General features: G+C 43.2%; 32 protein-coding genes (2 of these 32 cut by a window edge). 2 read left to right on the top strand and 30 right to left on the bottom strand.

The window, feature by feature from the left end; translation table 11 throughout:
* The 3 genes from AC04NP_RS21350 to AC04NP_RS21340 form a co-directional block, all read right to left on the bottom strand.
* Positions 1 to 488, bottom strand: the 5' portion of a protein-coding gene (locus AC04NP_RS21350) for a tyrosine-type recombinase/integrase (protein WP_482861977.1). Its footprint begins 361 nt before the window's first position; the window shows 488 of its 849 coding nt (coding positions 1–488); its start codon is at positions 486 to 488; its stop codon lies off the left edge, out of view.
* Positions 485 to 1,342: a tyrosine-type recombinase/integrase gene (locus tag AC04NP_RS21345; protein WP_482861976.1), complete on the bottom strand. Its 858-nt coding sequence runs from the start codon at positions 1,340 to 1,342 to the stop codon at positions 485 to 487. Before AC04NP_RS21345 ends, AC04NP_RS21350 begins: the two co-directional genes overlap by 4 nt.
* 207 nt (positions 1,343 to 1,549) lie before the next feature.
* Positions 1,550 to 2,590: an IS630 family transposase gene (locus AC04NP_RS21340; protein ID WP_482861975.1), complete on the bottom strand. Its 1,041-nt coding sequence runs from the start codon at positions 2,588 to 2,590 to the stop codon at positions 1,550 to 1,552.
* A 611-nt stretch (positions 2,591 to 3,201) separates the two neighbouring features.
* On the opposite strand from AC04NP_RS21340, the gene AC04NP_RS21335 reads away from it, so the two are divergent.
* Positions 3,202 to 3,528: a helix-turn-helix domain-containing protein gene (locus AC04NP_RS21335; protein ID WP_482861974.1), complete on the top strand. Its 327-nt coding sequence runs from the start codon at positions 3,202 to 3,204 to the stop codon at positions 3,526 to 3,528.
* Positions 3,525 to 3,944, top strand: coding sequence for a hypothetical protein (locus AC04NP_RS21330; protein ID WP_482861973.1), 420 nt, complete (start codon positions 3,525 to 3,527; stop codon positions 3,942 to 3,944). The genes AC04NP_RS21335 and AC04NP_RS21330 overlap by 4 nt, the downstream gene beginning before the upstream one ends.
* Positions 3,945 to 3,992: 48 nt before the next feature.
* On the opposite strand, the gene AC04NP_RS21325 is transcribed toward AC04NP_RS21330, so the two are convergent.
* The 27 genes from AC04NP_RS21325 to AC04NP_RS21195 all read right to left on the bottom strand — a co-directional run.
* A complete protein-coding gene (locus AC04NP_RS21325; RefSeq protein WP_482861972.1) occupies positions 3,993 to 12,635 on the bottom strand; it encodes an RHS repeat-associated core domain-containing protein in 8,643 nt (2,880 codons plus the stop codon).
* Between the two features lie 36 nt (positions 12,636 to 12,671).
* On the bottom strand, positions 12,672 to 13,745 hold the full coding sequence (locus tag AC04NP_RS21320; RefSeq protein WP_482861971.1) for a hypothetical protein: 1,074 nt from the start codon (positions 13,743 to 13,745) through the stop codon (positions 12,672 to 12,674).
* 84 nt (positions 13,746 to 13,829) lie between these two features.
* On the bottom strand, positions 13,830 to 14,516 hold the full coding sequence (locus AC04NP_RS21315) for a LolA3 family protein (protein WP_482861970.1): 687 nt from the start codon (positions 14,514 to 14,516) through the stop codon (positions 13,830 to 13,832).
* Positions 14,517 to 14,552: 36 nt separating this feature from the next.
* Positions 14,553 to 18,212 carry a PKD domain-containing protein gene (locus tag AC04NP_RS21310; protein WP_482861969.1) on the bottom strand — a complete coding sequence of 1,220 codons (3,660 nt, stop codon included), beginning with the start codon at positions 18,210 to 18,212 and terminating at the stop codon, positions 14,553 to 14,555.
* Between the two features lie 23 nt (positions 18,213 to 18,235).
* The gene (locus AC04NP_RS21305; RefSeq protein WP_482861968.1) at positions 18,236 to 21,586 is read right to left on the bottom strand and encodes a hypothetical protein; all 3,351 of its coding nucleotides are present in this window, start codon (positions 21,584 to 21,586) and stop codon (positions 18,236 to 18,238) included.
* Positions 21,583 to 22,170, bottom strand: coding sequence for a hypothetical protein (locus AC04NP_RS21300; RefSeq protein ID WP_482861967.1), 588 nt, complete (start codon positions 22,168 to 22,170; stop codon positions 21,583 to 21,585). The genes AC04NP_RS21305 and AC04NP_RS21300 overlap by 4 nt, the downstream gene beginning before the upstream one ends.
* The gene (locus tag AC04NP_RS21295) at positions 22,163 to 22,585 is read right to left on the bottom strand and encodes an OmpH/Skp family outer membrane protein (protein ID WP_482861966.1); all 423 of its coding nucleotides are present in this window, start codon (positions 22,583 to 22,585) and stop codon (positions 22,163 to 22,165) included. The genes AC04NP_RS21300 and AC04NP_RS21295 overlap by 8 nt, the downstream gene beginning before the upstream one ends.
* A gap of 114 nt (positions 22,586 to 22,699) precedes the next feature.
* Positions 22,700 to 23,488, bottom strand: a complete 789-nt coding sequence (locus AC04NP_RS21290) for a hypothetical protein (RefSeq protein WP_482861965.1) — start codon at positions 23,486 to 23,488, stop codon at positions 22,700 to 22,702.
* Positions 23,489 to 23,497: 9 nt separating this feature from the next.
* Positions 23,498 to 24,679 carry a hypothetical protein gene (locus tag AC04NP_RS21285; protein WP_482861964.1) on the bottom strand — a complete coding sequence of 394 codons (1,182 nt, stop codon included), beginning with the start codon at positions 24,677 to 24,679 and terminating at the stop codon, positions 23,498 to 23,500.
* Positions 24,680 to 25,293: 614 nt separating this feature from the next.
* Positions 25,294 to 27,603, bottom strand: coding sequence for a TonB-dependent receptor (locus tag AC04NP_RS21280; protein ID WP_482861963.1), 2,310 nt, complete (start codon positions 27,601 to 27,603; stop codon positions 25,294 to 25,296).
* A 71-nt stretch (positions 27,604 to 27,674) separates the two neighbouring features.
* Complete coding sequence (locus AC04NP_RS21275; protein WP_482861962.1) at positions 27,675 to 27,962, bottom strand: hypothetical protein; 288 nt, start codon at positions 27,960 to 27,962, stop codon at positions 27,675 to 27,677.
* A 753-nt stretch (positions 27,963 to 28,715) separates the two neighbouring features.
* Positions 28,716 to 29,852 (bottom strand): glycoside hydrolase family 76 protein, encoded by a 1,137-nt coding sequence (locus AC04NP_RS21270; RefSeq protein ID WP_482861961.1) that lies wholly within the window; start codon positions 29,850 to 29,852, stop codon positions 28,716 to 28,718.
* Positions 29,853 to 29,916: 64 nt separating this feature from the next.
* Positions 29,917 to 30,840: a PorP/SprF family type IX secretion system membrane protein gene (locus tag AC04NP_RS21265; protein WP_482861960.1), complete on the bottom strand. Its 924-nt coding sequence runs from the start codon at positions 30,838 to 30,840 to the stop codon at positions 29,917 to 29,919.
* Between the two features lie 11 nt (positions 30,841 to 30,851).
* On the bottom strand, positions 30,852 to 33,476 hold the full coding sequence (locus AC04NP_RS21260; RefSeq protein WP_482861959.1) for a T9SS type B sorting domain-containing protein: 2,625 nt from the start codon (positions 33,474 to 33,476) through the stop codon (positions 30,852 to 30,854).
* Between the two features lie 98 nt (positions 33,477 to 33,574).
* Positions 33,575 to 35,380: a RagB/SusD family nutrient uptake outer membrane protein gene (locus AC04NP_RS21255; RefSeq protein ID WP_482861958.1), complete on the bottom strand. Its 1,806-nt coding sequence runs from the start codon at positions 35,378 to 35,380 to the stop codon at positions 33,575 to 33,577.
* A 14-nt stretch (positions 35,381 to 35,394) separates the two neighbouring features.
* A complete protein-coding gene (locus tag AC04NP_RS21250) occupies positions 35,395 to 38,829 on the bottom strand; it encodes a SusC/RagA family TonB-linked outer membrane protein (RefSeq protein ID WP_482861957.1) in 3,435 nt (1,144 codons plus the stop codon).
* Positions 38,830 to 38,997: 168 nt separating this feature from the next.
* Positions 38,998 to 39,987, bottom strand: coding sequence for a FecR family protein (locus AC04NP_RS21245; RefSeq protein WP_482861956.1), 990 nt, complete (start codon positions 39,985 to 39,987; stop codon positions 38,998 to 39,000).
* Positions 39,988 to 40,133: 146 nt separating this feature from the next.
* Complete coding sequence (locus tag AC04NP_RS21240) at positions 40,134 to 40,739, bottom strand: sigma-70 family RNA polymerase sigma factor (RefSeq protein ID WP_482861955.1); 606 nt, start codon at positions 40,737 to 40,739, stop codon at positions 40,134 to 40,136.
* A 413-nt stretch (positions 40,740 to 41,152) separates the two neighbouring features.
* On the bottom strand, positions 41,153 to 41,476 hold the full coding sequence (locus tag AC04NP_RS21235; RefSeq protein ID WP_482861954.1) for a hypothetical protein: 324 nt from the start codon (positions 41,474 to 41,476) through the stop codon (positions 41,153 to 41,155).
* Positions 41,477 to 41,611: 135 nt separating this feature from the next.
* On the bottom strand, positions 41,612 to 42,733 hold the full coding sequence (locus AC04NP_RS21230) for a flavin monoamine oxidase family protein (RefSeq protein ID WP_482861953.1): 1,122 nt from the start codon (positions 42,731 to 42,733) through the stop codon (positions 41,612 to 41,614).
* A 596-nt stretch (positions 42,734 to 43,329) separates the two neighbouring features.
* A complete protein-coding gene (locus tag AC04NP_RS21225; RefSeq protein ID WP_482861952.1) occupies positions 43,330 to 45,582 on the bottom strand; it encodes an alpha-L-fucosidase in 2,253 nt (750 codons plus the stop codon).
* Positions 45,583 to 45,918: 336 nt separating this feature from the next.
* A complete protein-coding gene (locus AC04NP_RS21220; RefSeq protein ID WP_482861951.1) occupies positions 45,919 to 47,424 on the bottom strand; it encodes an alpha-L-fucosidase in 1,506 nt (501 codons plus the stop codon).
* Between the two features lie 353 nt (positions 47,425 to 47,777).
* Positions 47,778 to 49,481, bottom strand: a complete 1,704-nt coding sequence (locus AC04NP_RS21215; RefSeq protein ID WP_482861950.1) for a RagB/SusD family nutrient uptake outer membrane protein — start codon at positions 49,479 to 49,481, stop codon at positions 47,778 to 47,780.
* An 11-nt stretch (positions 49,482 to 49,492) separates the two neighbouring features.
* Positions 49,493 to 52,969, bottom strand: a complete 3,477-nt coding sequence (locus AC04NP_RS21210; protein WP_482861949.1) for a SusC/RagA family TonB-linked outer membrane protein — start codon at positions 52,967 to 52,969, stop codon at positions 49,493 to 49,495.
* A gap of 131 nt (positions 52,970 to 53,100) precedes the next feature.
* Complete coding sequence (locus AC04NP_RS21205; protein ID WP_482861948.1) at positions 53,101 to 54,147, bottom strand: FecR family protein; 1,047 nt, start codon at positions 54,145 to 54,147, stop codon at positions 53,101 to 53,103.
* Between the two features lie 337 nt (positions 54,148 to 54,484).
* Positions 54,485 to 55,105 (bottom strand): RNA polymerase sigma factor, encoded by a 621-nt coding sequence (locus AC04NP_RS21200; RefSeq protein WP_482861947.1) that lies wholly within the window; start codon positions 55,103 to 55,105, stop codon positions 54,485 to 54,487.
* A gap of 455 nt (positions 55,106 to 55,560) precedes the next feature.
* Positions 55,561 to 57,671: the 3' portion of a TonB-dependent receptor gene (locus AC04NP_RS21195; protein ID WP_482861946.1), read on the bottom strand. Its footprint extends 64 nt past the window's final position; only the last 2,111 of its 2,175 coding nucleotides appear in the window; its start codon lies beyond the right edge, outside the window — the gene reads right to left on this strand; it ends in the stop codon at positions 55,561 to 55,563.

The raw sequence follows: 57,671 nt of genomic DNA, 5'->3' as shown, positions 1-57,671 counted from the left end.
GCGCCAGTCTTGCGCTGTGCTTTGATGTGAACCGTTCCTGCTTCCAGGTGGATGTCCCCCACCTCCAGGTTTTTAATATCTCCATTGGTTAAGGCTTGGTAAATGAGCAGACTAATGATAATTTGATTGCGGTTTTTCAAGATGGGATAACGTTCTTTTCTTTCCAGCAGCAGCGCCAGCTCTTCGGCTTTAAACAAGTCCTGTAACTGGATGTCCTTCTTTGTCTTGTCCCTTAACCGGATCGAACGGGCAGGGTGATCACCCCGGATGCCTATTGCTACCAGGTAGCTGTAATATTGCTTGATCGCATAAAGGGGCGGGCTTGCATCCAGACCACTGCGCCTTAACTCACCTATATAATCCATGATCTGCTGATAGCCGGCCCGCTCAGGGCTTTCTACCCAGGCAACAAACAACCTTATTTCCCGCAGGTAACGTTTTACCGTTCCACCGGCATGTCTTTGCTGTAGGTATTCTTGCAGGCTCATAGTTGGTGCAGTTGTTTGGGGTTGATGCGGGTGTAGAGCTGGGTGGACTCAAGGTGTTTGTGACCTAAAAAATCACGTACCTGCTCCACGGCCATCCCATTTGCTAAAAGATGGGTCGCCACTGAGTGTCTCAGGTTATGCAAGCTGATGGGTTTAGTGATCCCTGTCCGGTTTAGCACCTTTTTCAGCAGCCTGTTCATGCTATTGCCCCTGGCACGCCTCCCATGACAGTTACACAGAAAGGCGCTTTCATTTGGCTGGCTATAACGTTCATTCAATACATAATCCTGCAGGTCTTTGTTCACCCTGGCTGACAAAGGTACCACCCGCCTTTTGCCCCCTTTGCCTGCCCGGACATACACCAACCTGCTCCTAAAATGGACATCTCCCATATTCAGGCGCTCGCCTTCTGACTTTCTCAACCCACACCCGTAAAACAAGCTAAGTAGGGCACGCTCTTTTAATGTCCCACAGGCTGCGTAAAGTGTTTCCACCTCTGCGGTGGTGAGTACCTCCAAAGGTTTTGACTGCGGCGTTGGGAACGCAAGGCTGCTGGTAGGATCCTTGCTGATCTCCCTTTGCTGCAACTGCCAGCCAAAAAACAGCCTCAGACTGTAAAGGTGGTGAGCGATAAAACGTTCGCTTAATCCCCCTTTACGCCGCCGGTTGGGACGCTCCTGCAGGTAGGCATAATAGCGGACAATATCATGAGGGGTGACCGTACCCGGTGGTTTATACCCCTGGAAGTGTAAAAATTCCCCCACACAGGCAGGCAGCATCTGCACGCTGCTTTTGCTATACCCTAACCTTGTTAAATGTTCCCTGAACTGCTGTATCATCCTTGTTTTTTTCATAGGCCCCTTTGTATTTTCCCGGGTCACGGGTCGCCAGCCACCTGTAACCCCTTAAATCTGCCTGTACGCTTCATGGAAGCACTTTTTCCTCCCTCGCTGGCGACCCAGCTGGTGACCCACCGCTTTGGGCCGCCAGCTCCAACTGGTCCAACTGCCCCTGCAGGTGCCGCTTGACACTGGCACGCAGTTTGGCTAGTGTATTGATTTTCAAGTTAGTTTACTATGAGGTGCGTAATTCCATTGAAAAGGTTTGGCTCGTGTGGCGTTGTAGGTCTGGACATATTCCATTAACTGATCAACGAGTTGTTGTTTGGAATGCCATATTCCTCCCTTCAGCACATCTTTGCTTAAAATATTGAACCAGCTTTCAATCTGATTGAGCCAGGAAGAGTAGGTTGGCGTGAAGTGCATGGTGAGCCTTTTGTTACTATTTACCCATGCTTTTACCTTTTTATGTTTGTGTACGTTGAGATTATCCACAATAATGTGTAGTTGTTTGTCAGGGTATTTTCGGTAGAGTTTTTTGAGGAACTTCAAAAAGTTCACATGGTTGTTCTTGTCGATGGTTTGTGCGGTGACTTCCCCTTCATGTACTGCCAGGGCAGCCATCAATGATACCGTACCGTTACGTTTATAAGTGACAGTATGCCTTTTGGGGAGCCCACTTTTTAGCGGTAATTCAGGTTGACTTCTATCCAAAGCCTGTATTTGCGTTTTTTCATCAACGGATAAGACCATGGCCTTTTCGTCTTTGGAGAGGTAAAGCCCTATTACATTGAGCATTTTTTCCTCAAACTCAGGGTCAGTACTTTTGCCACACCAATAGGCCACCTTGTGAGGGTTTAAATGATGATGAGATAGAACCTGATGAACTTTACTTTGACTCATCCCCACCGCTGAAGCTATTCTTCTCTGACTCCAATTGGTATAGCCTTCCCCAGGTGGGCTACAGGCCAATTGAATGACTCGAGCCTTAGCTGCTTCACTAAAGCTGGCAGGCTTACCCGAACGAGCCTGATCTTTTAAACCAGCTATGCCCATCTTCTTGTAACGACCTTTCCATTTGTTAATCATAGGCCTGCTGATATGAAGTGCCGATTGGATTTCATCGTAGCTCTTGCCTCTCGCACAGAGTAAGATAATCTGAGCTCTAAGTACATCTCGCCTCGGTAACTTATGAGAGCGGGAGCGAAGTGTGAGTGCTTCACGATCCCATTCGCTAATTATAATTGTTCCTATACTTGCCATAAGGAAAATATATTAAAAGTAATCTTATTTAGTAATCGTTACACTAGCGTTTGTTTTTTTGTTGTATACTACGTAAAGGGATCTCAACAATGTCCTTTCCTTTCAGTACTTCCGGTTACTAGCCAGCATTGCAAATGCCTCGTTTTGGCCTTCTGAATAATAAAAGAGTGTAGTCAGAGACGTACACCCAACGTTTTCTTTTTTATGGAATACTACCGCCGAGGGAGTATTAACCTGATCAACCCACACGAACAGTAAAAAACTCGTTAGCGGTAAGACTTAACCATCTGGATGCACCGGAAAAAAGTGCCCAAAACTTCTTACGCCCATGTATAATTTCTTTACAGCAAATGCCACGAGTACAGCCGGAATTTCAATTGCCTTGTTCAGTTTTTCAAAATAAATAGATGAGTGTAGAGGACTCTACACCCAAGGGAGTTTTCTTTTTTGGAATACTACCCCAACTTGGGTTTTTGAAATCGTTAATTCGAACGAATGTATTCCGAAACCAATAAATCCTCCCTATTTAACAAAATATTTTTGATTTGTTTAATACGATCTCGTTCAGTATTTTTGCTAAATAACCTTTTTTAGTGTTTTATTCAGATAGTATGAGTTTTGGAAAACGCCTGTTAGAGGCCAGAAAAAAGAAAAGAATATCACAAGAGGAGATGGCAGGACAGCTCGGTACCAAAGGGCCGGCCATCGGCAGGTATGAACGGGATGAGATGAAACCTTCCATCGAAGTGGCCGCCAAAATGGCCGACATCCTGGAAGTGTCCCTGGATTACCTGGTGGGCAAAACCGACATCCAACTGGATAAAACCACTTTCAACCGTATCCTGGAAGTAAGCAAGTTTAATGAAGAAGACCGCAATCACATCTTCTCGGTCATTGACGCCTTTATCGCTAAAAGAAAGATTCAGTCTATTTTGTGATGAAAATTATCTCACTAATTTTTTTAACTTGTTTTCTTTGTGCCGCCTGTAACTCCCTGGAAGAAAAACTGGAAGGCGGATGGGTCGTTGATCAAGCTTATTATCACGATGAGCCCGTAAGATGGGATTTGTATACTAACGCTTTCGACTTAAATGAAGATTATACCTGTGAGCTCCCCCCAATTAATCGTCGTTCTGAAAGAACTCTTGAGGAACAAAGAGGAACTTGGGAAACTTTTCAAAAAAATGACTCTACCTATCTTCAAATCAAAACAGAGAACAGAATATTTGATAGAACTTTCAGAGTTCAGAACCTTAGAAAGGTAAGGGACTCAGTTAGTTGGGGGTATCTAATAAAAATGACATTAATAGCAGATAGCTTAAAAATGGAGTGCACAAGAGCACTCTATGAATAAAAGAAAAAAGGGGTTTCTCCCCTCTTTTCAATTTTATATTTTTATGTATTATTTTTCTTCAATTTCAGGTACCGCTATTGGAGCTATCCGTGTATTATCTGCCGGGGCTAATTCTGATCCACTATCCAAATGTTGCATTTTTAACGGATACCTGAAATTTTCGGAAATCTCCTTCACAATCTTGATCCCAATATCATATATCTCCTGGTTGTCTGTCGGGTTCACTCCTGATAAAATTACATTGGAAATACTCCCTAAATCCAAAATATTTCTGTATTCCTCCGGTATCAAACCTTCCACTTCTAATGCATCATTAAGATCTTTTGCTACTTGTTTTCGAAGTATATCCATATGCACTTTGACTAATCTCCCATCCTCATTATTTTGATAAATACCATATTGTTCAAACCCGAATGCTACGGCATTTAAGACAAAAGATGCACCAGCTAATGCTCTTCCCCCACCAGAAAGACCTGATAATGTTCTATTCTTGAATCTTCGATCAACTAATTTATATCCACTTTGTTTAGTTCTAGGGTTTTGGACATTGAGTTGTCCTGTTACAAAATTTGGATTAGGTGCTCCTAAGGTATTATCTAAATTTAAGGAGGGTGGAAATAAAGGAAATGAAGGATGGGTAAGCTCTCCTACTTTCGTTGGGAAACCAATATAACCAGTTGGCCAAATACCGGTGGCATCACGTAGTCGCCAGGCTCCACGAGTTCCACTGTTAAAGTTCTCCAAATTAATATGGGTCTCTCCGCCAATCATTTTTATACGAGCTTCATCAGCCCTTAAATACTCTAACCCATCTAAATCTACTCCATCTACGGGCCGGTTACTAGCAAACTGATAAGGTGTCAGCATTGGGTATTCCTTTGTCAAAGGATCCACACTCAAAAACTTCCCAATACTAGGATTATAAATCCTGAAGCCATAATCGTAGGTGGTATTGCCGAACTCTCCACTCTGATCTTGTTCCTTTCCATTGAACCCATAACGGTAAGTACTATCACTAAAACTCCTACCCCCCATCCCCAATCCAAACGGATAGTAGTCTGAAGTACTCACCACCGAAGCCCAGACACTATCCTGCTCCATGCCAATGTTGTCTGTGATCACCGTCATCACATTGCCCAGGTGATTGGTGAGTTCGTAGCGTTTCGTTCCCATATTACGATGGGCGGATAGCTTGCCGCCTTTGTACATCCCTAAACGGCTGCTGCCGTAAATAGGTTGCTCAATCATTACGCTGTCCTCGTAAATGGCCAGCACATTGCCGCTCGCATCGCGAAGGTAGCGGGTTACCACGGTGGTTAATTCAGCGCCTTGGGTTACCACCTGCTTTGCTATCCGGTTGCCGGCTGCATCATAGGTGAACGAAACCACCAAACTATCCGAACGGCTACGCACCTGCCGTACCTTGCCATAAGGCGTCCACGAGATATTTACCCCTTCATATTGATCTCGGATGAGGTTGCCTATCGCATCGTATTGGTACATGGACAGGGAATCGGGCTCCAGCTTGGCCTTGAAACTGTTGCCGCCCGAAGTGGTGAATGTCGGACTTATGGTAATGCCTCCGGTGGCCCTTAGTACAACATCTTGCCCTGTAGGAATATAGCTATTGCCCATCACAGTGATATGGCGGTATAAAATGTCATTGCTCGTCACCGCTCCATTATAAACTTTGTTCTCCATATTCATCGGCAGGTATTGCATCAACCGGTTAGTGCCTTCGTAATAGGAGTAGGTAAACTCATCCTGCAAAATCCCGCTCTCATCATAACGTTGTAAAGTGAGCAGGTTACCATTCGCATCGTAGCTATAGTCGGTATCATAAGCGGCTGGCGTTGTGGGTCTGGTTTGAAAGCCGGTACCGGCCTGGTAATTGGTCAGGCTTCGCGCGTTGATAATGCGGTTGAGCTGGTCATACCGGTAAAGCATGGCCTGCATGCCTTTGGTGCGGTCATTGCTCTCATGGCCGACCTTGGCCAGATCGGTGGTCATGAAGGCTATGTTGCCGTTGTAGAGACCGTTATCGCTATTCATTTCCGTATATCGCTGCCAAAGCTGGTCGCGCACTTCGGTGGGGGTTAACAAGGCATTGGCAGGGGTGTAGTCACCGTTAAAATAGCCCAGGTTAAAAGCAAAAACATCTTTTCCTGCCATGTAATCGGCCACATTAATAATGTCGGGATCATCTTCATAAGCCTGGTTGACACCTTTGAGCCAACCTTGAAGGGTATAATAGTAATCCATGCCCTGAACCCGGTATTCACCCAGTTCTACCCTGGCGAGGGGACCATGCAGGTAATAGGTATAAGCCGCTTCCTTGTCCCAGATAAAGCCATCGGTAGAGGTGTATACTTCGGTCAGCCGGTTATCGGCGTCGTATTCATAGCGATGGATAAACTGATCTTCTTCCCCGTATTGGTACAACACGTTATTCACATTCCCGCTGATCAGGTCATATACGTAGTCGGTCCGCTTTGGCGACAGGCCTGGTAATTGTTGCAGCAAGCTTTTGACATTCCCATGAATATCGTAGCTGTAGCAGGTAATCACTGTATCAGTGTCTTGGTTCACAATTTCCACCCATGACACACGGGTGCGTAAATTCTGCTGATTGAAGGCGGTGAGTCCCGGTTTCGGAAAATCGTAGTGGGTGCGGGTCACATCGGTCAGTGCATAGTCTGCAGCCAGGGGAAAGGTTTTGGAATCCAGTGAATCCAACAATTGGCCCAGGGCTATTTCCGTATGCATTTCTCCCACCTCTATGACACGCCCCTGTTCGTCGTATTTGGTGTAGGAATAAGCCGTATCGATCAATTGTTGTGCATTTTGGGACAGGCGCAATTGGGCTTTTCCGTCGTACCAGAACTGTGACTGGCCGGCATCGGGCGTTTGTTGTTCAATCAATTGGTTCAGTGAATTGTACTGGTACCGGGTGATTAACGCATGATCAGGCTGTGAAGGGGCGCCCCCCAAAAATGCCGTTGTGGCCGCTGTTGAAAGTGGTTTTACCCCTTCAGGAGGTATGGTCTGCACCAGGTTGCCGGCCTGATCATAATAGTAAAGTGTATAATGATATTCCTGAGACTGATAGGTGTACTCCAGACGATCGTTGACGCCTTCCAGGCAATTTGTCTTATAATTATTGTAAAAACCGGAGATGGCCCTTTCATAGAACTTTTCGGTGGCATAACTGATCAGAATACTGTCTTCCCGGGCAGCATTTGCGAGGCATTCCTGTACCAATTGGTCTAAATCGACCTTAAACATGAATTGCCGAAGCGTGACGTTGGTGGTATCAAATTGTAAACAGAGATTGACTTCAATACCTTCTTGAACTACCAGGGTTTGCATACGGCTGGTCAAAGTGAGGAGCGGAGCATCAGGATTAGTTATTTGATAATAATATTGTGTTCCTTCGTCAGATTCGGAAATATTGTTGATCGTAAGGGTATGCCCTTCTTCTGATAAAGTATTAAGCGCTATGTCAGCACCTCCATCTACATATTTAAACCATTGGTACTTAGATGGAGGATTAGTGTTACGGTCTATATTACTTCTAAGGGTTAAAGGGCCTCCATTATAAGTGGAAACAGTTTTTTCCGTATCTATTAAATCTTGATTAGTATAGATAACCTCGGAAGTGCCATCAAATCCCTGAATGATATTCAGGAAGTTTTGAAATGTAAATGCATTCGCATCTATATAAAAATTAAAATACATATTCTTCAATGCTACCAACTCATCCGGAATATCTCCACTTAAATTATTATATCCTAAATTTAGATTTTGAAACAGCGGGTTTCCAAGTGACGCCGGTATTGTGCCTTCTAGATTATTATTTTGCAAATAAACATTACCAGTATTATTGTTAAACCCATTAGAATTTCCCAAGTTAGCAGGAATTGTTCCGGATAAATTATTCCAACTCAAATTCAAGTTAGTCAGGTTAGGCAATAGACCAATACCAGGTGAAATGCTTCCAACTAAGTTATTACCTGCTAATACCAGTCCTCTCAGATTCAATAAAGAATCCAACTCAATTGGAATTTGTCCAGTAAAGTTATTATATGCTAAATGTAAGATTACCAACTGATTTAATTGTCCAATTTCCTTAGGAATTGAGCCAGTTAAATTGTTCCAGCTAATATCCAATTGATAGAGATCCGATAACTGTCCAATTTCCGGTGGTATGCTGCCAGTAAGAGAGTTGGAATGTAAAACCAAAAATACCAAGTTCGTTAGATTTCCTATTTCCGGCGGTATCTCCCCATACAAGGAACTGTGGTATAGAAGCAATATTCTTAACTTAGATAAGTTGGCAATAGAAGCAGGTATGGCACCTCCTAGGTTAACATTACTACTCAAATCCAGACTTTCAAGATTAGATAAATTGCCTATTTCATTAGGAATTGAGCCAGCAATTTGAGTATTATTGACCCTCAGTGATAATAGACTGGCCAAATCACCTATTTCTTTAGGAATTGAGCCAGTAAGTTGATTGTTTCCCAAAGATAAAGTTTCAAGGTTGAATAAATTTCCAATTGTCAAAGGAATGACCCCTGAAAGTGAATTGGAAAATAAACTCATATTCTTAAGACTGGATAAATTACCTATTTCATTAGGGATGGATCCAGTAAGTTGATTGTTTTCTAAATGCAAATTTTGAAGATTGGTTAAATTTCCAATGGTATTAGGAATTGAGCCAGTCAGTTGGTTGTTCCTGAAAGATAAAGTTTCAAGATTAGGTAAATTTCCGATGGTCGAAGGAATGATTCCTAAAAGCGAATTGGAATATAGATACAATCTAATGAGATTAGACAAACTCCCTATTTCGTTGGGGATGGATCCTGTAAGTCGATTGTTTTCTAAATGTAAATTTTGAAGATTGAATAAATCTCCAATAGTATTAGGAATAGACCCTGAAAGTGAATTGGAATTCAGAAACAGACCTTTTAGACTAGACATACCACCTATTTCGGTTGGAATCGATCCCGTAAGCCTATTATCCGACAGAATTAAAACTTCAAGATAGATCAGTTTTTCGAGATCAGAAGGAATGCTTCCCGATAAATTATTGCTTTCGAGATATAGCTGAATTACATTACCGTTTACATCGGTAGTAACTCCATCCCAGGTAGATACTGGGTTGGTAGTAAGCCAGTTACTATTATTAAACCACGAATTCCCTCCTGTAGCATTGTAAATGGCTATTAGCGCATCACGTTGTGGAGTAGGGGTAGCAGTGGTTGATAAGGTTGGCATGCTTCGCACCGATTGAACAGTACTTCTCTTTTTTCTTTTTTCATCCAAGTACTGCATTAAATCTTCCATCATCTCTGCTTCTAAGCTATCCTGCATTAATAAATGCTGCTGTTTAAAGCTACTTTCATCAAAATAAGCATTGCGTTCATCTCCCCTCCTCGCTCCAAAAGTTTGCTCATCAGTAAGATCATTACCAACATTATCCGAAAAAGTTGAGAAAGGGCTACCTGCAGGCGGGCCCGGATCGTAGAGGGGGGGTAAATAAATGACGGTATCTTTCACGCATACAATAGGATCATCCAGGGCCACGGCTTCTAATCCGCAATTATAACTGTTCAGTATATTCTGAATAGCTATGAGGGCGCTATGGTTACCAAGATCTGATTTTAATATGAGCTTGAAAAAATTGTTGCTATTGCTGTCGAAGTAAGATCGTAAGGAATCTGCAATAGCAACACTGTCCGCATAACTAAAACTCGTATTACAGGATCCGCTGATATTAGCCACCATCATTTCCACCGTCTCATTGCTCACCGAGTCTGTAAGCCCGTTGGCTTTGGCCCATTGGGTAACATCCTGTTCAGTTTGTGGCAGTTCGTCCTGTGCGCCCAATTCTTCCATGGCCTTCGGGCAATTTTGAAACGCCGGAATTTCCAACTTGGTTTTTCGCTTGGCTTCAAGGTAAAAATTGCGGAAAAGCACCCAGTGAAAGCTAAGTTGCTTATTGTATTCTTGCACCGTCATTTCGCTTTGACGGCGCATTAAATCCTGGTAAAGAATATGAAATCCATTCACATCGTTTAGCCCCCGCTCGTTAATATAAAAACTGGTGTTGGCCGGATCGGTGATCTGGGCAAGGGTGCCAGCATAGGTGGTTACGCCATCCTGCACGCCATCGTTGTCATTATCAAAGGGTATATCGGCAACATGCATGTTATCAAGGCGGGATTGCATGGCCGCCACATGACCGTAACCACTTAAATCCGGATTGGTAAAGAAGGGGTCTAAGGTTAATAACTGGTCATAGCCTCCGGCTACCGCAGCATCCCAATCGGCTATCCGGGCAATTTGTTTTTCAAATACATCACTTTCCTGGTTTTGCACGCAAAGGAGGTAAGCACAGTAATCCGGATGCGACGCAATGCTGTCGGGCGGCACTTCATAAAATGTTTCGCTCGCCTCCCCATCGCGGTCCCTGAAAAATTGCTCAATTTGAAGATAGATGTTCTCACAATCCTTTTCTGCAATTTCGTCAATGGCTTCATTGATGGCTGCTTCTGCCTCGGGACAAGTCGCCTCACAAATCTCGCAATCGGTAGAGTCTACCTCATACGATGCACTGATTTGTTGCACAAGTTGTGCGATTGAATCATTTTCGGCCACCAACGTTCTCATTTGCGAAAAGCTAAGATCGCGGGGCGTGACGGTTTTTGTGAGGGTGTAATCTCCCACATCTGCCAGCATAACACTAAACCGGACATCGGCAACGTTGATTGGATTTATACAATCAGTGCCGGTTCTATTGAAAAGTTCATAAAGATGGGGGTCGCTCGACTCATTTCCGGTTACACCTGAAAGATCCAGGGCAATGCCATCGGGATCAGTGATGCTGATTTTGACATCAAAAGTACAGTCCTGACAACCCAATGTATCCAGTTCAGCGCCCAGAGCCATCAACTCGTATTCAAAACTATACTGCGTATTGGGTGATGTATTGAGTATTTTATGTTGCAACTGGCTGATGCCGTTTGCCTTGCTGTTTTTCTGGCTGATATCCACCGTGATATCCGCAGGATCCAATGCTTTAAAACCCGGCAGGGTATCGAGGTTAGCTGGCGGCGTCCCCGCCAACGCAGTAGCAATGGTGCGGTCTTCCTGGTCCAGGTAAGATATACTCACCTGTCCATTGGCGTCTACCACCATATTTTTTTTATAGTGATTGGCATTACCCACATTGCTGCCAAACAACCGGACCAGGTCATATGGCGCTGCTTCTCCATAATAATACCGGACAACATGGGCTCCATCCATTTTGAATGTCTCCCCCACGCCCGATTGCCGGCTGATACGCTCAGTACCGTCCCTCAAATATTCGGTTTGGGTATATACATAGCCATCTGCATCAGGCAGGAAATCTTTATGAAGTTGTTGTAAGTCATTATTGGAAGAATAATATTTTCCGGCGCCTGTGGTGGTAGCAATAATGCTGTTAACTTCCCGGTGGTTATCGTAATTAAATTTCTTGAGATTGGGAGAGACATGGGCGGTTACGTCAGCGTCTAAAGGCTGGAAGGTGTTGAAATTAGCTTTGTACTGAAGAGAATGCCCGGCGCCTGGCACGGGAAGGACGGTACCAGCCACCCGGCCTTCGTAATCATAAAGATTTTCCCCTACCAAAGTCACATCCTGCGAACTCAGGTTTGTCAGTACCTGGCGTTGACGCGAAGTGCCATCATAATAATTCATCACCTTTTTGTATTTACCGTTTTCACTGAAAACCGTCTGCTGCTGCCAGGTAATACCTTTTTGATGATTGTCGATACTAATCGGAACCCCGGTGCCGTAGTGCCAATGCCCTGCTATGCGATGACCAGGATACGCAGGATTTATACCAACGGCCCTGACACGGTACCATAATCTACCGTTGGGGTAATAGGAAATGTGACTGTATTGTTGAGCTGTGGTAGAAATACGTACAGGTTCTTTCCAATCAAACGCTTCCTGAGCGGTTGTTCCTACAAAAAAAATGTCTAGCGAATCAATAAAGACCCATTCCAAATCAAAGCTTTCCAGGCCTGGCCCGGTATAACTCCAACTGGTTTTGATTTCCTCATTGACATAACTATAATCTAATGTCAAAGGACCGGCGGGATTAAAGAGGGCTTCTTCATGTTTGTACAACAGAACATTCAGATAAATGTAAGCTTCCGGCGCCCCGTTTTGAAGTTGCTTATTGTGAATTTTAAAAGTATAATGATCACCACATGTTACCAGGGAATCATTGAAAACAGTCGCAATAAAAATCTGATTTTCCATGGCCAAAGAAAGAGGCTTGGTCCATAAACTATCTGTATTATACCGGAGCGTAATTTCAAGATCGGCCAGCCAGTCCTGTTGTGTTTGACGGTCTCCCAGGTCATAAAACAACTGAAAAGCCAGGTAATAATCCCCTTCCAGACAAGGAGGGGCCTGAAAAACCTGCCTGACGGTATCTATGCCCAGGTCCGCTAGTAAATATTCTGTTTTCAAGGGGGTTTCCGGCGATTTCCCATCCCGGGTGATCCTTAACGCTTCAGGAATTTTTGTAGTATCAGCGGATATTCCGGACGACGTGCCAAAGACAATTCCAGGGTTAAGTAGGATCGTTAAAAACAGGCACTTAAAAAATGATTTGATACAGGTCGGTTTCATAGTAAATTTTCCAAAGCTTTAAACAGGTTTTTTTAATTATTTATTCAAATCACTTAAATGTTTTTCAATTTGCTCCAAACGTTTTTCTAATGCCTTTACCCTATTCTCCTTTTCCTCAATTTCCTTTTGCTGTGCAATGGTGTATAACATCAGTTGCTCGATCTTTTCAAGCAAAAGACCATTCATTGATCCCAAATCAACCCCATTTTCATTTACTTCATTGGCAGAAGGAATATCGGGAAGGTGATGATTTTCTTTTATAAATTGCTCCAGTTCTGTCAGCGTTGGCAGGTGATAAGTTTCCATAAACACATAGTCGGGCCAGACGCTATTGGTTACATTCACCTCCCTGGCGCCAATGTGGCCTTCCACCGCCAGCTTATAAGCAGCAGTAGGATTTCCTCCGATGCCTACATTTCCATCCGCATTTGACACGGTAATTCTGGATAACCCCGCGGTCTGAAATTGTAGATCTCCCCCCGGGCTGCTTATCATTCCGCCATCGATCCTTAAGTTGCCGGTTGAATACATGTTACCCGTAACGCCAAATTGATATTCCGCAGGCGGTTTCATATTGATCCCTACCTGATCTGTGCTAAAATCCCCATAAATGAGGGGAACTGCCAAATCATCATTGGCTATGTAAAGTTTATTTGAACCTGTTTCATGACGCCCAGCGGTATACCCTAAGAAAAGATTAGAATTGCCGCTGACATTATTTTCTCCTGCCCACCTACCTACAAACACATTCTTTATTCCTCCGGTGTTGTTTAAACCGGTTTGATTGCCAATGTAAACGTTAGCATCGCCGGTAGTATTCATTCCACCTGCCTCAAACCCTATAAACACATTATCCCTCCCATCGATATTTGCATTCCCGGAGCGGTATCCTAAGAAAGAATTTTGATAGCCTGAAGTATTTGCAAAGCCTGATTGTTTGCCGATAAATGTGTTCCCATCGCCAGTACTTACCTCTCCTGCCTCGTAACCAAAGTACGAATTGGTGTTATTTCCTCCATTACCAGCATTCCTATCATAACTAACGGGTTGGGCTACCACATTAAAACAAGCTGGAAGTACTACAAAAGTCAATATAATCGTTGCTTTCATTTTTGTCATTTTTAGTATAAGGTCCATGAGTTAAGCTATAATAATTTCTCTATGATTTTTTATTCATTTTTCAGTCAACTGCTCCTAAAAATTAATCCCGTTATTCAGAATTTGATATCCTTTATACTTCGATGAAGCCTTCAATTGATCTTCTCCCAATGACAAATATTTTGTTTCACTAAATGTGTTTTTGGGAAATTGCACCCGGTTATCAAATACCAAAAAATCAATCACCACATATTGTCCCTGAACGTAGTGATAAGCTAATTTCAAGAGTCGGTTTCTCTCAGTATCAATTGCCAGTTCGACTTTGCCTATTGGCCCCTGCTTTTGACGAATGCTGTACCGGTCCACACCCGCTTCGCTGCTCAAAAGCTTAGGTTCTTCGTAGAAATTCATAATACTATCCAAATTAAGTTGGAATGGGTCCTTTATTTCATCTTCGGCGGTCAGGTTCCTTGGATTGCATATAATGGTTTTAGCCTCTTTATTGACTACAATTATTGCTTTTGCATTTATCATCATTTCCATATCGCCAAATACCTGATGATAACTATCATTTTGGCGTTTGACAATGGCTTTCTGCTGAAAAAAGGGGTTAGTGGCCGTAGTGTCATCAAAAGCAGTGACCTGCATCTCTATGTGCATATTTTCGGAAGCTTCATATTCCTGGCGCATATTTAGCAGGGCCTGTTTGAAGTCTTGTGCCTTTGTTTGAAAGGGGCAAAGGCAATAGGCAACCGGTACAAAAAACAAGTAGTATTTATTCATAGAAGTATTGGGTCATTTTATTCGTCTTTACCTTCTCTAATTGCCCGGACTCATTGGGTTATGTTCCAAAATATAGCTCACATTCTCAGAAATCGTTTTGATACCTCTTTCGGTTTCTTTCTTGGTTAAGTAAAGGTTCCCTTCCTCATCATAGTAGAAATAGGAAGCAAAGTTTTCTTCGTCCAAAATAGCCTGCAAGCGATAATCTTTCAGATCATATACATAACTTTTCATATTACCCAATTCAGGGTGAAGCCTGAGGTCATCAAACCAAACCGCGGCTGCAGTTCCAGGGTTAAAATTAAGTTCCAGGGTAGTTTCTTTATCCGGGCAAACAAAGTTTCCTTTGAGTTGTTGCCACCCCTCAATTATTTGTCCCTCGGGAACAAAGGGTGCCGATAAGACCGTCTGATCATTAGCATTTTTCAGAATTACCTCCAGGCTAATCCCTTCTGCCAATTGAGGTGTCAATAAATGCATGTTATTAACAGAAACCCAGGCATTGATCACATAAGTCTTGGCTGAGTCAAGCTGCAACAACTCCTGCTTGTAATTGGTACTAGCAGTAATTTTCAGACTTTTTTTCCCGGTATGTGAAACCAGATCGTCGATCACCGGGGTGGTGCCCGGGGTCAACGTATTTCTAATTTTCATTTTGCCCCCCCAAAGCCCGCCAAATGGCGCCCGTTTGAATACAACCAGGGTCAATGCCGGATCTTCAGGATGTACTTCCATACAAACAATTTCGTTATTACCTATATAGTTGAATTGCTTTGCGCCGGAAGACAAACTGTTTATACGGTAGGCCAAAACATCCGCAGAGAAAACATTCTGCAAATCTTCACTGCTGGCCTCAACCACCGCCATATGCCCAACCGCTGCTATTATTTTGTAAATCGTATAAGCAGGAATTGCCTGGTTATTGAATCTCCAATTACCCGAAGCATAGTTATCAAAATATTCAAACCCTGTGAAGGCCATTTCATCATTCCTCATGTTTACCCCGTTTGCAGCGGGAAGATGGCCTCCGTAATCATAAAGCGCCGCTGAGTAAATATCCAGCACGTCTTTGTTTTCCAGCTCATAGCTATAGGGGCTGTAAGTGGTCATCGTGTTGGCTTTTATCCAGTGGGGAATAACCCCGGCATCTGCATATTGCCAATTAAACCTTTCCAGGTCAAAGATGCCATCGTTAGCGATGTTCGTGGTGGCTGAAAGCTCTCTGGGCACATCATAGGCATGGGTTCCTTCATTTCGCCATACACCTAATGTTCCGTTAAGGTAACTGTTGCGATCATCAAGTGTTTCTTCAGGGAAAGTCATGGTCCATACATCGGAAAAAGTACTGACCGAGGTATTGATGACATTGGTCCTTGTGTCTGTCTTTACTTGCAACAGGGAATCGACAACAAATTCTTGCGGCAACTCAAATACCACTTGTTTGGTGATAGTAGTATCTCGCACGCAACCAAAATAATCGTATTGTATGTAGAGTGAAACATCGTAAGTCCCCTCCTGTTGGTAGGCATGCCATGCTCTTCGATCGGTGGAAGTATTCCCGTCCCCAAAATCCCATTGATAAGCACTGGGTTTAGTAAGCTGATTAACTTCAAAATCCGGAGTGAAATTCATGGCACACAAATACCTTTCAGGATCAAAGCCCATCATCGAAGGAAAAACATCACATGTCACCTCGAGCGTTATCAGTCGACTGGTTAAAGTAAGACCGGGCGCATCCGTTGGATTGGTTACCTGATAATAAAATTGAGCGCTATCATAGTCTATGGTAACATCTTCCAGCACATGGATATGTCCCCCTTGGATGGGTGCCGGTGTCAAGGCAATATCATCCCCCCCCTCAATGTATTGAAACCACTGAAATGAGCTCAGCGGCACAGTGGCAGTATCCACCATAGCCTTTAAATTACCATCTTGTCTCACGTAGACTCGTTGGGTCCTTTCGGTATCAATAGAATCCTGAGGGGCAATTGTGAAACTTTTTAAACCAGGTTGCGGAACAAAGTGATCAAAATGTAACTTATTATTGGAAGCATCAACCTCTAAATTCGGATTATTTCCAAAAGGTGAAATAGCATCAAAATGATTATTATTGAAGTAAAATCTTAAATTTACTCTCCCCGCCTCTGATAAATAGGAGGGCAAAGCTCCTGTAAATTCATTAAAAGATATGTACAAGTAGTCTAAGGACGTTAAGCCTCTCAGGTTGGGAAGTGGTGAATCCAGTAAATTATTGCGCAGATCTAAATAATATAAATTGGTAAATTCGGAAAAAAAAGCAGGCAACACACCATCTAGGTTATTATTGCTAAGGTCCAAGTACCTGAGATTACTTAGATGTCTAAATCTGCTTTGGATTGGCAATTCCAAACCATTATTACTCAAATCCAATGATTCGATGGTGACCGTATTGGCAGTACCTAGCCATCTGGGAATAGTAGTAATTCCATTTAGTGCCAGATCCAACAAGATTAAATTAGGAATGTTTTTAATATGTTCAGGAACGGGGTATAAATTGTTACCTTTAAGGTGTAGGCTTCTTAGCGTAGTAATACTTGTTATTGACTGAGGTAAATCGGTGAGGCCGCTGTTTTCCACCGAGAGAAGTTGCAGTGCCGGTAATTGGCCAACTATTTCCCATTGTGAAGTAACCAAATTTGGGTTGATGTTTAAATACAGGTCTTCTAAAGTGCTCAGATTGCTGAAATTGGAGGGTAACCCGGTAAGCTGGCAGTTATTCAGCCAAAGCCTTTTCAGATTTACATTATTTTGCAGGGTATTAACGATCGAGGACAACACGCTTACATTGGAATAATTATTATTTTTTAAACTTAAGTCTTCAAGATTCAATAGGTTATTGAATGTTGCAGGCAGGCTTTCAAAACCAATGTTTTCCAAATATAAAGTAGTGAGGTTTGGTAAATTAGCCAAAATATCCGGGAACTGACCTCCCGGTGAATACAGCGAATGGTTTTCGCTTAAATCCAATCTACGTAAAAGAGACAGGCCGGAAAGACCACCTGTAGATACCGAATTTACATTGATCCCACAGTTCCTTAAGTCGAGAACTTCTAAATTACCGAGCGTTGAAAAAGAGGTTGGAATTGACCCCGTCGCACTAAGGTCATTGTTAGAAATGTCCATGCTCCTCAAATTACTTAACGAACTGTAACTGGTTGGCAATGGGCCGGTTAATTTGTTGGTAGGGTCAGAACTACTTGCAAGATTGAGGGTTACAAGGCTGGATAAATTACCAATATGCGACGGAAAATTTCCTGAGAAACCATTATTGCGCAGGTTCAATGTTCCTAATTGCTGTAAAGCGCTCAAATCCGGAATGGTGCCGGTAATTGAATTACTTGCCATTGAAATACTTACCAGGGCGGTAAGGTTGTTCAATTCATTCGGAAGGGTACCACTCATCCCAACTCCATTCAAGGCGATGGAGGTAATGTCGCCATTAGCAATTTCAATCCCGTGTAAAGTTGTAACAGGGTAACTATCGATTTGACCTTGTGTCCATCGGAATTGCTCTGTCCAGGATGCCCCATTAGTTGCATTATAAATCGCTTGAAGGGCGGCTTTTTCAACATTGTCTGGTACGGTTCCCTGACCATAAACCGGATTGAGCATCCCAGCGATCATTGAAAATACACCGATGGGAAAAAGCAGTCTCATTATTTTAACTAAATAATTTTTCATCATTGGTTAGGTATCACAATTGTTTTATTATAGGTTTTTTCTATGCCGGGAATACTGGGGTCATTCAAGGCAGTCATATTGCCCGCATCCACTTCCAGTTGGTTCCGCCTTCCCGATCGAATGAGCATGGCGTCATACGAATCCTCTTCCAACACGCCTTCACTGTGTAAAAGATGAACCCCGTCTTCCTTTCCCAGGTAAACTGCCAGTACCAGCGGTTCTTTAAATTCACTATCACTTGAATACAAAAAGATCTCATCCCCGGGAAACAGGGCATTTTCGCCCATGACAGTTGAGAATTCATAGGTGGCCTGATCTTGTTCTGAAAGTCGCCGTACCGCTTCAACAGAAAATTGGACCCCTATATTTTTATAGGCCGCACCCATACCCTGGTACTGGGTAAAAGCCGGAATATTGTATTGGTAGACAGGTTCATCAAAGTTGTTGTTTACGGAAGTAAGAACAGGATTACCCGTCAACTTATTCCATTTCAAATGGGTGGTTTTAACAAATGATCCACCGTCATAAGCATCGACGCTTTCCAATATCCCCTTACGGAATATGACTTTACTGACTTTGGCATTACCGTCGTTCAAATTAAAATTCGCATTTTCATCGATCAGATCGGAGGTTACATCAGGATCCACCATTGGCATCATTTGCATGGCCGTCTTATGCTGAACATAGGCGTAATCATCGGTTTCATAATCTATTCGCATTTCGGCACCGGAGGGTAGTTGTATTTTACTCAAACTCCAGGAGGCGACATTGGCGTCGATCGTTGCCTTTTGCAGTGGATTTTGTTCAACATAAGGAAAATCTTTATTTTTTTCGTAGTTGTTCGGCGGATACGGTTTGTAGTTACCCCAACGGTCATAGGCAAGATTATCATACGATGGATTACTCTGATGATAGGTAAAAACATAGGGGTTGAATTGACCTTTTCTACTATTTCCATATTCAAACCAGACCTTTTTCAAGGTTAGTTTTCCTTCTCCCGACGGATTATTATATACTCCCTGACATAAAGAATAGTCATAGTGGAAATTAACAGTTTTGATGGTATAGTTATGTCCGGAAGCGCGGCTATACAATTTTATTTGTGAAAGGGATTTTAATGTTTTGCCCGTATCGTTACTGTCTTGCAGCTTTGTCGCTACGCCCCTGCCATCGTTCCTGTCCTGCAGGGTAAAGGTGGCTATGTGTGATTTGGTTTCGGCTTGTGTTAAATACCAAATATCTTTCTTGCCATAGACAAATTGTCCTTTATCATCTCTCGGATCGGTTTCCCAACCTTCAATGAAATGTGCCCGGGAGTAGGGATCCCTCCATTTATAGGGGTCTGCCTCCGAGGTCGTTTTCTGATAGGTGAATTTCACCCAATAGCCCAGGTCATCCTCGCTCACCCCATCTCCGGTTACGTCCACATAGTCAGGACCGACTATGGAGGTTAATAAGTAGGAATGAGCATAAGCGGGTATTTCTACGCGTTTAAGGTATTGATCTGTGTGGTCATACTTAGCATAGGGGGGATCTCCATTTTCACCACCACAGTTACCATTATCGCAAACATCTACCCGGGAAACATCTTCGGCTTGTTTGTCAGTGCTGTAAATGACATCTTCCCGATAGTTATTGTAGGCTGGAATGGCATAATTATATCTAAGTCCGCCGGGTGTAAGCGCTGTAAGCCCGGCCGGGTGGTGGCCAGGCAAGGTGGTGCGATCAAAATTCCGTAAAGTACCGTTATGGCCTTTATAAGTAACTTTGAACAAAGCATTCAGCGCGGTTCCATTAGCAGTCAATAGCTCATCATTAGTAATTGATTGAATCACCTGATTTCTCGGTTTCCTTTCACCGTTATCTTCATTTATTGCCGTAAGCGGTGCATTCCAGTTATTTCTTTCTAATGTTTGGCTTGCTTCAGGCTCAGAATTAGTTCCCTTTAATTGAACCCTGACCGCTTCATCACCACCTAATTTTTGAAGTGTTTCCATGCTTTCACTGGTTGGTTCGCCATGTACTTTAAAGTACCAGGGCTCATAAACTTTATTGACATTACTTTTGGTGAAAGCGCCTGCACCAGCCATGTCATTACGATCTGACCATTTTCCGGATTTGGACTCCGAATGATTTAATGTCAGGTTTACGCCGGCGTGAACTAATGTAGGTGCACCTTCTATCCCTGCAGATCCGCCTGTGGATTTGGAAACAGTTTCCGGATCGCGAACAATACCATAGTCATTTCTTTTAGGTCTGTACATCGCTCCGACACCTTGGCCAGTAACAGAATAAATATCATAGGTAAGTGAAGGAATCGCCAGATTAGGGGTTTCTTTACTCACTATGCCATCTTTTTCCCGGTTAAAATCAAGTACATCCCGGTCGGCAGTGGCAAATTGATAATTCATATAACCAAAGGCATTGGACTTTACCCTCTTTTGGTCTTCTTTAAGCCATTGCTCACTGTAAAAACCTTCGATGGTGGCATTTAGAAAAATTCCCCACCATGCCGATCCGGCTTTAAATTCGGCTGCAATACTCATATTTCGCATGGGCATACTTACCTGGGGCGTATATCCCTGTGCCAACAATGAAATTGAAGTCCCTAATATGATGGGTCTCGAAGTTAAAGGGCCTAAATCGTTTACATAAGAGAGGTTGACACTGTTTAAGCCCTGCTTTGAATTGTATCCGGCTCCTATACCAAAATCACCGATTTCAGTTCCCAAAGTCAAATTTGGATTAACGCCGATCCCTTCTTTAGGGTCGAGACTTACTCTTAAACCGATACCACCGGTCATACCCCTTCCCAGTGTCCTGCCAAAACCAGTGGAACCATCGATACTGTAGCCAAATCCCTTATAGTTGTTTTGTGATACACTAAGACCTAATCCCAGATTTGCCCCACCAAAAACCTCCACGTCAGCGTCAGCGGACAGACCGACTGTGACGCTGGGCTTAATTGACATTTTAGTATAGATTTCATCTCCTTTAAACTCATCGGGCAAGCCGCGCATTTGCCGGTTAATGGCTCCCGGGTTTAAGCTGAATCCAAGCCCTACCCAGCTTGCTTCCTGATCCATGGTAATACCCGATTGATAGGATAGGTTGAAGGGATATCCACCGTTGGGGCCGGGCAATTCAAAAAGTGGAATGTTATAGCTAAAATCACCGGTAAAGAGATCGACCATGTCCGAAACCCCGGCGGGCTGGAAGGACTGCATTTCAGGTTGACTGGGTCCGGAGGTAAGTGCGTAAGTAGCAGGAATCTGTGCCACTTGAAAAAACATCAGCAAAACAAAGAAGATAGCTAGCTGTTTTCTACTACGTCGTATCAATTTAATCATACTTCGAGATTTGGAATATTCGTTTTAGATACCTTTATTTTTATAGGAACACCACCAAACAGGGGTGAATCGATAATCAGTTGTGCTTCCTGATTTCCTTTGAATTTGTTTTCAAACGCCAACATAAAAGTTCTGCCGGATTTCAGGTCAATCGACCTTTCGAAATGGAAAAGAATGCAAGGAAGGGTTTCCTCTGCCTCCCTCAGATAAATATCATTTTGAAAGGTATAAGACAGATAATAGATCTTCCTTTGTTTGTCCGCCATACTTTCAATGCCATAATTAATAAAATCGGTAGCGCCATCACTCATGCCAATTTCCAATTTGTAATACTGGAGATCATCGGCCACTGTGGATGAAGGTGATTTTTCAGTGGCTTCACCGTTATATTGCCTTAACAATTGCAAGTATGCCGGGGGCTGGTATTGTAAATCAAAAAAATAATCCCCCACTTTCTTGTGGGCACGAAGATGGTTATCGTAGTCCTGTACCCAATCGATGTAATCGCTTTGGCTTAGATTACTTTGACAACCCACCCACCAAACTGTGGCAATTCCCAGTAAAAAAGTGCTGTACTTATTCATCACCTTCGTAACGTTTATTGCAATACTCGATTACCTCCTCAGTAATGTCACAGGCATCTCTGGCAAACATTAGATTTCCGGAACCCGTCGCTCCATAAATGAAGTTCAAATCGTTGGCATGCCCGTAATCGCTGATGTACTGGTTGATTTGTTTCCAGATTTCCACGGTATACTGATTTGACATATTTTCAAAAAAAACCTGAAGTCTTATCTTCTCTTGTTCCAGTCTGGAATCATCATAAAAACTGGCCAAAGAGTCTATACTTTTAGCCTGATCGGATCGTAGCGTTGCTAACCTTTCTTTCATGGATTTTGTTCCTTTAAAGCGGTTGAAAACAAGTTCATTGGTTATAAATACAGACTTTTTATGGTGATCAAGTCGATATACATATACGATCAGTGCTATTGCTATCAAAAAATTGAAGCAGATTAAAATACTTTTTATCATTGGCTTATTTACTATATCTAATTGAGAAAAAGTCCTGTAAAACCATGATAGGTTTTTACTAAAAAATGTATCACCTTTATTTCAATCAAAATCAGATACAGGCAGTATGCTTTGTTTTAATGGTTCTACAAAAATTGTATTTACACTATTTTTTTCTTCGGAACAGGTTAATTGAAGCATTTTCTGTTGCTCATTCCCACAAGCATCTACTACATGAAGCATTACAAAATATGCTGGCGTTACATCTACTTGAATGGCCGATGTTTTTCCCGGTGTTCTGATTTCCTCTGAAATTGGTTGATATAATAAATTTGTTCTGGCATCATTTAAAATGTACCAATTGACCGAATAGGGTGTCCTTCCATGGTTGATGTTACCATAAAATTCAATCAAATTACCTTCCGGGGAATCACATTTTAAACTTTGAGGATTGACTATGAGATCGATCAATATTTCATTTTCCACTCCCTCCATCAGTTTAAAGGCAGCTTCTACCTTATGGCCTAGTTCATCCTGGATTTTCATATGGTAAACCTGATTGTAATGGACAGGAATTATTTTCGATAGGTCGATATTGAAATAATTAGCCCCATAAACTTTCCCAAGCATAACTGTAGCCAATGGTTCCATTTTCCAATTCAATATCTGCAAAGGGATCTCTTTGGATTTACCATATTTATCATCGTATTGAAAGCTCAAAAGATGGTCATGAATTTCAAATACTTCGTTATCAGAAGCTTCGCAAATGTTAAAATAATAGGGTTGTTTATCCTTTTTATTATCTAAAAGCTGAGCAGGGCCCGCGAACGAAAAACCCACGAACAAAATGCATAAAATCCATTTCAGACTTTCCATATTTTTGCTTTGCATAAGGCTTGATTATTTTTTTGAATTCGAAATTTTGCTGATTCCTACTCTAAATACCCATGGCGAACTATTTTGAACTTCTTTCAATTGATCATTAAGATTATAAAGTAGACTTATATTCATCGCAAAAAGTCCCGAAGATGGTACAATTACACCACCACCGACTAAAAAAGAATGTCTGTCTACTGCCAGATTCTCCAGGTTCTCTACCTGTGGATTTAATATGTACTCCGCTTGTAAATAGCCTTTCCGATTAAGAAATTCCTGCTTGATAAATTGCCTCAAACCAAGGGAGCTTTGATAAGCGGTTCTTTTTTGTTCGTAAAATTGAATAATGGGCCCCATACCCACGGAAAAGTTATCGAACAGGTGCATCCCTACAGCTGGAGTCAGTTGCACAACTTTCTCCTCCGGATTAGCAACTCCGATAATGCCTTCAAAATAGGCCCTGTCCCAAAATTTCCCTTTTTCCTTTAGATTCAGCACCACATGATCATTTGAAAGGTACTTTTCTTTGAGGGCTATACGTTGCTCTTTTAAATTGATGGATTTGAGGCTGTCTATTTTTTCGAGGTATTCCGATGGTAATTGTTGCGCTGCAAGCTTTGGCAGTTGAGAAGCAAACTCCGGCGACAAATACTTATCGGAAAAATTGTCATGTATCCCCTCGATATGATTTCCCTCTGCAGGAATAGTAAAAAATTTGCGGTTAATCCGATTGATAAGCTCTTCCTCTGACACTCCCTGTTTAATGCCTGAAATCGGCATGTTATCGATACCTAAAGAGTCATAAAAATCCCTGATCATTCGCTCAGAAATAATTTTTTTTGATGACAATAAGGAATCAAGGGTTGGACTAAAAGATGACAATTTGGAAAGCTGATCCTTTTCTATCCACTGCTTCAGGCTATCTGCTTTTCCTTTTTCCCGGAGATTCCTAAAACTGTTGGAAAGGTTATTTTGGGAGAAGTTTTTTATGCTGTCTGTAGTTGTCTCAATGAGAAAACGTTCAATACTGTCGGCTTTTGGGATTTTGTTTCGCTCGTTCAGATAATCCTCAATCCAGGAAAGACTATCCTTCAGCTTACCTTTTTTTTCTTCAATAATACTCTCCGGTTGCTTCTGCGGAATGACTTCCTTCTTACCCTTGCCTTTTTCCACCGAAGTAGTTTGACCATAACCGGTATTACCCATAAAAAATACTAAAAAAAAGAAGTAAAAAGACCTACACATGCTGATTCTCCTATAGCTGTAGTGAAAAAAAATGTTTAAGACCGGTAGAAAGTTAGGAATGAAACAAAGGTAAAAAAATCGCTAACTGATATAAATATTACATGTTATTTATTTTATACATTTCACACAAAAATTCATGGTGTGCATTAGCAAAATAATCATAAATAACTTATTATTAGATATTTATATACAAAAATGATATTTACTTATGCACATAACATTTAATTACTAATCTACATCCGTGTAATATTTCAACCTTTTTATGCCTTTTTTAAAATTTTTATCACGCAACTAATATTTTGCCCATAAGTAGACCAAAAGGACTATTTGGGCAAAAGGAGGTGAAACAGATGGATAATAACGGCATTTAGCAAATAGCTTTTACCCGGCTTTCATGGTAAAACCCATCAAAAATTAACGTTTCTAGCCCGTATGGACACTTTTCCAAAATTAGCGTGTCAAACTCAGGAAAAAATGACAGAGGTAACATCCGGTTTCATTGATGCTATGCGTGTTCAATAAATTTCCCGAAGAGAGGTCTTTAACTGTTTGAAGATCTCTCTTCGGGAAATTTATTAGCTCATTGATCTAAAATTCACTTTCAATGTTACACCCCACATTCTGGGCTGGCTGAGTAGAAAAACGCGGGTAGCCCAGGTTCTGTATTTAACATCACTTAAATTTCGGCCCCAGAATGCCACCTCATAATTTCTGTACGACATTCCGAGCCTGGCATTGTAGAGATGATAGGGTGATTGTCGAACTACATTATCAAAATTGAAATAGTGCTCACCTGTATACCTGTGCTCGCCCCGTACAAAGACCGCAATACTTTTACCCAGTGGTTTTGTGTATTGTGCTGCTAAAAAAGAAGCAACAGGAGGGTTAAACAAAGGTTTATTCCCTGAAAAGTCGCGATTTTCCCCGTTAGAAAATACAACTAAATTTTCGTATTCCGCCCTGCTCAGGCTACCTGTCCATTGTATCCGAAGGTTTGGAAAAGGTAATGCCTCCAATTCCAGTTCCAAACCCAGATTATTCATATCACCCGTGTTGCGCGTTAAGAAAAAAGCATCTTCAATTACGTTCACCTGCTGATCACGCTGTTGTAAATAAAAACTGATAACGTTGAGTCGTAATTTGTTATTGAAAAAAGTACTCTTTACGCCTATTTCATAATTATCTGAGTATTCCGGGTCAAAAGGGATGTCATCGGCATCAGGGGCAAAAGCATTTAACCCTCCTGCTCTGAAACCCCTGGCATACTGTGCGTAAACCATGGTTGCTGTATTGAATTGATAGGCGAGGTTAACCTTTGGCGTGAAGGCATCAAAAGACGTTTCGAAATCGGTCAGCGGTTGGTTTGAAGACACCTCACCATCCGGCTGGATGGTTATTCTTTCCTGCGCCAGTTCCCTGACCTCATAATCATAGCGCAATCCGGGAGTAAAGGAAAGTTTATCGGTAAGCTGATAAGTAAGTTGGCCAAAAAAGGCAATGCCCCGGTTGTTGAATTCACTGTTTCTCCGGGTTGTAAATCCACCCCCCTCAGGTGTTCGAAAAGTAGCGTTTTCATTGCTGCCATCAGGTGCCACCCAACCAAAAGTACCTATTGTCCACGCCAACACCGACGACTTATTTTGAGCGGAAGAAACGCGAAACTCCTGGGTAAAAGTCCCGATATCCCAGTCGTTTTGCACCTTTCTCAAGTCAGCCCCCGTAAAGTCTACATCCAGCAATTCCGGGAATCCCCTTTCATAACGCTGATAAGCAGATATGGCATGAAAATTCACATGATCGCCGCTATAAGTCGCTTTGACCGAAGCATTGTAATTGTGCCGCCGTTCGATATTGGGCGAGTTTCGCGCAACGGTGTAAGGGTTGGCAAAAAGAAGGCTGTCTGATGTAACCCACGGATAGCTTCCCTGATCTTCATTTCGTTCATATCGCATATTCAGGGCAAAATCCCATTTTGGCGAAGCAATGTAAACCAGGTTTAATCCTGTGGAGATACTTTGAGGGCGATCAAAATCATCATCGGTAATGGTATTGGTATATACCCCGGACCGCTGATCAAAAAGTCCTGACACCCCCAGAAAAAGTTTGTTTTTAGCCAACGGAGTACGGTAACTGGCAGAATAACGCTGCTGCCCGAAGTTACCGAGCCCTATTTCCACAGTACCTTCAGCATTATTATCGGGCTTTTTAGTTACAATGTTGACTACACCGCCAAAGGCATTGCGGCCATACAATGTGCCCTGCGGCCCGCGTAATATTTCTATGCGTTCCACATTATTAAAAGTCATAGGTACAGAAAAAGATTCAAACTGATATACACCATCGATGTAAGTGGCTACAGCCGTTTGAGAATGAAGGCCCATGACTCCCCGGATGTTCATAAACAACGAACTGGTGCTTCCTCCATGCTCTACCGTCTGCAGGCTTGGCGCTAATGCGCTCATATCGCTGAATGACCATATGCGGTATTCTTCCAAATCTTTCGCCTCCAGTACCGAGACGGCCACTGGTGTACGCTGCAATTCCGTTTCTTTCTTCTCAGCCGTTATTACTACCTGATCCAGAGATTTAATGCTTGGTGGCAGGTTGACAGTCAGGCTGGCTTCCTGTCCCTTTTGCACGGTCAGGTTTTCTATCCTTGTAGCATAGCCGACAGCGCTAAAGGACAACTGGTATTTTCCCGGTTTAAGATCGAGATTAAAGTAGCCTAGTTCGTCGGCCTGGGTACCCTTTGTGCTATTTAAAACAGCAATTGAAGCAAAAGGAATTCCTTCTCCCTCGTTGGATTTAACCATGCCCGTAACATTTTGTCCATGGACAGTGGCGCTCAAAGCCAGGGCAATGAGCCAAATAATATTTTTTTTCATCTAAGTTTAGTTTTAAGACACATATTGAAAGGAACCAATTGTTGATTCCGGTAAATTTGAAGCGGTGTGTCTTAAACTTTGGGAGGCGGTATGGGCACTTTCAGCGTAAGAGAGTGATAATGTTCTGCGTTATAGCCGGAAACAGAATTTTCACACGCTGTCGAGAACAAATGCCAGTCGGTTTTGAGTAACTCAAAATACAATGGGAACAGCACTAAAATCGTAGCAATACCTTTGGCATCTCTATGCTCTTCCGGACTGTCTACAATAGAAAGTTGCTCTGATAAATAACACCTGGCATTACACTTTGTAATAGTTTGGTCTTTGTTCACACAAAACCGGTCTATTATTTGCTCCAAATTTAAAATATAGTAGGCGGTGAATCCCAATTGATAAAGAGGTCCGTAAGTAACACAAAGCAAAAGAGTGATTGCAACAAGTTTTTTCACATTGATTACACAGTCTTATTCATATTTAGCACAATGATCATCTATCATCAAAGGCAACCTCCCCTCCGGTTTACAATATGTTGTCCGGCTTCCATTGTCACCGTTGGCAACAGGAAATCACATTGCCAGCGCAAAGGTAAGGGAAATGAATCAATCTATCCAGGCTCTCTGCAAAATTCACGGTTGCATTTACCTACCCAAGCCTGATCAATCATTTCATAACGCACTTGGCTGAGGAAAAAGAACCCGACTTTGCTTCCCTTTTTATACCATTGTTAACTTCCCCTGGCATTTTCAAAAGTTTGGTATTACCTGGCCGCAGGCTTGTTGTATCAGGTGGCGCAGGTATGCACGTTGCCAGTTCCGGACAGATGATCATTTTCTATCCACTGCTTCAGACTATCTGATTTTTCTATCGCTGTATTGAAAAAAAAATGCGTGCTCATCTTCGCAGGGGCACGCGTTACCTCCGCTCAATGCGTGCTGGCTTTCATTATTTTCGAAAAAAACGTTGTGTAACACCCGCGGGACGCTTGCGCCATCCGGTTCTATGGTGTGACTCCCCCTTGAGGGCGGCAGGGGGGTGCCGGTCTTTAAAGCAAATAAAATTTGGGGCCAATCGAAACATAATACTTATCGGACAGCCCCAGTTAACATCCATTATTACTGCTCGGGAGGATAAACCTGCATGATCCCCACCGCGCTGGAGGCTTCGTAGGATTGAAAATCACCTTCAGGACATTTCACGGTATAGTCTCTATACATCAGGTTGCGAGTGACGTCCCTGTTTGACCAGGCCAAAGCAGCATTTTTTCTTAACCATGTTAAATATTGTCCATGCTCACCCTCCTCAATCAGCATATACAAATACCGGGCAAAAATAGCTTTGAGGACACCCTGTTCATTCCAATCTCCTTCAGCGGGCAGGATCCCGTTACTATCTGACATTTCTTTCCGGGTATATTCCGCCGCCAACCTGGCATCACTTAAATAAGACCCGCTTCCTGTCACGCTGTACAACATCACAGCCGCACCAATACATACACCCTGATTATAGGTATAGTCTTCAAATCCCGGGGGGTGATTCCCCACAATATGATCAGCAACGCGCCCTGTCGTTGATTCAAAGAGGTTCTTGCGGGACCAACTATAAATGTTCTTTGCTTTTGCCAGATAAGCATCTTCGCCTGTTATGTTGTATAAATACATAGCACCAATAACCGTAGGGTAATTGATACAGGCATTTTTGCCTTCTACTTTCCAGCTCCACAGCATGCCGCCATCTATCGGATCAAAAGCCTCTTCCCAGACAAAATTAAACCCGTCAATGGCTTTATCGAGATATTCCTGATCTGCTGTAATTTCATAGCCCCTGGCCAATGCTATTATCCACCACATCATATCGTCATAGATGAAATCGTTTACGGTTTTGACATCATGCCAATTAAAATTTGAATACGCATTGTTTCCTCCCTCATATACTTCCTTAAGCAAATCAAGATATTCCGGACTTTTCGTGCGAAGGTAAGCATCCATCACGATATCCCAAAATATAGCTTGTGTCCACCCTTCGGCCAGTTCAATTCGTTTGGTTGTGCGGTAATACAGCCTGGCATCCGTATCATAAAAATACTGGTTAAAAGCCTCAAACGCCTTGGTGGCATCTTCATCAGTATAAGGCGCTATTCCCTCATTATCAGGAATATGAGCCTCCGGTTCCCGCTTTTCATCAGGCTTATCGCTGCAACTTACACCCGCCAAAAGGCAAAAAATCAATGGGTAAATTTCTTTTGCAATCATGTTAATACTATTATTTATTGACTTCAAAATTTTGTTTTAAATGATTTAATTTCACCGGACCAGATCAATCTATCCTTAACCGCAATGCCAATTCAAAATTGCTGCCGGCATTTCCGTCATATTCTGTCGATTCTGTGGTAAACATTGAACTAAAAGCAACAAAGTTTTTTATCTCGGCACCCAGGCCGAACGTGGCACTCTTAGAAGTGTGATACATGGTGAAAAAATTCAGCTTTTCGTCTAAAAAGTTTATTTGCGCTCCGATATCTACGACTTCCTGATACTCCTTCACTTTCCGGTATAGTGCTTTGGGTCTTAAACTGATAGCATTCGTTCCCGCTCTCAACAAAATATGATAACTGGCCGCTACAAAAACAACAGGCTGTCTTAAAGAGGTAATCATATTTTCATTATGATCATAAATCAACGACCCCAGGTGTAATCCCGCAGCCTGAATGTTAAGATCTTTCATGGTGTATGACAGGCCAAAATCCCCATCCAATTGTATCCCGGTATCATTAAAATCTGCCACTACCGGATCTCCGGGATCTCCAATTATTTCATCAATATCGATACTTTCATCGACCGCCCCGAGAGACAGCCCGAAAGAAAGGTTTTTATCTTCGGCTAAGGAAATATGATATGAATAATTAGCCAGAAAGCGTGTTCCTTTCAATATTCCCATTTCTTGCCTGAATACGGCTATGCCCAGGCCTACACTTTTGCTGTAACCGTAATCTGCTGTTACATATTGCGTATTTGTTCCGGAACTCATGCTACTGGCCCTTTGCTGATATGAAAGCGTGATTTTAAGGTTTTCCTCGACGCCCGACATAGCAGGATTAAAGGCAAACTGATTGAGAAAATATACAGATCCTGACGGACTTAACTGAGCATATCCTTTCTGGGCAGAAAATAGCGGAAGCAGGCCTATGATTACCCACCTGAAACCGCTTCTGAAAATAGATGTATAGTCAATGTGTTGCATTTTTTTACCGATTAATTGTGAAGAATTGTTAATGTGCCCTTAACGATTGGAATGCCAGAGCCTAAATCGATTATGTAATAATAAGTTCCTGATGACAATATGCTTCCCTGGAATGTACCGTCCCAGCTATTATCATAATCTTCGCGGTCAAATACGACACGGCCTTCCAGGTCATACACCCTGACATGATTTCCCGGATAGGTATTGATATTCCATACTACCCAGGTATCATTTTTTGTATCGCCATTTGGCGTAAGAATATTGCTCGATTCAATGAGATAGGGGCTGCCTTCCATCTGCACAACTGATGTTGCATCCTTCGTGCAACCTTCCGATGTACTGGCCCATACAACATATACATAATTCTGATTCGGTTTTATGGTGATGGTTTCACCATTCAGGTCACTTAAAATTCCGGGGCCTTCCTCCCATTGGTAGTTATAATCTCCCTCACCTGTTACCGTCAACGCGATAATATCACCGCGGGATACTTTCTCGGAGGTATAATTTCCTGTAATTTCAATGCCTAACTCATAAGCAATCACCTTAAACTCCCTGCTAAAACTATCCGTGCCGCCATTCAATGTGCCGCCATCATCAGTTACAGTTACAGTCACATTTGCCTCTCCTATGATCCCTTCGTTAAGCTTATAAGTAATTTCCGCTTTTCCTTCTTTCACTTCACTTGCAGAAAGGTTACTGAACAGACTGCCATTGTCGGTTATAACCGATAAACTTAGCTTCTGATACGTTTCAGGGCCAGGCGTCAACCCTTCTACGGTAATGGTATAAGCATCCGTGTAATTACAGCTTTTCCGGTCCATTAATTCAGCCATGGTTGGTTCCTGATTAGCCCCCAATGTAGTTACCTGCACAACCGGGGTATAGGGAACCTCTTGGTCTGAACCAAGACTGTAGTCATTAAACGGTCTGACCCGGTAATAGTACATGGTCGCAACTCGCGCTTCATTATCGGTATACGAAGTAACATTTTCTCCCACCGAAGCTACCACTGTGAACTCCTCACCATCCGGAGAGCGCTCAAGATCATAACCTTTTTCATTATAGGCATTGTCTGTCCAGCTCAATGCTACCTCAGTTTCCGATAAGGGTGATGCCATCAAAGATTCAGCCGGGAGGGGAAGCTTTTCATCATAAATAGTAGTGGCTTCTACCATGTTTGAATAAATAGAATTTCCCGAAGAACTGATCGCCCTGACTTTGTAATAATAAGTGGTTAACAAATTCAGGCTGTTTTCTGTAAAAACGCTTACATCTGCTTCCACTGTATCAATGGCTGTAAACGAACTCCCATCTGTGGATTTTGCTATTTCATAACCGGATTCATTGTTTGCCACATCATCCCAACTGATAGAAATGGCGTATTCGGTCACCTCGGTAACTGTTAAATTGGCCGGTACGGCAGGTGCGTTCAAAGGTATCCCGAAGATTTGCCACTCAGCCATCTGATAAGCATCCGATCCATGATTTTCGGTCATGTTCAGGCGGTAATATTGATATAAATCACTATTGACAAAGGTGAAAGAGCGTTCCTGAAAGCGGGATGGAAAGCTTTGATTGGTCCGGGTATCAAGTATGACCCAGTTTAGTCCGTCGTTTGAACCCTCGAACGTCCAGTCTTTAGGGTCTCTTGACGGAGCATCATTCGCTGAAGTAATACTGTACTTGGTCACCAGATGGGTTGAAAAAGCAGATTTAGATTCATACTGAGTCCATAATGTGGGCGTGAATCCAACTAAAAACTTAGTATTTATATCGTTATCAATAAACTTCGGGGAGTTTTCATTTTCGTTATCATTTTCCTTGGAAACGGTTAATGTCCCTCCATCATCTGTGATATCGATAAAGGCACCACTATAATCCAAGGTAGTAACTTCGACTACCGGAGTAAAGTCAGATGTGCCGAAGGAATTGTAACTGCGAATCCGATAATAATAGGTTGTGCCCTGACTGAGATCATTATCGTAATAACTCGTTACATTGGTATTGAAATCAGCAATCTTCTGGAAAGTGATATTATCAAGGGATCTTTCGAGTTGGAAGCCCTTTTCCACCATACTGTTATCCTCCCAGGTCAGGAATATTTCATTCCCGGCCGAAGAAACAGCACTGAGGTTGGCAGGTGCTTCCGGTGCCTTTGCCTCCAGCAATCGCCACTCTCCCAGTTGAAAAGTACCTGAACCATTCAATGCGGTGATGTATAAACGATAATACGCGTAAGCTATGCTGTTCTCAATTTCAAATGCAGTCGTATTAAACCTCCCGCCCAGTTGCCTATTGGCACGGGTATCCAAAACCGTCCAGTCTGTACCGTTAGGTGAACCTTCCAAAGTCCAGTCTTTGGGATCTCTTTCGGGGGCGTCATTACCGGTTGTGAGGGTATATATACCCACTACTGCGGGTGTATTGAGCTGAAACTGTATCCACTGCAAATTATCATCGGGAAAATCCGAAAGGAATTTTGTGTTGATATCATTATCAATCACTTTGTTCGATCCTTCTGCAGCATCGCTACCGCCGCCATTTTCCACACGCACCGTAAGCGTACCTCCGGTTGCTGTAATATCCTGCGAGAAACCACGTAATGCTGCTACCGTGAAACCAGTAACACTCATAGTAATATATATTATATGTTTATAAATTTTCATTGCATTTAAAACCTAATTAAAAAAATTAAACTGCCAGGGTATGGCATGTAAAATCAGGGTACTCCTTACCAGCCTGAATTCTGCACCAGTTTTTGGTTTGTATTGATTTCGTCCTGGGGAATGGGCCACAGATAGTGACGTTTTTCAAATATGCGATTTTCGAATTGAACTTGCTGATAAAAATCTTCGATAGCAGGAGCATTAATATCCAATGCCATCATCGGGCCGTTGAACACCTCTTCGGCAATTTTCCATCTTCGGGCATCGAAATAACGTACGTTCTCAAATGCCAGTTCCACTCTTCTTTCTTTCCTGATAGCTTCCCGCATGGCAGCTTCATTGTCAGGAGCCTCCAACTCTGCGGAGCCATATTCCGGGATACCTGCCCTGTTCCTGATCAGGTTAAGGTACTTCAGGATATCCGGATTGCCCGGAGATGATTCATTAAGGGCCTCTGCGTAATCCAGGTAAATTTCTGCAAGGCGCAATATGCTGTTTGACCTGTTTCCACTTGACCAGTCGCCAAGCCCCATATTCTTCCTGACAATGTACCCTGTTGGAGAGTAATCATTTCCTCCCGCTTTTCTTCCCGAATTACCTTCAAACCAGGTCCGGGTGATGATATCACCTGTATTCCGGTTGAGCCATAGTGTATTATCATAAGTAATATTTGTGTAAAACCGCGGCTCCCGGTCTACCCATTGATTGAATGTTTCCCGTTCCATGAAATCATAGGGCGTCCGGAAACTGGAAAATCCTGATTCTTCATATCCTGATTGTGGATCGTCAATCGACCTGCCATTTGCCATAAAATAAGCATCTACCATAGCTTGCGTAGCGCCCAGTCCGCCACTGCCCCTGACTTCACCGACGCTACCCGAATGAAAGGGCGTCATTTCATATTGCCTCGATCCAATATCGGCAAAGGGACGAGCGATAATTATTTCTTCATTCCACTCATCAAGCATAACATCTCTGGTTGACAAATACGGATCAAACTGTCCGTCGCTGTTACTTTTTCTATAGAGATCAAAGGTACCCGGCACAAATTCGGTCATGAATTGCCGGTAGGATTCTGCTGCAACGCTCCATTTGTTTTCATCATAAGTCTGACTGATTAAATGTTTACCATCCGCATTCATCAGATCGGCATAGTCTGTATTTCCGTTAAACAATGGGCTGGCTGCCAATAGTAAAACCTGCGATCTGATAGCCATAGCATAGGGCCTGTTGATTCTCCCATAGGCATCATTATTGGCAGGAACATTGGGCAGGTCAAGCATCGCTTCATCGAATTCGCTGACAATATATTCAACACAGGCATCAAATGTACTCCTGGGAAGATGGATTTCCTCCACCGGCGCATCAGGCGGAAGGGGTGTTTCCCCTACAAGCACCACAGGACCAAATAAACGGATAAGGTGATAGTAAAAAATCGCCCGCAAGGCCCGCGCTTCGGCATGATATTGAATGGCTAATTGAGGAACACAATCCTGGCATTCATTTACATGCTCCATGAAATAACTTGCATTGCGGATTCCCCGGTAATAATTAGTCCACTTATCATTGACAAATCCCGTTGTCGGATTCCAGGTTCCGATGTTTATATCATTGCTCGACACAAATGACCATACATATTCTGCTTCATCGGACCCACCGGTCCATGGCCCTGCATTGTTGGCCAGATGCCTTTGCGATAACTCATCAGGAAGCACAGAATAGACATTGGCCAGGTATTGCTCTACCGTAACCTGGTTTGCAAAAGTCTGCTCCAGGGTGAGCCTGTCATCGGGTACCTGTTCCAGGTAATCACTACATGAAGCACTAACCAGGGTAATGACAACCGTTGTTAACAGAAATTTTATTCTCATTGCTTTCATGTCATTTAAAATTGAAGATTAATACCCATTGAATAGATGGTGCTATTGGGATATCGTGCACCATTAGAAGTGAAAAGTTCGGGATCCCAGATATCGAATTGGCTGAAAGTAAGAAGGTTTACACCTCTCATATATATACGTGCACTTTTCATGCTCAGCACCTTTGCAATATGTTGGGGTAAAGTATAACCCAGCTCGGCTGTTTTAAGCCTCAGAAAGTCAATGTCCCTGAGCCACCAGGTACTTGTCTGGGTATTATTATTCTGGCCTATGGCAGAAGAACCGTAGGACAATCTGGGATACATAGCATTGGGATCCGGATTTTCTTCTGTCCACCGGTCCAGTGCTACCTGATATAAGTTGGCTCCACCACCGTCGCCTCTGAATGGAATTATGCCGGTGCCACTCAGGATGATATCTGCCTCAGACTGGCCCTGGAAGAATAAACTCATATCAAAATTCCGATAGCTTAAACTGATGCCAAAACCATAGGTAAGTGCAGGAACATCGCCCTGCCCAATCTGAACCTCATCATAGGCATCGATACGACCATCTTCATTGAGATCCTTGTATTTGATATCTCCGGGCATTATTTCACCAAATTGCTCTGCAAAACCTCCGTCTTCGGGAGTAATGTATCCATCACCGTTGCTATCATCCTCAAAAGTAAATAGCCTTTCAGCTATAAATCCGTAACGCGCCAGTACCGGGTCACCCCTGCGTTCCATCCATGGATATTGTTGCTCCGGCTGACCATTCTCCAATATTTTATTTCTGTTATATGAAAAAGTTGCCCTGACGCCTATTATTAATTCTTTAAAACTTTTATCAAAATTGACCGAACCATCAAATCCTTTGTTTTCAACAATACCGATGTTACCAAAAGGATCAGCATTCAGGCCGATGTAATTCGGTATGTCAGCCCTTCCTAAAAAAGCCCCTTCGGTATATTCCTTAAATACATCAAAGATTATCCCCAGACGATAATTGAACATGTTGATTTCTATTCCCAAATCCTGCTTACGGGCATCTGCCCAGGTGACATCTACCGCATAAGAATTTTCAAAAATTCCATCATGTCTGATCCTGTCCCTTCCAAAGCTATACCCGCGATTCTGATCTTTGATCACCTCTCCTATATAGGCAAACCTGCCTGCTCCCGAAGCAGACCCTACTTTACCATCTGTATATCTGATTTTAAGAAAATCTATCACTTTGGTAAGCGGTTGAAAGAATTTCTCATTGGAAATTGCCCAACCCACGCCAAAGGCCGGAAAGAATCCATATCTGTTGGAGGGCGCAAAATTCTCAGAACCATTATAGCCCGCATTAAACTCAATAAAGTACCGATCATCATAAGCATAGGTGATTCTCCCGGCTAATCCCTGGTTTCTGAAGGGTATGGATTCCGTAAAATTTTCTGCAAATGCATTTAAATAGTCTGTTTTGTTAAACAACAGTAATCCTCCTACCCGATGCTTTTCAAAAGCCCTGTCGTAATTAAAGGAGGCTTCCAGATAAAACCGCCTGTTTCCACCGTTGGTACGGGAATAATCCAAAAAGTTTTGTCCCTGAAAAGTAGGTACCGTACCCAAATTCAAGGTCCCGTCGGGGTTCCTTGGGTTATTTACATCTACAATCCAGGTATCTTCACGTTTTCTCCGTAGAATATTGTGTTCGTTATAAGCATCGAAAGCAAACATGGCCGTGGCAGAAAGCCCTTCGGTTAAATCGTCTAAGTCTTGTGTTACCCGGAGGTTTGAATACAACTGGTTGCGGTCATGATTTTGATACCCTCTGAGTGTGGCATCGGCGTAGGGATTTCTCATACCTCCATTCGGGCTTCTTCCGGGCACAAATCCTCCGGGATACATAACCGGATACTCTACCGGGCTTATCTCAAGCGCGCCATTGAATATGGTATTGGCCGATTCTCCGGGATAATTACCTTTGGACAAGTAACCCTGAATTCCCAGATCCACCTTAGTACTAGGCGTCAGATCCATCGTAACATTAGTGGTTACATTATACCTGGTAAAGCGGGCTTTCGAGTCATATTGCGCCAGGGCATCGGTGTTGTATAAACCTGTTTCATCGTAATAGCCCAATGACACATAATACTTTGAAGTAGCTGAACCGCCATGTACATTCAGGCTGGCCTGTCGATTGTATCCGTAATCCCTGAACACTTCGTCCATCCAATTGACATCAGGATAGACAAAAGGGTCGTACTTACTGGCTGTTTTTTCAATAATCTCCTGGCTATACCGTGGCGCTTCCCCCCTGGTAGTAAGCGCTTCATTGGATAATTGCATATAATCGACACCGCCGAGTAGTTCGGGTGTTTGCGTAAAACGGGTAATCCCCTGGTTAAAATCAAATATAATCTCTGGTTTCCCTTCTTTTCCTCTTTTAGTGTTTATCAGGATCACGCCATTGGCTCCTCTGACCCCGTATACCGCCGTTGCCGAGGCATCTTTTAAAATACTGAATGACTCGATATCCTGGGGATCGATATTATTCATGGATCGTTCCACACCATCCACAAGTATCAACGGGCTGCTAACTCCGCTCATCGTGGAGATACCTCTGATCCATATATCTGCTCCGTCATAACCCGGTTCTCCGGATCTCTGGACACCGGTTATGCCGGCAAGACGCCCTGCCAGCATCGTGCTGATATCTGCTACGGGATGGTCGAGTTCACGGGCAGGAATACTGGATTGCGCACCGGTAAAGCTGATCTTGCGCTGCTCACCGAAACCCACTACAATGATGTCTTCAAGTGCCTGGACATCCGGCAACATCTGGATATTGATCTCGGTCCTGTCTTTAACCGCTATCTCTTCGCGTTGGTAACCTAAAAATGAGAAAATAAGTATGGCATTTCCATCGACTACTTCCATTTGATAATTGCCTTGTGCGTCTGTGATCAGACCATTGGTGGTACCTTTTTCCAAAATGGATACCCCCGGCAGCACTTCACCATTTTCATCGGTCACTTTCCCGGTGACCATGTGTTGAAGCTGCCCTCCTTGCAGGTTTGCCTTTTCTTCCCGTACTGCATACTTATGTTGTGAACTTCGCGGTTTCACATGAATGGTGAGCCCCACCCGTCTGAAAGCAACACCAGCCTGATAAGCTATTTTTCTTAGCAATTTTTCCATGTTCTGCTTTTCCGCAGGAAGCGTGACTAATTTATCGGGAAGTTCATCCTCCAAATAGGCAAAAGTAAAGCTGGTAAGTTCTTCTATTCTGTTAAAAACCTGATTCAGCGTGGCGTTTTCCGATTCAAAGAAAATCTCTATTTTCTTCAGATTTTTGTTTTGTGCTTCAATGTCATAGGATATGGCCAGGGTATAAAAAGAAAGCTGAAAGATTATACAGTAGAGAGCACATTTGGACATCTGCACTATTATTTTTTGTAGTTTTGTACTCATAAAAGTGGTTTTTGGTAATTGATTTATCAAAAGCGCTTAGAACCCTGATCAGTTGGGCAAACATTTGGCGATGGAACTCAACTGGTCAGGTTTATTGTAACAAGGTTAACTTGTATTATAAAATCGGCGATAATTGTACATAATTTTAGTCATTTGGTGATTACTTAGTTATTTGATGATTACTTTTTTATGGTCGATATTGTATTCAAAGTCATAAACAAAAGAGAGCCCTCGCAATACAGACTCCAGCGTCGGGTTATTGTATTTACCTGTAAAGTATTTATCTTCAGCAATGACCTTATCCAGTTGGGTGTCTACGCCATACCATCTCTCGAGTTCGGAAAGTATCGTATGGATGTTATCATTCTTAAAAACCAGGAAGTTATCTTTCCAGGCCAGTTCTTTATCCCAATCGAAATTTTGAACTTTCATTACTCCGGTCTCCCGGGCATGCGTGAGCATCTGCCCGGGTACCAGGTCAATTGCTTCAGACGAATCAGTGGATGCTTTTACACGTACTTTACCAGTAGCCACCGCAATAGATGTATGATCCTTGTTTAGCGCATAGGTGTCAATGTTAAAAGACGTACCCAATACTTCTACATGTAAACCTGCTATGTGTATAATAAATGGTTTTTTGGGATTTTCAGCCACTTCAAAAAATGCTTCCCCCATCAAAGTCACCTCTCTTTGCGCTGCTTCGAATTTATCGGGTGTGATTAGCTTGCTACTGGCATTGAGCTTTACTTTAGTACCGTCCGGTAGCGTAATAGCAACTTTCTGCCCATCCAAACTGATCTTCTCAATTAAATGGGGTATTTCGGCCTTTTCCTCCAAATAATTGTTTCGGGCTATTTCATAGAACAGGATTCCACAACAGGCAACAAGGAGCCATATAGCTACCTTCTTCCATCCTTTTATCCCTGATGAAACTGGTTGATGCACTTTAATCTCAGACCGGGCTTTGGCCAGGATACGCTCTTTGACACGGGTTTTCATGCTACCATCAAACTGATCTTTTCGACTTAGAAAGGCAAGCTTGAGCTGATTGTAGGCAATACGGTTTTTAACATCCGCCCTGAGCCAATGATCCAGTTTTACTTTTTCCTGTTCAGTCAGGCTTTCACCCGTAAGTTGCTTCAATATAATCTTATCCATAATCCATATCCTGAAATCGTAACCGATTGTGTAATGGTTATAGTAAGAGTCAAATTAACATGCTCAGGACTAGCCGAATTGCAAATATTTCATCTCTTTTAATAAAAAAAGCGAAAAAATGAGTTTTTTTTAAAGAATAGCCTGTTTTATTGAAATAAACATACCAACGCTATCATCAAAGCGGTCATGGTACGGATAGAGGGCGAAAATCTGATGACGGAAGGCTCTGAAAAATGCTGCTCTATTCTTTCACGAATTTTGGTCAGGGCAGCGATCACGTGATTTTTGACGGTATTAGGTGAAATATTGAGTTGCTCGGCCACCACATTATGTTTCATGTGTTGTTCCCGCACCATTTGGTAGACAAGCTGGCACTGTGGCGGCAATTGCTGAATAACGTTTTCTACGAAGGCCTCCAATTCCTTTCCTATCATTAAATCTTCCGGGTTAACATCCTGTACCGAACTCTTCATGTGATCGTACTGGAATGTATCGAAAGAAGCCGGGTTTAAAGAAACCAAACGAATAGCCTGATTACGTACGGAGGCAAATAGATAAGATCGTAAGTCCCGAATCCCGGACAGACCTTTGTTTGATCTCAACAAATTATAAAATACCTCCGATACGGTCTCTTCAGCATACCGCTGAGAATTTGTGAGCACTAACGCATAGGCAAAAAGACGGTCAAAGTAACATTCGTAAATGTCCGCAAATAATTTTTGTTGGTCAGTATGTAACGGACGAACTTTCAATTCAAGATTAGTTATGCACCATGTTACTGTTTTAGTTTTTACAAGAAAGTAAAAATAAATTAACATTACAATGATTTCAACCGTTTTAGATAGCTGTAGCTTGAAGATTTGCCTCAGACAATAGCACCGGCGCCCTATCCAATCCCGGTGATGATTCAGGAAACAGAACAGCAATGAAATAATTAATCTCGATGCATTAACAAATGCAGGGTTTAGTCATCGATCGTCTACTTTTGATTTTATCAGACCTCAGCCACAGATTAAAGCTTGTTTTTGAGAAGGCCGGTTGGCTTTACTGGCTTCCTACAATAGTACCTTCTTTTTATGGGGGGTAAAAGCTTTTTTGACGAAGCTTAAGATTAACCTTGTCGAACCCCATATTTTCTTTACCTAAAAATTCAGTTCACAGGATTCTACCCATACGGTGATTGGAACTGTTGCCGTGGAAAGGGGTAAGCAACAATAGTGGTGATATAGGTACCATTGGTATTTAACATCCAGGTCCCTTTTCCTATTTCACCTTCGGTCTTTAACTCAAAAGTCATATCCTCTTTCAAATTAATATAATCTCCCTGTTCTATTTTGGGAACTTTATAGTAGTCTTCTTCATCTGCATATTTATCCAGATGCCAGGTATTTAATAAATCATTTCTATCAATTTTTTGAGCATAAACTCCATGCATTGAAAAAAATACCGATACAATGAACAGGCAAGCTGTTTTTATATTGTTTGTCATATTTTTTTGGTTATAAATTTTGCCCTGGCCCATATAATTGGTAGTGACACTCGCACCAAAGCTTCGGTGTTACCATATGAGAAATAAACCGGCGACCCTCGAACCGTCCAACATTTACTCAATTGCGGGCATTTTTCAATCTGTAATTTTATCAACTGTCTCTTTGGCCGCCTGCGTGGCTGCTTGCACGCTTCCCCAATCATCACCGGAAGTATAAGCTTCTCCTGCAAAATAGATTTTATCCGCAACCGGTTTAGAGAGTGTTCTTACCGTCTTCCAGTCTTCATAGTCATTGAGGTAAGCCCCTTGTATGCAGGGTTCTTTCGACCAATCCTGAACGATGTGATCGATGTAATTGGGTGTGGCTCGATTTGAAAAAATCTTATCCAACTCATTCAGAATGTAATTTTTCAAATCGTCATCATCGAATGATGTGTAGTTTTTTGCGGGTGTACCTACAGCAAACAAACCCAATATGTTTTTATCAGTATGCTGACCGTATGCTGCATCGAAATAGGAAACCTGACCATCTGTTTCAGGAGTTATTTTGAAATCTATGTAAGTCGGGTAAAATCTTTCGGAAAACGCTAAGAAAACTTTAATCCCGTCCCAAACCACAGCGTTATCTATGGCTTTTAATTTGTTTTTGGGTAACGGTGGGGTGAATTTGACAGTACCATTTTGAATTATTTTTAGTGGCACCGTTACAATTACTTTATCTGCCGTGTATACTTCACTTTCCGCGCTGACCATTACCTTACTGCCTGTGTAATCGACAGTATTTACAGCCGCATTACAGACAATATCCTGAGATATGGAAGGGACAATATGTTCGTCAAAAAAATCGAACCAGGTGCTATTCACAAATTTTCTATAATTAAGGGAACCCAGATCACTTAATAATAACTTGTTATTTTTCCAAATACCATATTCATCATTTTGGTTGTATCCAACAGTATTGACATCCACAGAAACCGCATCGTCGTTAACAATCTTATCAAAAATACTAGTGCTAACGGTCAGCCATTCAGCCCCTAACGGAATCGGGAAGTCTGCAAAGTCATCTGTCTTTTTTATTCTCCCTCCGTAACCCGGGCTAGCTTCCAGTATTTTGAAATCAATCCCTTTTTGCTTCAGTAAATACCCGGCCGAAAGCCCTGCAGCTCCGGCACCAATTACAAGAACCGTGGTTGAAGAAGTACGATCAGAAATATGGCGATTTGAATTACTATAGGCTGGAAAAGCAGATATATGCATTCCCAGAATTGAGGCTGCTTTTAAAAATTCTTTTTCAAAGAGTACGTCACCACCTTCCCCTGGTTTGTGTGTCGATACCTCCGGACTTTTGTTTACTCATTCAAAGTTGATTCCCCATGAATCAAGAATGTATTATAAGAGAAAATTGCCTTGTGTTTCATACGCTATAACAACGACACATAAGCGTTTGTTAGCCATGATGTATGCTTTTATTTTCACATGCTGTTTTATACAGATACGACACTGGTTTCAGGTAATCGGTTGGCACGCCTGAGCGGATTAATGTAAGCTTTTTTTGGTTTGACCTATAGGAACACTACTTGAATTTTTCCGCTTCTTTGAGCAAAGTGAGTGAAGGTACTTGTCAATACCTTGACAATAGCCCTATTTTATCTTTAAATAATCCTACCCCCCTCTGGCGGTGCCCTTCAATCTACTGCGCTTTTCAGGTACATTTTTCGTAGAATCAAAATGATCTGCAAAAAAATAATTTCAGATCAAATTTTTCAAGTATAATGTAACAGTCCGGCCTTTTAAGAGCAGCCAAAAAAGACTGAGAAAATAGGGTTAAAAAACGATATTTTTCGAATCCTTCGTTATTTTTCTTCCTCAAAAAAATCAATTTCGGCAATAGCGGCCAGCCGGCTGCCTCCTGCTATTGCCTTGGCCTGTACGCTGATGTACCTGGTTTTTACAGGCCGGTTGAAATAATGCCTTCTCGGTGTTGGATCGTTAATCAGGTTACCAAATTCAAATGCTTCCCGGGCCATCCACTTTTGACCATCAGCACTGATTTGAATTTCGCCCTTTTCTATCATACCCAGGGCATTCTCTGTTTGTGGGGTATAGGCAAACCCTTTGAGCATATATTCTTTTCCCAGGTCAATTTCCAGATAATGCCGGCTGCCCTTTTGCTCTGATAACCAATAGGTATTGGCATCTGCATCGAAAGCTTTTGTTCCCTGGTGTTTATCTTGCGCTCCATTCGATGCAATCAATCTCCAGTCCTTTTTGATCACACCGAACAGGTTGGAGGCTACGCTGCCTTCCTGATTTTTAACAAATGCACATGCTTTGACTTCACCGGATGGCATCATGAATGGCGCTTCATAGCGCTTTGCGTTCTTAGTAGGTGTGGAGCCATCCAAGGTATACCTGATTTCAATGTCCCTGTTGATATTTCCGGCTATGTCTTCTCCATGGGGCTTCCATCGGAAAGTATGCTGCTTAGGTTGTATGCTAACCATTCCATGGATATCTCTTTTGATGGAAACCTGTGGTGGACGGGTTTTATAATAGTGGGCCGACACAGCGGAAATAGCCGGTTGCAGCCGGGATTCAAGTACCCGGATCCTGAATTTTTGGGAGGTAACTTCGGGAAAGCGAAGTATCCTTTTATAGCCTATATTGGTTCCCGATGCAATTTCTTTCCAATCATTATCTATCCAGGCATCCAGCACATGCTTTTCGACCCTTTCACTATGCGTGACGATAGCCTCCCGAATGACAAAACGGTTGATAGTAACGGGTTGGGGGGTGTTAAATTCTAAGGGCCTACTGTTGTCGGCTAATAATTCATAACTTTCCTGATTGCCGTCCAGTATATTTGCCGGCCCTTTTGCCTTGTCCAACAGATTTTTAGCATACGTTTCCTGTATACGCCGTCCAACCTCCTCCAAAACTTTAACATCCGCCTCAGAAAACCTGCCTTCCCGGTTTGGTGGGATGTTCAACAGAAAAATGCTATTTCCTCCAACCGACCTCTCGTAAATGTCAAAAACGTCATCTGCACTACGAACTTTTTGATCTACATCATCCCTGTAAAACCATCCCTCCCGTATCGAAGTATTCGTTTCTGCCATTTGATAATGGAGATATTTTCCCTGATAGAGCTCATCCCGGCTCCCCAGGGACGGGGCAGTGAGATCAGGGAAACTGTTTATTTCATTCGGATCGTCCTGATAGGGAATAATATTCCATTCGGTATCCCTGGTTTTCCCGGATTCGTTTCCACACCAGCGAACATCCTGCTTTCCGAATACAACAGCCTCAGGCGCCAACGTGCGAATAAGCGCTTTCCAGGCTTTGTAATTATAGGTTTGACCTCCTTTTCTTTTGGGATGGGCCCCGTCAAACCATACTTCATGAATGGGGCCGTACTCTGTAAGCAGCTCAAATAATTGGTTAAGAAAGTATTCGTTATAATCATCCACCACAAATGTAAAAGTGGTTTTATTTTCAAAGGGGCGGCCTGCAACCGGTCTCGGGATGATCCGCTCCGAAGGCTTGCTAAGGTTTCCATAAAGTCCTTCAGGGTTTTCTATTTGATACAGATCTGCGGGAGACAAGTAAACCCCCAGTTTTAATCCATACTTTTCGCATGATTGGGAAAGTTCCCTGAGTATATCACCTTGTCCGTTCCGGAAAGGGGAAGACATCACCCCATGCCGGGTGTAGCGGGTTTGCCACAGGCAAAAACCATCATGGTGTTTGACAGTAAGGATTACTAATTGCATGCCTGCGGCTTTCATGGCTTTGCACCATTGGTCCGTATCCAGGTTTTGTAAATTGAATACGGCGGGATCCTCCATTCCCGATCCCCATTCCATTCTGGTAAAAGTATTGGGCCCGAAATGTATAAAGGCAATGAATTCGTTTTTTAAAGCCGCATATTGGTTAGGTGTCGGTACCACATGGGCCGCCTTGATAATGATGGAATCTTTGGAATCAGTATCAGTGATTTTTATGGTGCTGGCAGTAGGGATCAACAAACCGTCGCTCCTGGAGCAGGAAATAAAAGTGATCAGCAATAAACTGTAAAAAATGGCTTTTTTTGTCAATGCTTTCATTGTTTTCATGTTTTTAATCATGGAATCTTTGCAGAAACGGGTTCCAATATTTGAAGTCTGTTCCGGCCTTACATTTGTCGTTTTTAATTTGTTTATAGCAACTTCCTCAATCCTCCGTAGTGGTAAATACCACTTTGATACGCTCGTATGCCCATGGCAATCAGTAATACTATCACAGTATTTTATTCAATCAAATCTATGACATCCCAAAACAATATGCTACCGCATATTTGATGAAAAGTGATGAAATCTTAACACCTGGTACAAGTCCTTCAACAGCTACTTTACTTCCCAATTATGGGTTGGTAAAATCCGTATTTGTAAAATATGCAGATATTATTTTACACCGGTCATCTTAAAGGCGAAGGCATAGTAATCTGTTTCACTGAAATGACCGGGGTCAAATTCAGGCATGGAGACTATTATATTATTGCCTGATTTCACATAGGTCAACTTCTGACCGGTAGCAAGTAAAGTTATTATGGAACGCTTATTCAATTTAATATCTTTTATGATGAGTTCCTTACCTGGCCATTTTGGACTGATCGCATATACATTATCTCCTTTAGATGTGAAAAAAAGCTCCTTAACAGCCTTTCCGGGTTGTTGATCGATGGTTTGCTTCAGTATATAATCACCTTCCACATAAGCATATCCGGCTTTGACAAGGTCAAATTCCCGGCTTCCGGCAGACCATTGATATGACCTTTTCCACTTTCTGGTACCATAAATTGCTTCTCCGTTGGTTTCGAGCCACTTACCGATCTGTAACAGCCGCTCCTGCATGATAACCGGGATCTTACCAGCCGCGGTGGGGCCTACATTGATGCAAAGGTTACCTCCCTGGCTTACAATGTCGGCGAGCATAAGAACCAGCATTTGGGGGGAATTATAGTCCTCGATATCTTCATTTCGATTATACCCGAAAGACAAACCCATACCACGGACTTCTTCCCATGGTCTGGTAAAATTCACCTCTTCCCTTTGATATTCCGTGGTAAAATAGCCACCGTGTTTATGTCTCTGACCTTTTGCCCATCTGTCATTAATTACCACATGGTCCTTAACCGGCGATTCATTAAACAGCCAGGCCAATAGCTCTGTGCTTTTCCAGTAGGTGTCGTCTTTCTCCCACTCTCCATCGGCATATAAGAGATCCGGCTTATATTTGGTTACCAGATCCTTGAATTGCGGGTGGTAGTAGTCTGTTACAAATTTGTCCAACCCGGCCTGATACCATGGATGATACCATTCGTATAAAGAATAATAAAGCCCGGCTTTTAATCCGGCGTCTTTCATCGCTTTTATGTAGTCTCCTACTAAATCCCTTTTAGGGCCTGTTTCCACACTACTCCAAAGATATCCTCTTGATGCTGTGGCATGTTTATCCGGCCAAAGTGTAAAACCATCATGAAATTTGGAGGTCAGGATAACATACCTTGCGCCTGACTTTTGAAAAATTTGCGCCCATTTTTCCGGATCGTACAGTTCAGCCTTCCATAGTTTGGCGAAATCGATATAATTAAAATCCTCTCCATACGTTGATTTGTGAAAGTCCGGGATCTCCTGACCGGTAAATTTTCCATTACCGAAGATAGACCCACTTGTGAACCAGCGTAAATACCACTCCTGATAAGTCCCTTTGGGAGACCAGGAGGGCACAGAGTAAGGCCCCCAGGTAATAAAAACTCCAAATTTTGCATCTTCAAACCAACCGGCTATCGGACGACTATCTAATGACTCCCAATTCGCTGCATACTTTTTATTTTGTCCGTATGAGCCTGTTATACTCAGTATGGCCACTAAAGCAAATAGTATCTTAAAGCTTTTTTTATTTTTCATCTTTCAATTTGATTGCTATCTTCCTTAATTCATTGCACAAGTACGGAAAGTTAACAAGGTTTGGTTATTTTCAAAACCAGTAAAGCAGGTTTCTTATTTGAATGTCATTTTCAGTGAATCCGGCGTCCATTTTTACGTCCGAAACTTCAAAACATTGTTGTCTTTAAATACTATCTTTTCTGAAGTTGTGTTCACAACCCCAAATTTGGTATTGAAGAACAACTAAAAAGGCTGGCGATATAATTTTTGCCAGCCTTTCTCTTGGAGACTTTTGAGACGGCCTCCGTTAAAATGAAATAGGTACTGTAATCGGCTGTTTTTAATCTAAGCCGACGGAAATTCCCTATAAAAAACTAATCCCATCCCTCGTTTTGTACTAAAACGCCTTCGCTTAACTGAATTTGCTGAATCGGCAAGGGAAAAAGATAGTTCCGTTCCGCAAATTGGCGATCAGCCCTGCTTTCCACCAATTTAAAGCCTTCTGCATCCGAAGGAAATGACTGGCTAATGCCTTCAAATTGTTCATCCCATGCGCCACCTCCTATGTTCACGCCCCTGATATCCTCATTCAATTCTTTGACGGCCGTTTTCCAACGTTTCAAGTCATTGAGCCGGTGATTGTCATAGGCAAGCTCTACGGTGCGTTCCCTCCGTATTTCCGACAGCATATCCAAACCGTGGGCATTGACCAGTGCATTGGTCAGGCTGGCGACGCCTCCCCGTGCCCTGAGCAGGTTTATCGTAGCATCCAGGTCGCTGTCGGAAATGATCCCGTTTCTTTCAAAAAGCGCCTCGGCCAGGTTTAAAAGCAGCTCGGAGTATTTCAGCACATGCTTGAACTCACTGCACCTGCCCCAGACAAATCCTTCTTCATCAACAGAAACCAGCTTGCGCGCTTTATAGCCGGGCGCCGGACCTTTGTCAACGAAGGAAAACACAGGCCTTTCACCTTGCGGATTGTCCCTGTTCCTGAATCTGAAGCCGGTGGAACCAGGGATCGTAAATGTGTTGGACATTCTCAGGTCCCTGTTCTCAAACTCGGAAGTCATCGTACCATATCCCTGAAAAAGAGGAGAAACATCGATGGGTAATCCGTCCGTGCAGGCATACATGTCCGCCAGTTTTTTGGTGCCATCGCCAAAGCCTCCACAGCAGAGCCAGTGGCCTAAAGCGTGCCCGCCTATTTCAGGGTGGTACCTCCTGGCCAGGATCTGCTCTTTCGAATCGTTACCGGGCAACATATACGATTGCAGATAGCTATCTTCCGGGTTATCAGCGTAGGTGAAAAGTTCATATTCCCCGCTTGCAATTACCTCCCGGGCGGCTGCGATGGATTGGTCCAGGAGCGCATTTACATTGCCCGGTGTACCGTGATATTTCGCCCAGGTGGCCTCAAAAAGGGCTACCCTGGCTTTCAGGGCGTATGCCGCTCCCCGGGTGACACGGCCTATATCAGCGCCGGAAAGCGCGCTTTGCAGGGGAAGGTCCGGCGCTGCTTCGTCCAGGTCTTGTAGTATATTGGTAATGACCTCATTGCGGGGGGTCCTCGGTCTTGTCAAAAGCTCATCATCCAGGCCTGTAAGGACCCTGTCAAAATAAGGAACATCACCAAAGCGGGCCACCAGCGTAAAATAGGCAAAGGCTCGGAAAAACTTGCCTTCGGCCACCGAAGCGGCTATTTCCGATCTGTCCCCTTCATATTCTTCGGCTCTGGCCAGCATCGTATGGATCTGCCTGAGCTCCTGGTAGGTATTGGTCCAGACATTGTCATTTTCACCAGCCACATTGACGCCTGCGCTCACCGTGTTTTGGGCGTCTCCGTAAACAATGTCCGAATTGTCGTCAATACCTCCTATGGTTAAATGCCCGGGAAGTAGTGTGACATAATACCGGTTGGCGGCCAGTTTGAAGTCATTCGCATTTTTCCAGAAATTGGCTTCCGAAAGGGTTGTCCGTGGCACCAGGTCCAGGTCCTGTGTACAGGAAAATAGCACGGCCAACAGCAGTACCGCACATTTCCCATTAAAAAAAGCTGTGTTCTTATTTATCTTTTTCATCTCGATCATTTTTAAAAGGTTACATTGACTCCCAGTGTGTACAATCTTGAAAAGGGGTACTGTTGCGGAGAGGTTTGGTCGAAGGTCAATGACTCGGGGTCAAAACCGCCTGGCAGGTTGTGACTTTCCCACAGGTCAAATCCGGAGATATAGACCTTCAATCTCTCAACCCCCACCGCATTGGTAACGCTTTTGGGCAGGTTATAGCCAATGGTTACATTTTTTAGCCGCATATAGCTGGCGTCCAGCATAGTAAGGGTGCTTTGGTTATAATTCCACCGCCTGATATTGCCATGCGATATCCTGGGGTACTGGGCATCGGGCCTTTCGGGGCTCCATGTGGTGTTCCAGAAACGGGTATCGGGTTTGTGCCACCACCAGAAAAAGGGTGCGGACCAGTCGCCATCAAGAAAAATTTCTTTTTGCCCGACGCCTTGTAAAAAAGCGGAGAACTCAAAACCTTTGTAGTTAAAGCCCAGGTTGACGCCGAAGTTATAGCGTGGTGTGGGGTTGCCCAGTGGCACTACGTCGCCCTGGGTAGCCTCCCCGTTTTCATCGAGACCTCCAAAGACACTGATCAGGCCATCTCCGTTAACATCTTTGTAACGGGCGTCGCCTATGCCAATCTCTGCGGGGACCTGGCTTCCCGGCTTGAGGTACTGTGCCTTATAGTCGTCCAGTTCCTGCTGGTTTTGAATGATACCGTCAAAAACCCAACCATGGTAGGTGTTTACCATCTGTCCTTCCCTGATTTCAACCCTTCCTTCGGAATAAGTATCCTGGCCGCCGTAATCGGTTACCTCGTTTACTGCATCGTCCACGTTTATATTGATAAAATAGGAAAAGTCCGAGCCGATTTCGTCCTGCCAGCTTAAAATGGCTTCCCAGCCTTCAGTCCTCAATGCTCCGTTGTTTCCGGCCGGAAGCGGTGACCCGATAAGGGCCGGCGATACCAAAGGCACCAGCATGCCCACGTTATCCTTGATAAAATAATCAAAGCTACCCGACAGGCGGTTATCCAGCAAGGCAAAGTCCAGGCCGATATTATAGGTCTGGACGGTCTCCCAGGTGCGGGTGGGGTCTATCAAATTGCCTACATTGGCCCTTTCGATCCTTGCACCATTACCAAAGGGGTATTCCCCACCAATAGAGACGGTCTCAATATAATCATACAGCCCTATGCCCTCCTGGTTGCCGGTCTCGGAATATGAAAGGCGCAGCTTAAGGGCATCGAAAACATTGAGGTTCTGTACAAAACTTTCTTCGCCCAACCGCCAGGCAGCGGAGGCCCCCCAGAAGAAGCCCCAGCGGGTATCGCGGGCAAAGCGGGAGCTGCCGTCATAGCGGGTGTTGAGTTCAACAATGTACTTGCTGTTCAGCACATAGGAGGCCCTGCCAAAAAGGGAGCGGATGGTCCACTGGGCATCGGTTTTTCCGTCACCTCCTGCAATATTGTTGGTTTGATTTTCGCTGTCGCCCAGGTTGAGGGAGAAAAAATCATTGCTGGGGAACGCTATGCGGCGTGCCCAGAAGCCACTCCGGTCAAATTGCTCGTGGGAGGCGCCGGCCGTAACGGTCAGGTCGTGGATACCGGCAAACTCGTTGCTGTAATTCACATAGCCTATCAGCGTACTGTAGACATCTTTGACGAATTCCTCGGTACCCGTGTTCGGATTATTCCTGTAAAACAAAAACTCCCCTGTTTCTTCATCCCAGTTAGGGATCCTCCTTAGAAAGTTATCCTGCTCACGAAACCTGAGGTTCGCACCCACCTGACCGGTAACGGTCAGGTTATCGATCACTTCATAATCTACTTTTATGTTGTTTTCAATACGCGTATCATAGTCGGTAGTAGTACCTGACTCTGCCGTAAATTGCATGGGAGTGGTATAGCCTTGTGTAGTCGCATATTTGGTGGGGTCTGCTACTGTATAGGGTCTCATAAACGGAAAGAGTGTTAAAGCAGAACCTATGCCTAACTGGGTAGGTCTTTTGCTCACCTGCCTTGAAAAGCCTATCCGGCTATCAATGTGCAGCCGCTCAACAGGCTGGAAGCCCAGGTTAAAGCGGGCATTTGCCCGCTGGTTATTGTCTTCCGGCGCTACTTTTAAAAGCCCGTCCTCATGCAAAAAACCAAAGGATCCACGGTAAGAAAACTTGTCCGTAGCGCCGGAGATGTTCACATCGGTATTTGACTGAGAACCTACATCAAATGACATGTCGGTATAATCCCATGTTTGTGCATATAGCGTTTCACCGGGCAGTCCGTTAAATTCAAATGGTTCCCCTGTCTCATTTCTCAGGGCTTCCATCACCTCGTCGGAAAGCTCAAATATCCTGGAATCGCCCGGTGTGTTTCGATCACCTTCCTGTCCCATTCTGATCACCTGGTATGAATTTAGCTGTTCGAAGAAATCGGCCCTTCTTCGCAGCGAATAGTTGGTGTTCACATTGATGGTAGGCTTGCCCGTTTTTCCCTTTTTTGTGGTGACCAGTATGACTCCGTTAGAGGCCCTGGCGCCATAGATGGCCGCCGAAGCATCCTTGAGCACCGTAAAGTTCTCCACATCATTGGGGTTGAGGTCATCCATTGAGCCGGGGACACCGTCAATGATGATCAGGGGGCTGCTGTTGCCGTTGACCGTTGAGGCGCCCCTGATCTGAATGTTGAAGCCTTCCGAGCCGGGCTGGCCGTTGCCTCTTGTGACCACAGCGCCGGCAAGCCTTCCCTGGATACCCTGGAGGGTACTGTTGATGGGTATATTTTCAAGCACTTCATTGTCCAGGCTTACTACAGAGCCCGAGAGGGTTTCCCTGCGCTGTGTGCCATAGCCCATAACAACAACCTCAGCAAGTGTCTCGATGTCCGGAGTAAGAACAAAATCCACGGTTGTTCTGCCAGCTATATCGACTTCTTCTGTGATATAGCCGACATAGGAGAAAACCAATGTAGTGGCATCATCAGGTACATTCAAAGAATAATTCCCCTCCAGATCTGTGATGGTTCCAATGTCTGTGTCTTTAACCAGTACATTTACACCGGGAAGTTCACTTCCGTTTTCATCCGTTACCTTTCCCCTTATCGGCCGGTCAGGCAATTGAACTTCCATGACAATATTTTTCATAGAACGATTTTCTGTAACATGAATAACCTCGTTAACACGCTTGAATTTAAGATTAGTTTCCCGGGCAATCTGACGCAACAAATTGCCTATAGAGATCTCTCTCGCATGAATACTCAGTGATTCTTTATTTCGTATCTCTCCTTTTTTGTAGGCAAATCGAAAATCCGTTAGCTTTTCGATCTTGTTAAAAACCTCTTTTAACTTTGATTCATTGAGCTCGATCGTTACAAAGATGTTTTCAATACTCTTTTGTCCTTTTGTAGATTCTGCGAAGAGGAAAGAATAAAAGAAGGTCTGCAACAAACACCCAATTAATGCATACTTTGACATGATGAGTGCTTTTTTTAGTATTTTTGTCATCATACTGAATTTTTTGGTAAAACATTTCTTTATCAATTTTCGGTAGGTCTCGCACGGTGTTATCCAGTCATTCCCCAATGAATTTGTGTGGCGCCGTGCTTTTTTACTGTAATTTTATTTATCTCATAGTACTATTAATTAATGGTTACAACTTTATCATCGATGGTAAATTTAAAATCAAAGGCAAATGAAAGTCCCTCGAGGATCTCTTCCAGGGATTTACTATTATAAGTAGCTGTATAATCTCTATTACTGGTTATGCGCTTGTTTAATACAAAGGTTACCCCATACCACTTGGCCAGTTTGTCAATGATTTCATCCATGTCGGCATTTTCAAAGTGAATGATATTGTCTTTCCAGGCTATTTCCTTCAAATAGCTAAAGGTATGTACATTGAGTTTCCCTGATGCTTTGTTAAAAACCGCCATTTCTTTGGGAGTGATAGTAAGCGAATTCTTACCTCCTTTACCCTCTTTATTTTCTACAAACACCTTTCCCTCCACTACCGCAACTTTTATCTCCTGCGAGGAGGAATAGGCGCTGATATTGAAACTGGTGCCTAATACAGTCGTATTAAACCTGCCGGTATTAATGATAAATGGCCTGGAGGCATCTTCCGCTACCTCAAAAAAAGCCTCTCCTTTCAATGAAATCTCCCTTGTCTCTCTCGAGAATTCTTCGGGAAAAATAAGTGTACTGGCAGCATTCAATCTGATTTTTGTTCCCTCAGGCAAAGTAATGGTTGAAGTGCTTCCGGCAGGATTGGAGCGCTCAATCATCTTAACCTCCTGACTAACTGGCATTTCTTCATTTCTGTTGAATATCGTCAACACATAAAGGCAAGCAAAGCCAATAATAAAGCCAACAAAAATGGCTGCGATCCTCGAAAACACGAATTGCCGTTTTGCAGGGCGGCTTAAATATCTGATTTTTTGAGAAGATGCTATATTACTTTCTATATCCTCCCAAAGCTGGACTAATCTGTTGTTATCAATCGCTTGTTGATTTACATGGATGGCCTGAAGAATTTTTCTTGCCCGCTCCACCTCGGGTTTTTTGTCAGGATTCTGCTCAAGCCATTTTTCCCAAAATAACTTACTCTCGGTATCTTCATACTTCACCCACTTCCAGAAGCTTAAATCCTGACAAAAATCCTCGACATTAAAGTTTTCGTGATCCATTTTATAGGTTACATTTGAACATGCATCATTTTTGCGATTTCCGGCTTCTTACTACTAAAATTTTCAGCCATTCGTATGACAATAGTAAGCAAACCAGGGGCTCCGGTGATTCAATGTTTTTAACTACCGGGTATTTCAGGCCAATAGTCAAGGGAAAACAAGCCGTTCATTCATTGCCGGTTGTCAAAGTATGACAACCTGCCTATTCAACATAAAACAGATCATGGAGCATCCCTTTTTTTAGTCATGCCTGTTGCGACGATAAGCTAAGATCACCAGAGCTTCGATATAAAAAGACAGAAATTGCCTTTTTGTAACCTTTGTTGGAAAACTTTTTTTAAAAAAAAGCCAGGAAAAGCGTCAATATGGGAAATCCTGTGGATCTAAAGCGGCGCTTCATGGTTTTAATGGCCTTATACATCAGATTGCGGGCAGATTGATATGAAATATTTATGACCGAGGCAATTTCATCATATTCCAGTTCACAATAGTAGCGCAAATAAAGTACTTCCCGTTGCTTTTTGGGGAGTTTAGATAAATGATTGGCCATTGTACTTATGAGCGCTGCTTCAGCTTCTTTTTCGGTAAGGTGTACTTCAGCACTGGCCGTCATAACAAAGTTATAATTATCTATGGCAAAATTTCTGTCTATGACAATGTTGTTTTTTGAAAGTGTTCTGATGAGCTTTCTTCGAAAGGCTGTTAACAAGTAAGGCTTGATATGATCTGTTGCTCCCAGACCTGCCCTTTTTTCCCATAAGTCAAGAAAAAGATCCTGTATACAGTCTTCAATCTGTTTATGGTCGTTGGTAAACTTAAACCCGTATTGGTACAACATTTCAACATATCGATTGTAGATATAATTTAGCGCATCTTTATGGCCATTCCGTAACGTATCCCAGATTTGACGTTCAGATTGATCATTAATAAAGAAAAACGTATTTACAGATGCTCTCACAGCTAAACTTTTAAACCCAGCATACCTTATATTAGTAAAGGTTTCCTGTAATCAAATCTAAATCCTATGTTAAGGAATAATTTGAAATTATGCAATCAGGGAATACAGTTTCAGCATTCAGCAAAGTTTTATCCAAGCTTTAGTGGCTGTTGCACAACGTTTTTTTCGAAAATAATGAAAGCTGGCGCGCGTTTCTCCTCCCAGTCCTATCATCATTCCGGTATAGGTAAGTATAACAGGGATAAAACCTATGACACCGAAGCATGCTTACAATACTACCACTGAATTTCCCAAAATGCCGCGGCAGTCGCTATTTGATAGCTGTGGCCGCGTCAATGAGGAGTTTTTCTGTATTTTCTTTACCGATTAGCTCACCCGTAAATTGATCTGTTCGCAAAAATATCCGGGCATCTGCTCCGGCACGTACATGGTCGCATAAATTGTTTTGCCAGGTTTTATTTTTTCCATTTAAATCCTCCGTTAACCACAAAACCATCGACCGGCGCATAAATGTCACGGAACTGCGGATTGTCGATGCTTCCTGTAAAAATGGTGTCAAAAGCAGTTTGACGGGTGTCCAGGAAGTTTTCAAAATTCAGAAAGATGGAAAAATGCTTTCCGAGTTTCTTTTCGGTCATCAGCCCGGTAATCCAGTACGATTCGCCGGTGGTTCCGTCTCCCAACTGCTGCGGACTGAAATAGTAGGCTTCCAGTCCTACCCAGAAGTTGTCGTGCTTTTCATACATCAATACGTTATTGAGCCGGTGTTCGGCTACCAATGGAAAAGTGGTGGACTCCCCGTTGTAGTGTTCCAGTACCCTGGCATGGGTGTAGCCAACAAAAAGCTTCAGGTCACGGAAACTCCATTTCATGTTCACTTCCACGCCTTTGGTGTCCACGTAGCCGTCCGGCTGCATAAATTCAAAATGGCTACCCACCGAAGTCAGGACAAGCGGATCCTGAATCTGCGTGTAGAAAAAGAGGACGTTGGAAGAAAGCGTCAGTTCTTCTGTCACGGCAAGGCGGTAATTGATATCAAAGTTGGCCCCAAAAGAACGCTCTGCTTCAAGTTCGTCAGGATTGATGGGTCGGATATTCCTGAACTGCAGGCGTTCGGCATCTTCTGAAAACACAGTGGGTGTTTTGTAGCCCAGCCCACCACCCAAACGAAAGGTCAGTTGCCGGAACGGTTTGTGCATCAAAGAAAAACGGGGTAGTGGGAAAAGGCCGTATTCGGTTTGATAATCCAGCCTGAAGCCGGTTTCCAGCACCCATCGATGGTGTAAGTTCCAGATGTTCTGTGCAAAAGCTCCCAACGTAGCATCCGAAAAGCCCAAATCCTGTCCATCGCTGCCGCTGTTTTGCTCAAAGCGGTCCGTCCACAGATTGAGGCCGGTAATCCACTCCGTTTTTTCTCCGGGCCAACTGACATTGGCCTCGCTGAAAGAGGAAAATTGCTTTCCGGCAAAGGCAAAATCAGGAATTTCTACCGAGCGGTCATAAAAGTTCAGACTATTTTTTAAGGTGAAGGTAGCTGTGTTGCCAAATTGATGTGTGAGCTGAAACTGGGAAGAAAGCCGGTCGGTCTCGTTTCTTTCAAAATACGGATTGGCTACCTCTTCCCCCTCCACATAATCCATGTTGCCACCTAATCGCTCTTCGGTGACAAAATTCACCCCGGCGTTTAGGGCAGTGCGTTCGTTCAGGTATAAAAACAGCCTCGGATTCAGCGTAAAACGGTCGAATTCCGGGATAGCAGTAAGCTCGATACCGGCGGGATCATAGGGCGTGCCTTTGTTATAAGAAGCAAAAACCGTAGCGCCCACCTTACCGAATTTTTCTGCATAAAAGCCGCTGGCATCCAACCCCAGCGCCGAGGTGCCATTCAGCATAAAACTCAGTTCCGGTTCTTCTTCCGGGGTTTTGGTGATCAGGTTGACAAGACCGGCAATAGCCCCTCCTCCATACAAAGTGGACGAGGCCCCTTTGATCACCTCTACCTGCTTCAAATCGAGTGGAGCAATCTGCATCAGGCTCAGGCCCCCTGAAAAACCCGAGTAGAGCGGCAGTCCATCGCGGAGCAGTTGGGTGTATTTGCCATCCAGTCCCTGAATGCGGATGCTGGAATTGTAGCTGGTAGCCGAGGTCTGCTGGGTTTGGATACCGGTACTTTCGTTGAGTAACATGCGAATATCGCCTGGCTTCATGTTCCCTTTTTCCGCCAGCTCTTCACCGGCAATGAACTCTACCCGCGTAGGGATGTCTTCAATGGTGCGGCTGCTCCGGGTAGAGGTGATGACGACCTCCTCCATCTCCGTATGCGCGTGGTGAAGTTCAAAGGTCTGATCCTGTTGGGAAGCAGGTTGCGGGAAAGTAATTTTGATCAAAAGTGATTCATACCCCACAAAGCTGATGTCGACCGGGTGCTGTCCCGCAGGGATGTTAGTGATGATGACTTGTCCGTCCGGATCAGTCACATCGCCTATGCTTAAAGTGGGAAAAGATACAGTTACTCCTACCAGGGGTTCCTGACTTTCATGGTCGACGACCCTGGCTTTAAAGGTAT

The organism is Agaribacillus sp. DX54 (assembly GCF_056858335.1).
This window is presented reverse-complemented; position numbering and strand designations above follow the sequence as displayed.

Bases quoted from the DNA above. Each gene is read 5' to 3' on its own strand.
- AC04NP_RS21345 (WP_482861976.1), bottom strand. From the start codon at position 1,342: ATGAAAAAAACAAGGATGATACAGCAGTTCAGGGAACATTTAACAAGG.
- AC04NP_RS21340 (WP_482861975.1), bottom strand. From the start codon at position 2,590: ATGGCAAGTATAGGAACAATTATAATTAGCGAATGGGATCGTGAAGCA.
- AC04NP_RS21335 (WP_482861974.1), top strand. From the start codon at position 3,202: ATGAGTTTTGGAAAACGCCTGTTAGAGGCCAGAAAAAAGAAAAGAATA.
- AC04NP_RS21325 (WP_482861972.1), bottom strand. From the start codon at position 12,635: ATGAAACCGACCTGTATCAAATCATTTTTTAAGTGCCTGTTTTTAACG.
- AC04NP_RS21320 (WP_482861971.1), bottom strand. From the start codon at position 13,745: ATGAAAGCAACGATTATATTGACTTTTGTAGTACTTCCAGCTTGTTTT.
- AC04NP_RS21315 (WP_482861970.1), bottom strand. From the start codon at position 14,516: ATGAATAAATACTACTTGTTTTTTGTACCGGTTGCCTATTGCCTTTGC.
- AC04NP_RS21310 (WP_482861969.1), bottom strand. From the start codon at position 18,212: ATGAGACTGCTTTTTCCCATCGGTGTATTTTCAATGATCGCTGGGATG.
- AC04NP_RS21305 (WP_482861968.1), bottom strand. From the start codon at position 21,586: ATGATTAAATTGATACGACGTAGTAGAAAACAGCTAGCTATCTTCTTT.
- AC04NP_RS21300 (WP_482861967.1), bottom strand. From the start codon at position 22,170: ATGAATAAGTACAGCACTTTTTTACTGGGAATTGCCACAGTTTGGTGG.
- AC04NP_RS21290 (WP_482861965.1), bottom strand. From the start codon at position 23,488: ATGCAAAGCAAAAATATGGAAAGTCTGAAATGGATTTTATGCATTTTG.
- AC04NP_RS21285 (WP_482861964.1), bottom strand. From the start codon at position 24,679: ATGGGTAATACCGGTTATGGTCAAACTACTTCGGTGGAAAAAGGCAAG.
- AC04NP_RS21280 (WP_482861963.1), bottom strand. From the start codon at position 27,603: ATGAAAAAAAATATTATTTGGCTCATTGCCCTGGCTTTGAGCGCCACT.
- AC04NP_RS21270 (WP_482861961.1), bottom strand. From the start codon at position 29,852: ATGATTGCAAAAGAAATTTACCCATTGATTTTTTGCCTTTTGGCGGGT.
- AC04NP_RS21265 (WP_482861960.1), bottom strand. From the start codon at position 30,840: ATGCAACACATTGACTATACATCTATTTTCAGAAGCGGTTTCAGGTGG.
- AC04NP_RS21260 (WP_482861959.1), bottom strand. From the start codon at position 33,476: ATGAGTGTTACTGGTTTCACGGTAGCAGCATTACGTGGTTTCTCGCAG.
- AC04NP_RS21255 (WP_482861958.1), bottom strand. From the start codon at position 35,380: ATGAGAATAAAATTTCTGTTAACAACGGTTGTCATTACCCTGGTTAGT.
- AC04NP_RS21250 (WP_482861957.1), bottom strand. From the start codon at position 38,829: ATGAGTACAAAACTACAAAAAATAATAGTGCAGATGTCCAAATGTGCT.
- AC04NP_RS21245 (WP_482861956.1), bottom strand. From the start codon at position 39,987: ATGGATAAGATTATATTGAAGCAACTTACGGGTGAAAGCCTGACTGAA.
- AC04NP_RS21235 (WP_482861954.1), bottom strand. From the start codon at position 41,476: ATGACAAACAATATAAAAACAGCTTGCCTGTTCATTGTATCGGTATTT.
- AC04NP_RS21230 (WP_482861953.1), bottom strand. From the start codon at position 42,733: ATGCATATATCTGCTTTTCCAGCCTATAGTAATTCAAATCGCCATATT.
- AC04NP_RS21225 (WP_482861952.1), bottom strand. From the start codon at position 45,582: ATGAAAGCATTGACAAAAAAAGCCATTTTTTACAGTTTATTGCTGATC.
- AC04NP_RS21220 (WP_482861951.1), bottom strand. From the start codon at position 47,424: ATGAAAAATAAAAAAAGCTTTAAGATACTATTTGCTTTAGTGGCCATA.
- AC04NP_RS21215 (WP_482861950.1), bottom strand. From the start codon at position 49,481: ATGAAAAAGATAAATAAGAACACAGCTTTTTTTAATGGGAAATGTGCG.
- AC04NP_RS21210 (WP_482861949.1), bottom strand. From the start codon at position 52,969: ATGATGACAAAAATACTAAAAAAAGCACTCATCATGTCAAAGTATGCA.
- AC04NP_RS21205 (WP_482861948.1), bottom strand. From the start codon at position 54,147: ATGGATCACGAAAACTTTAATGTCGAGGATTTTTGTCAGGATTTAAGC.